At 47.0% G+C, this 46,729-nt stretch carries 30 protein-coding genes and 3 CRISPR repeat arrays; of the genes, 18 read left to right on the top strand and 12 right to left on the bottom strand.

The features are described from left to right. The 4 genes from ACYVH9_RS30525 to ACYVH9_RS30510 all read right to left on the bottom strand — a co-directional run. Positions 1-5,698: choice-of-anchor Q domain-containing protein (locus ACYVH9_RS30525; protein WP_460640247.1), on the bottom strand; the 5,698-nt coding region annotated here is incomplete at its 3' end. A 153-nt stretch (positions 5,699-5,851) separates the two neighbouring features. Next, entirely contained in the window at positions 5,852-6,403 is a 552-nt protein-coding gene (locus ACYVH9_RS30520; RefSeq protein ID WP_460640246.1) for a cupin domain-containing protein, read from the bottom strand. Between the two features lie 153 nt (positions 6,404-6,556). After that, the gene (locus ACYVH9_RS30515) at positions 6,557-10,615 is read right to left on the bottom strand and encodes a two-component regulator propeller domain-containing protein (RefSeq protein WP_460640245.1); all 4,059 of its coding nucleotides are present in this window, start codon (positions 10,613-10,615) and stop codon (positions 6,557-6,559) included. Positions 10,616-11,212: 597 nt separating this feature from the next. Further along, positions 11,213-11,677, bottom strand: coding sequence for a response regulator (locus ACYVH9_RS30510; RefSeq protein WP_460640244.1), 465 nt, complete (start codon positions 11,675-11,677; stop codon positions 11,213-11,215). Positions 11,678-12,245: 568 nt separating this feature from the next. Here ACYVH9_RS30510 and ACYVH9_RS30505 point away from each other — a divergent pair. From ACYVH9_RS30505 to ACYVH9_RS30490, 4 genes are all read left to right on the top strand, one after another. Then, a complete protein-coding gene (locus ACYVH9_RS30505; protein ID WP_460640243.1) occupies positions 12,246-13,118 on the top strand; it encodes an SDR family NAD(P)-dependent oxidoreductase in 873 nt (290 codons plus the stop codon). 97 nt (positions 13,119-13,215) lie between these two features. Beyond that, on the top strand, positions 13,216-14,136 hold the full coding sequence (locus ACYVH9_RS30500; RefSeq protein WP_460640242.1) for a helix-turn-helix domain-containing protein: 921 nt from the start codon (positions 13,216-13,218) through the stop codon (positions 14,134-14,136). An 859-nt stretch (positions 14,137-14,995) separates the two neighbouring features. Then, a complete protein-coding gene (locus ACYVH9_RS30495; RefSeq protein ID WP_460640241.1) occupies positions 14,996-15,172 on the top strand; it encodes a hypothetical protein in 177 nt (58 codons plus the stop codon). A 91-nt stretch (positions 15,173-15,263) separates the two neighbouring features. Next, positions 15,264-15,848, top strand: coding sequence for a hypothetical protein (locus ACYVH9_RS30490; RefSeq protein ID WP_460640240.1), 585 nt, complete (start codon positions 15,264-15,266; stop codon positions 15,846-15,848). Between the two features lie 726 nt (positions 15,849-16,574). Here the strand turns inward: ACYVH9_RS30490 and ACYVH9_RS30485 are convergent. Continuing rightward, a complete protein-coding gene (locus ACYVH9_RS30485) occupies positions 16,575-17,489 on the bottom strand; it encodes an SDR family oxidoreductase (RefSeq protein ID WP_460640239.1) in 915 nt (304 codons plus the stop codon). A gap of 122 nt (positions 17,490-17,611) precedes the next feature. Continuing rightward, positions 17,612-18,379 (bottom strand): DUF6597 domain-containing transcriptional factor, encoded by a 768-nt coding sequence (locus ACYVH9_RS30480; protein WP_460640238.1) that lies wholly within the window; start codon positions 18,377-18,379, stop codon positions 17,612-17,614. Between the two features lie 508 nt (positions 18,380-18,887). Here ACYVH9_RS30480 and ACYVH9_RS30475 point away from each other — a divergent pair. The 3 genes from ACYVH9_RS30475 to ACYVH9_RS30465 all read left to right on the top strand — a co-directional run bounded on the left by ACYVH9_RS30475 (position 18,888) and on the right by ACYVH9_RS30465 (position 22,454). After that, positions 18,888-19,127, top strand: coding sequence for a hypothetical protein (locus ACYVH9_RS30475; RefSeq protein WP_460640237.1), 240 nt, complete (start codon positions 18,888-18,890; stop codon positions 19,125-19,127). Between the two features lie 573 nt (positions 19,128-19,700). After that, positions 19,701-19,958: a hypothetical protein gene (locus ACYVH9_RS30470; RefSeq protein ID WP_460640236.1), complete on the top strand. Its 258-nt coding sequence runs from the start codon at positions 19,701-19,703 to the stop codon at positions 19,956-19,958. Between the two features lie 738 nt (positions 19,959-20,696). After that, positions 20,697-21,387: direct repeats of the CRISPR family, unit length 30 nt; unit sequence CTTCTAATCGTACCTGTGTGGAATTGAAAT. 185 nt (positions 21,388-21,572) lie between these two features. Continuing rightward, positions 21,573-22,454: a DUF808 domain-containing protein gene (locus ACYVH9_RS30465; protein ID WP_460640235.1), complete on the top strand. Its 882-nt coding sequence runs from the start codon at positions 21,573-21,575 to the stop codon at positions 22,452-22,454. A 643-nt stretch (positions 22,455-23,097) separates the two neighbouring features. On the opposite strand, the gene ACYVH9_RS30460 is transcribed toward ACYVH9_RS30465, so the two are convergent. Both ACYVH9_RS30460 and ACYVH9_RS30455 read right to left on the bottom strand, forming a co-directional pair. Further along, positions 23,098-23,784 carry a DUF421 domain-containing protein gene (locus tag ACYVH9_RS30460; protein ID WP_460640234.1) on the bottom strand — a complete coding sequence of 229 codons (687 nt, stop codon included), beginning with the start codon at positions 23,782-23,784 and terminating at the stop codon, positions 23,098-23,100. A gap of 21 nt (positions 23,785-23,805) precedes the next feature. Continuing rightward, the gene (locus ACYVH9_RS30455) at positions 23,806-24,240 is read right to left on the bottom strand and encodes a response regulator (protein ID WP_460640233.1); all 435 of its coding nucleotides are present in this window, start codon (positions 24,238-24,240) and stop codon (positions 23,806-23,808) included. Positions 24,241-24,603: 363 nt separating this feature from the next. Here ACYVH9_RS30455 and cas6 point away from each other — a divergent pair, with 363 nt between their 5' ends. Continuing rightward, positions 24,604-25,422, top strand: a complete 819-nt coding sequence (gene cas6, locus ACYVH9_RS30450; protein WP_460640232.1) for a CRISPR-associated endoribonuclease Cas6 — start codon at positions 24,604-24,606, stop codon at positions 25,420-25,422. Between the two features lie 280 nt (positions 25,423-25,702). Here the strand turns inward: cas6 and ACYVH9_RS30445 are convergent, their stop codons facing one another. Then, positions 25,703-26,005 carry a hypothetical protein gene (locus tag ACYVH9_RS30445; protein WP_460640231.1) on the bottom strand — a complete coding sequence of 101 codons (303 nt, stop codon included), beginning with the start codon at positions 26,003-26,005 and terminating at the stop codon, positions 25,703-25,705. Between the two features lie 291 nt (positions 26,006-26,296). On the opposite strand from ACYVH9_RS30445, the gene ACYVH9_RS30440 reads away from it, so the two are divergent. The 7 genes from ACYVH9_RS30440 to cas2 all read left to right on the top strand — a co-directional run bounded on the left by ACYVH9_RS30440 (position 26,297) and on the right by cas2 (position 33,666). Next, on the top strand, positions 26,297-27,718 hold the full coding sequence (locus ACYVH9_RS30440; protein ID WP_460640230.1) for a type I-B CRISPR-associated protein Cas8b1/Cst1: 1,422 nt from the start codon (positions 26,297-26,299) through the stop codon (positions 27,716-27,718). Beyond that, a complete protein-coding gene (gene cas7i / locus ACYVH9_RS30435) occupies positions 27,715-28,788 on the top strand; it encodes a type I-B CRISPR-associated protein Cas7/Cst2/DevR (protein ID WP_460640229.1) in 1,074 nt (357 codons plus the stop codon). The genes ACYVH9_RS30440 and cas7i overlap by 4 nt, the downstream gene beginning before the upstream one ends. Continuing rightward, positions 28,788-29,462 carry a type I-B CRISPR-associated protein Cas5b gene (cas5b, locus tag ACYVH9_RS30430; protein WP_460640228.1) on the top strand — a complete coding sequence of 225 codons (675 nt, stop codon included), beginning with the start codon at positions 28,788-28,790 and terminating at the stop codon, positions 29,460-29,462. The genes cas7i and cas5b overlap by 1 nt, the downstream gene beginning before the upstream one ends. Further along, complete coding sequence (gene cas3 / locus ACYVH9_RS30425) at positions 29,455-31,791, top strand: CRISPR-associated helicase Cas3' (RefSeq protein WP_460640227.1); 2,337 nt, start codon at positions 29,455-29,457, stop codon at positions 31,789-31,791. The genes cas5b and cas3 overlap by 8 nt, the downstream gene beginning before the upstream one ends. Then, positions 31,788-32,297 carry a CRISPR-associated protein Cas4 gene (gene cas4 / locus ACYVH9_RS30420; protein WP_460640226.1) on the top strand — a complete coding sequence of 170 codons (510 nt, stop codon included), beginning with the start codon at positions 31,788-31,790 and terminating at the stop codon, positions 32,295-32,297. Before cas3 ends, cas4 begins: the two co-directional genes overlap by 4 nt. Then, positions 32,294-33,325 (top strand): type I-B CRISPR-associated endonuclease Cas1b, encoded by a 1,032-nt coding sequence (cas1b, locus tag ACYVH9_RS30415; protein ID WP_460640225.1) that lies wholly within the window; start codon positions 32,294-32,296, stop codon positions 33,323-33,325. The genes cas4 and cas1b overlap by 4 nt, the downstream gene beginning before the upstream one ends. 77 nt (positions 33,326-33,402) lie before the next feature. Next, positions 33,403-33,666, top strand: coding sequence for a CRISPR-associated endonuclease Cas2 (gene cas2 / locus ACYVH9_RS30410; RefSeq protein ID WP_460640224.1), 264 nt, complete (start codon positions 33,403-33,405; stop codon positions 33,664-33,666). A 216-nt stretch (positions 33,667-33,882) separates the two neighbouring features. After that, positions 33,883-36,542: a CRISPR direct-repeat array (repeat unit 30 nt; unit sequence CTTCTAATCGTACCTGTTTGGAATTGAAAG). A 44-nt stretch (positions 36,543-36,586) separates the two neighbouring features. Here cas2 and ACYVH9_RS30405 read toward each other — a convergent pair. The 3 genes from ACYVH9_RS30405 to ACYVH9_RS30395 form a co-directional block, all read right to left on the bottom strand. Beyond that, positions 36,587-37,810 (bottom strand): IS256 family transposase, encoded by a 1,224-nt coding sequence (locus ACYVH9_RS30405; protein ID WP_460640223.1) that lies wholly within the window; start codon positions 37,808-37,810, stop codon positions 36,587-36,589. 108 nt (positions 37,811-37,918) lie between these two features. Then, positions 37,919-38,416: a CRISPR direct-repeat array (repeat unit 30 nt; unit sequence CTTCTAATCGTACCTGTTTGGAATTGAAAG). Positions 38,417-38,544: 128 nt separating this feature from the next. Continuing rightward, positions 38,545-39,411 (bottom strand): alpha/beta fold hydrolase, encoded by an 867-nt coding sequence (locus tag ACYVH9_RS30400; RefSeq protein WP_460640249.1) that lies wholly within the window; start codon positions 39,409-39,411, stop codon positions 38,545-38,547. 457 nt (positions 39,412-39,868) lie between these two features. Next, entirely contained in the window at positions 39,869-40,690 is an 822-nt protein-coding gene (locus ACYVH9_RS30395) for a response regulator (protein ID WP_460640222.1), read from the bottom strand. An 829-nt stretch (positions 40,691-41,519) separates the two neighbouring features. On the opposite strand from ACYVH9_RS30395, the gene istA reads away from it, so the two are divergent. The 3 genes from istA to ACYVH9_RS30380 all read left to right on the top strand — a co-directional run. Beyond that, the gene (gene istA, locus ACYVH9_RS30390; protein WP_460640248.1) at positions 41,520-43,034 is read left to right on the top strand and encodes an IS21 family transposase; all 1,515 of its coding nucleotides are present in this window, start codon (positions 41,520-41,522) and stop codon (positions 43,032-43,034) included. A gap of 24 nt (positions 43,035-43,058) precedes the next feature. Then, the gene (gene istB, locus ACYVH9_RS30385; RefSeq protein ID WP_460640221.1) at positions 43,059-43,808 is read left to right on the top strand and encodes an IS21-like element helper ATPase IstB; all 750 of its coding nucleotides are present in this window, start codon (positions 43,059-43,061) and stop codon (positions 43,806-43,808) included. Positions 43,809-45,123: 1,315 nt separating this feature from the next. Then, a partial coding sequence (locus ACYVH9_RS30380) for a right-handed parallel beta-helix repeat-containing protein (protein WP_460640220.1) occupies positions 45,124-46,729 on the top strand: 1,606 nt, incomplete at its 3' end.

Genomic DNA, 46,729 nt, shown 5'->3' with positions numbered 1-46,729 from the left:
TGGTGCGCTTGGGGGAAGTGGCTCCGTTGTCCCAGCGGTAGGTACTGCCCCCCGTGGCGGTGAGTTCAACACTGGGCTGGGCACAGGTGAGCTGGGCATTGGCGGGGGTGATGGTGGCGACAGGCACTTGGTTATCGCCCGTTATGGTTACACTCGCTACAGCTTGACAACCGCTTCCGGTTGTTACTGTCACAGAATAGGTGCCAGCTGTTGCAACGGTTGCGGTGTTGCCTCCATCGATTTGTCTCGCTCCATTGCTGAAGGCATACGTTGCATCACTGGTCGGACTTGCCGTCAGAGTCACCGTGGGCCTAGCACAGCTCAGGGTAGTGCTTGAGGGAGTAATGAATGCCGTGGGCGAAGCAACCACATCGATAGCATTGGTAGTGACCGTAAAACCATCAACATCGGTAACCTTCGCCCTGTAGCTACCTGCTTCCGTTGGCGAATATTGTGAACTTAACTCTCCCGAAGCCCATTTTTGGACCCGATTGTTGTTATGATCAGCCACATATACAGCACCCGCACCATCTACTGACACACTATAGGGGAAATTCAGTTGATCGGATGCCGAGCCTGCCTGACTATTTCCGGCCACAGTTTTTCCTGAACTGGCTCCGTTAGTCCACTTCTGGATGCGGTTATTGTTTTGGTCAACCGCATATACAGCGCCTGACCCATCTACATACACACCTTGAGGGGAATTCAGTTGATGGGTGCCGGAGCCGGGTCCATTTCCCCCTGCTACTACTTGGCCTAGGCTTTGTCCGACAGGCCATTTCATGATTCGATGGTTATTCCGGTCTGCTATGTAGGTGGCTCCTGATCCATCTACAAACACCCCGGTTGGAAAATTTAATTGATAGGTACTACTACCTTGCCCATATCCTCCCGCCACTAAAGTGCCCGTAGTGGCGCCAGCAGACCACTTCATGATTCGATGGTTACTGGCATCGGCGACATAAATTGCGCCAGAACCGTCTCCCCAGACGCTGGCAGGGCCATTTAGTTGATGATTGGCAGCGCCGGCATTATTCCCTCCTGCAACCAGCTGACCAAGACTGGCTCCTACGGCCCACTTCATGACCCGATTATTCGAGAAGTCAGCTACATAGACTGCTCCCGACTCATCCACCCAAATACCGTGTGGTTGATTGAGTTGGCTGAATGTTGATCCTGCTCCGTTACCTCCTGCTACGACTACGCCGGTCGTAGCACCTGGGGCCCACTTCATGACCCGTGCATTGTTCTTATCTGTTACATAGATTGCTCCTGCACCATCGACAAAAACGGCAGAAGGATTGTTCACCTGGGCTGCCCCTAAACCTGGTTCACCATTCCCTGCCACTGTCGTTCCAGTCGTAATGTTCTGAGCTTGACTGGTAAAAACAAGTCTTGAGCCGTTATACCATTCTACTTTTTGGATTAGGGATGAATTATTGACCGATAAGCTGGCTATGCCCACACAGGTGCCCGAAGCGTTATTGACCAAACTTGCCGTTGGAAGCACAGTTACAGTCATGGTCGCAACGGTCGAACAGCCGTTGGATGTACCCGTGACAGAGTAAACGGTAGTGGTGGTAGGTGAGACACTAATTCGATCTCCGGTCTGTCCCGTCGACCATGTATATGTATCGGAACCCGACGCCGAAATGGTGACACCCTGACCCGCTGTAATGGTTTGCGAAACGGGACTGATGGTCACTACGTTTGTAGTACCCTGATATTCATAAGCGCCTATGTCGACGGTTCCCCCCACGATGCGGGGGTTACCGGCCAGATCGGTGGTGATACTACTAAGCTCGGCTGCGGAGTTGGTTCCCCCATTGATGGCCGGTGAGCAACTGTTGAGCTGGATCGAGGAGGTGGACACAAAAGGATTGATAGTCGTTTTTCTATTGTTACCTCCATCAGTAAAACCTATCTCGGAGTCTTTTACCAGACAATTGCGCAGGGTCACGCTGCTTTCTAAAGTGCGCCGTATATTGTTAAAACCGATACCGTATAAGACACAGTTAATTAATGTTGTATTACCGCTGCCAATAAATATCTCCTCGTCAGAAGTCGTATTGGCGTTATCTTGAAAGCTACAATTGGTTAGCGTCATGTTACTGTAACTAACTATAGCTCCGCCAAGGGAAGTAGAAGAATTACTTTGGAAGCCACAGTTGATCAGACTTGTGCTACTATTATTGTTGTTGTATAGGGCCCCGCCACTAAATGCCGTATTACCCTGGAAGCTACAATTGATTAGACGGGGACTGCTGTCTTTATTATAGATGCCACCACCAAGTTGACTTTCACCTGAGTTATTGAGGAAGCTACAGTTGATCAGGGTAGGATTGCTGTTGCTTTCATTGTAGAGACCTCCTCCGCCACCGGTCGCCGTATTCCCCTGGAAGCTACAGTTGACCACCGTGGGGCTACTGCCACTATTGTACATCCCCCCGCCGTACTGATTAGAATTAAAAAAGCTGTCAGCCCTTCCATCGCTGATGATAAAGCCATCCAGAACAGCCGTGTTGTCGATCCCTAAATTGAAGATAACATGGTCACATTTCGAGCCGGAAATTGCGCCTGATAAAATGCTACTTGAAGCTTGCCCGCTGCCTGGGTTGACCACCGGCCGTTGAGCCAAATTGCTTTCGATACCTGTAAAGCCCCCATAAATCGCTACCCCATTCTTTAGCCCAAAGCTGATGTTTGCATTTTCGGGAGTATAGGTTCCGGCGGCTACCCATACCTGCTCGACCCCTGGGGCATTGATCATGGCCTGCAGATCCGGGGAGGCATGGGCCCAACTGCTGCCGTTACCCAAACCACTGCCACCCGGCTTGACATACAGAATCGAACCAGCCGTCACCAGCAGGTTGTAGACGCTACTCTGGCTCACACAGCCATCAGCCAGCCGAGCCTGCACCGTCAGCGAGAAACTGCCAAACTGGGTTGGTGTGCCCGACAGGACCCCGTTAGTGGCTAGGCTTAAACCGGCAGGCAAGGTGCCGCTGACTACGCTAAAGCTAAAGGACCCGCTGCCTCCAGCCGCTGTGAAGCGCTGGTTGAAGGCTTGTCCCACCCGGGTGGTGCTCAGGGTGGGGTTGGTGATAGTCACTACCGTGGGGTTCGCCTGATACTCATAGGCACCCATGTCGACGGTTCCGCCCACGATGCGAGGCTTGCCGGCCAGATCGGTGGTGACGCCACTGAGTCCGGTGGCTGAGTTGGTTCCTGCGTTGATGGCCGGTGAGCAGCTGTTGAGCTGGGTTGAGGAGGTGGACGCAAAAGGGGTATTGGTAGTGGTTTGGTTGTTGCCCCCATCGGTAAAGCCTCTGGTGGAGGCCTCTACCAGGCAGTTATTCAGGGTTATATTGCCTATCAGCGTATTATCGCCCCCATTGCCAAACAGCACACAATTAGTCAGGGTGGACATACTGTTACCAAATATGGCCCCACCCGCGGAAGAGGCTATGTTACCCTGAAAGCTACAGTTGGTCAACGCTGGGCTACTGTTACGGTTGTATAGGGCCCCACCGTTAAAAGAAGTATTACCCTGGAAGCTACAGCTGATTAGGGTAGGGGGGCTGTCTGTATTGTAGATGCCACCTCCAGATGATGCCGCTTCGTTACTCAGGAAGTTACAGTTGATCAGGATAGGGTTGCTATTGTTTTCGTTATAGAGCCCCCCACCACTCTCAATCGCCGTATTCTGCTGAAAGCTGCAGTTGACCACCGTGGGGCTACTGCCACTATTGTACATGCCCCCACCATACCGGTAATGACTATAAAAAGACTCAGCTTTTCCATTAGTGATCACAAAGCCATCCAGTACAGCGGTGCGGTTGATTCCTGAACCGTTATAAACTACATGGTAGCTGTTCGTGCTTCCAATCGCACCCGATAAAACGCTACTGGAACCGTTGCCCGGGTTGACCGCCGGACGTTGTGTTAGGCGGCTCTCGGTCCCCACGAAACCTCCATAGACTGCAACTCCGTTTTTCAACCCAAAGCTGATGGTGCGATCCGAATTATTGGTGGGTTTATAGGTTCCGGCCGCTACCCATACCTGCTCGACCCCCGGGGCATTGATCATGGCCTGCAGATCCGGGGAGGCATGGGCCCAACTGCTGCCGTTACCCAAACCACTGCCACCCGGCTTGACATACAGAATCGAACCAGCCGTCACCAGCAGGTTGTAGACGCTACTCTGGCTCACACAGCCATCAGCCAGCCGAGCCTGCACCGTCAGCGAGAAACTGCCAAACTGGGTTGGTGTGCCCGACAGGACCCCGTTAGTGGCTAGGCTTAAACCGGCAGGCAAGGTGCCGCTGACTACGCTAAAGCTAAAGGACCCGCTGCCTCCAGCCGCTGTGAAGCGCTGGTTGAAGGCTTGTCCCACCCGGGTGGTGCTCAGGGTGGGGTTGGTGATAGTCACTACCGTGGGGTTCGCCTGATACTCATAGGCACCCATGTCGACGGTTCCGCCCACGATGCGAGGCTTGCCGGCCAGATCGGTGGTGACGCCACTGAGTCCGGTGGCTGAGTTGGTTCCTGCGTTGATGGCCGGTGAGCAGCTGTTGAGCTGGGTTGAGGAGGTGGACGCAAAAGGGGTATTGGTAGTGGTTTGGTTGTTGCCCCCATCGGTAAAGCCTCTGGTGGAGGCCTCTACCAGGCAGTTATTCAGGGTTATATTGCCTATCAGCGTATTATCGCCCCCATTGCCAAACAGCACACAATTAGTCAGGGTTGTGTTACCACCAGCCTTAGCTAGCCCCCCGCCGTACCTAGCCGAATTTCCCTGGAAGCTACAGTTAGCCAGGCTGAGATTGCTGTTTTCAATGTATATACCTCCGCCATACGAAAGAGCTGTATTATTGAGGAATGAACAGTTGATTAGCGTAGAGTTGCTGGTAGAATTATAGATACCCCCGCCTGTATTTGCCGAATTGCTCTCGAAGTTACAATTAGTCAGACTGGGGTTACTGTCTCTATTGAACACCCCTCCGCCATTGAAAGAAGTCGAATTATTCAGGAAGTTACAGTTGGTCAGGATAGGGTTGCTATTGGTCTCATTATAAATGCCTCCTCCACTGCTATTTCCTTCGTTATTCAAGAAATTACAGTTAGTAAGAGTCGGGTTGCTGTTATTCGTATTGTACATTCCCCCGCCACTTGTAATGGCTGCATTACTTTGAAAAGTACAGTTGACTACGGTTGGGCTGCTACCATTATTGTACATGCCTCCACCGTTTGAATGTTGATTCGCGAGCTGATAGGCATTGCCTCCCGTGATGACAAATCCATCCAGCACAGCCGTGCCGTTGATTCCCGAGTCATTAAAGATCACATGGTAACTGTTGTCCTGAGCATAACCCAGATTACCAATGTCACCCGAAAGGATACTACCGGAAGGCTGTCCGTTGATTGGGTTGACGGGTGGCCGTTGTGTCAGTCTGATCTCAGTGCCCACAAAGCCCCCATAAACTGCCACCCCGTTTTTCAGCGCAAAGCTGATGGTTACATTTGCATTTTGTGTAGGCTTATAGGTACCTGCAGCCACCCAGACCTGTCCCCCCGTTGCGCTCAATGAGTTGATAGCGCCTTGTAAATTAGACGTAGCATTCGCCCAACTGGTGGCAGTTGCCGGGTTGGTATTTGTGCCGTTAGCCCGCACATACCGGATTTGCGCGGAGGCTAGCATTGAAAAACAAAGCAGACATCCCAGCAGAAAAAGGCGGTCAATACACTTCGGGATTAAATCAATTGATAAGAAGGAAGTAAAATGTTTATTCATAGATTTTAACGAATAGGAAGAGAAACCCGCAGTACTTGAGTGATGATATAAACGAAGGTTTTAAGGATGGTCCGGTAGGATATACCCCAGCAAACTGCCTACGAAAGCCAATAATCGCATGAAACTATGAGGGGGATTGACTGACTTTATTTCTTTTTCGTAGTCTACGAATAGCATCGAAACCCGAATCAGAGCGCCAAAATCCTTTGGGGGTAGTGTCAGCTGACCTGTGGCAATCAGGATGTGCATTCGCCGTAAAAACTGTTCAATACCCAGGGCGGGCTTGTGTACATAGCTCAGGTGAACCGGTTCCGTATGAGCATTTTTTAGCGTATGCGGTACACCTGCCGGAATGGTTACGGTTTCTCCGGATTTGACCAAGCGCCAAAATCCATCCATCCATACATACAGGGTGCCTTCCAGCACCTGAAAACTTTCCTCGGCCTGAGGGTGTACATGCCGTGGAGGCCCTTGAAATCCGGGTTTCAGTACAAGGATGGCTTCAAAGAAAGAACCATTGGTTTCTTTCGTGTCTTTGGTAATTTGCCACCACATTCCGGCGGCTGCAAAGTCCAGAATTCGAAGCGAATCTGGCTTGCGTACGTCTTTCATTCTTGCAGGTCGATTGAAATGTTGACTGCTTGTGGAGGGAAGCAACACTAGAAAATGCGGTTTTCTATCCCCCATGAGGTAAGTCCTCGGCAGCGCTACAAGAATACGGGAAGGCTCAGAAAACGAGGTGGATTCCTGTTCGGAAAGGGTGGACTATTGTTCGGAAAGAGCCGAACGACGGAAATTAAGGGGTGAAATCTTGAATTCTTCCGAAAAAACACGGCTAAAATACTTGGGATCGTCGAAGCCGACGGCGTAGGCAACTTCTGAAATGTTCAGACTCGTAGTGGTCAACAATTCTTTGGCTTTGTCCAACCGCAGCACCCGAATATAGCGGGTGATGGGCATACCCGTCAGGGCAACCAACTTCTGATGAAGTGTAGTACGACTCATGCCCATCTGATGGCAAATCTCTTCAATCGATAAGTTTGCGTTGCTTAGTTGTCCCTCTATCGTGGACCCTAATTTTTGCAGAAAAAGCTCTTCAAGTGAATCGGCTTCGGTAATGGTCGGTGGCCTTGATGCAACGGATTTCAGGGCCAGTTGGCTGTAGTACTGTTGCAGGATACGCCGGGATTGGAGAAGGTTGTGAAGCACGATCAGCAACTCATCCCGTTGAAAGGGTTTGGTAAGGTAGGCATCGGCACCCCAGCGAAGTCCACTGATCCGATCATGGTCAGCCGCCCGGGCGGTTAGCAATACAATGGGAATGTGGCTAGTACGCAGGTCATTTTTCAGTTCATCGCACAGCTGAAAGCCATCTTTCTGTGGCATCATTACGTCACTCAGAACAAGGTCTGGAATGGTTTCAAAGGCTTGGTCAATGCCAGTCTGGCCGGTATCGGCCCGGACAATGTGATACTTTTCCTCAAGACACAAACGAAGGTAGGTCGCTACATCTTCATTGTCCTCCACCAGCAACAGAATCGGTTTTTTTCGGGCCGTTTCGAGCATCGAATCAACCCGTTTTTCCAAAGGCTCTGTGTTCAGAGAAGGGGGTCTATGCAGCGGTACAGCCGCAGGCGGTGCTTGAGTCGTCTGGCGTAACTGAACGATAAATTCAGTTCCCTGGCCCGGTAGGCTGCGGATGGCTAATCCTCCGTCCATCAGGCCTACTAGTTCCCGTACCAGCGCCAACCCAATACCGGTTCCGCCCACTTCAGGAGCCGATGGATTGGAAACCTGAAAAAATCGGTTGAAAATGCGGGGCAGTTGATCCACGTCGATACCCGGCCCCGTATCGCGTATGGTAAAAAATAGACGGGAATCTGCCGAGTGGAATGGGGGTGCAACCGCTTCGTAATATCCCTGCGCATCAGCAGGTGATCGCTCGAGCTGGGCAGACAGCCGGAAATGAATAACTCCACCTACCGGTGTGAATTTGATGGCGTTCGATAACAGATTTGAAAGAACATCCTGCAGTTTATCCGAATCGAAATCCGCTTCCAGTGTTTCTTCGTCGGACTGAAAGTGCAGTTGAATGTTTTTTTGAATGGCCAGTGGGTGAAACGAATCCGCGATGTAATGACAGAAAAGGACTAGATCAGAGCGGGTTAATCGTAATCGCATTTCACCCGCTTCAATTTTTGATAAGTCCAGAATCTGATTGATCAGGCGAAGCAAATTATTGCCGTTGCGCTCGATCAGGTCAACGGCACGTTGGCCGGGACGAGCCGGGTCGTCCGGACGGTGTCGTTTCAGTTCCGAAGTAAGGCCCAGAATAACCGTCAACGGTGTTCTAAACTCGTGGGAAATATTGGCAAAAAACCGGGATTTGCTTTCGTTGAGCCGTTGGAGCATGTGGGCTTGTTGCTCAATGAGTTCTTTGTCTTCCTCGATTTGGGCGATGGCCTGCCGAATTTCCTGTTGTAGTCGTTTTTGTTCTTGATGGTGGTTCCAGGTCCGCCATCTCATCCAAACCCAAATACTGGCTATCAGCAACAGAATCATTGAAACCAGAAACCAGGCTTGTTGGTAAAAAGGTCGCACAACGACAACCTGGATGGTCAAGGTATTGGCCGACCATTGCCCGTTTGCGGCCTGCCCCCTGATGAGTAGCTCATGGGTACCGTAGGGAAGGTTGCTCAGCCGGAGCGACGATTCGACCTGGTGAATCCAGGTATTGTCGAGGTCCTTGAATTGATAGGCATACGCATTTTTTTCCGCATCGGTGTAATTCAACAGGGCAAATTCTAGGACAGCGCTTTGGTCGTCGGGTTGAATCACAATCTGGTGAGTAGTAGTAACTTCTTGCGTTTTGTCAATCAACTGGCGAATCGATTGATCAAACTGGCGAAACGAAACTACCTGTATGGGAAGGGGGGGCGACGGTTTTTCACCCACAAAATCAAGGGGGTCAAAAGCGGTTATGCCGTTGAGTCCTCCGAAATAAATCGTTCCGGTTTTATCCTGAAAATGCGCAATGCGATTGAATTCATTGTGGGTAATACCGTCCTGGACGAAATACGTTCGCGTAGTTACCTTCACCGGGTCAAATTGCATAATTCCGTAGTCACTGCTCATCCAGAGCTTTCCCTGCTGATCAGGGTAAACCGCATAAATGTTATCATTTGATAAACCCTCGGCACGTCGGAATTGACGGAAGCGGCCTTGTTGGCGATCCCAACGGATCAATCCGGAATTGGCCGTTGCAAGCCAGTAAATTCCGTTCGGATCTTGATAAAAATGTTGATAATTGTCAGCAGGCAGGTGAAAACGACTTTTCCCTCCACTCCAGTAGCGTGCCGTGACTCCCTTGACCGGATCAATGGTATACAGCCCGGTTGTCGCGCAAATCCAGAGGGTGCCCTGCTGATCCGGACCGATGTGGAGAACGTGCCCCTGCGCCAGTTCTGGGAAAGAATTGTAGTTTGTAAAGGGAGTTAACTGGCCGGAATGCCTATTGATCATAATAAGACCTGCCTGCGTACCACCCAGCCAGTGCTGAGGACCCAACGGATGCATTGCCCATAGGGTGGAAGTGCCGGGTAATTTTAAAGTCGTATAGGAGCCGGATGAGGGCTTGTAGTGAAGCAACTGATTGCCATTTCCAGCGTAGAGACTTCCCTGGCTATCGGCCGCTAAACCGTATGCGAAGACACTGTTGGCGTAAATTTTTTGGGCCTGCCCGCCCTGCTGAGAAACGGTGTAAAGCCCCAATTTTTCCAGGTTGGCATAGACTCGATCTCCTAAAACCGTAATGCCCCGTATGGCGGTCTGCACGCCCTGGTTGTTTTCCTGATAAACCAAGCGTTGAAAGTTATTCTGCGTTAATTTGACCTGGTAGACACCAAAGCTAGTACCTAGCCAGAATAGGCCACTGCGGTCTCTGAAAAAGCTGCGGTTTTCAATCGATTCCCCGGCGGTTTGGCCCGCGATTGTCACTATCGTTTTGTTTGTTGAATCCCGCAGGGTAATTCCATCCCACAAGAGCCCCGTTCGAGTAACCGGGTAGCAAATTGGACCCGTATACCGCTTCATCGACTCCAGCAGGGCGGTCGGCCAGATCCGACGGTGACCAGCTTCATCGACACTATAAAAGGTGTGATGATTACTTTGGGCAGGATTATAAACTGTGTAAAAAAACTCAATACCGGCATTACGCTGGCCGAAACACCAGCTTATGATGTTTCTGCCATGCTCGTACTGATGCAGAATCCGGCCATCCATGGTCAGCTCAACCAGGCGATTTTCATCCGCAATCCCCCAAACCGTCTGACGGGCTGTAGCTCGGAAAATACCCAGGGTTTTAAACTGTGGAAGGGGTACCCGCCGTAAGCCTGATTTCGGATGATAGGTGATCAGCGCTGCGGGATTGTAATTGGTTAAAAAAATGGTGCCATCATCACTGTTCAGCAGCCCCTGCAGGTCATTGAGCTTTGTGGAGTTTCGCTGGTTTCCTACGACCTGCTCAAAAGGTACCGTTTTACGCGTCAGTGGATTAAAAATGCAAATACGGGACTGTCCGGTGGAGCCACTCAACCATAAGTTACCTTGCGCATCCTCCGCCATGGAGTGGATGTCATCAAAGGGCAATCCGTTACGTTCTTTCGTGAAACTAGTGAAGTTTTTGCCATCGAATCGATTGAGGCCAAATTTAGTTCCAAACCACATGAACCCCTGTCGGTCCTGTAAAATGGCATTGACTTCACGGTGCGACAAGCCGTTTTCCGGTCCATAGTGTTTCACCGAGACGGCGTACTGCTGGGCCATTGAAGAAAAACTCAATACTAGAAAAGGGGCAATGTAAAAGCAAACGTTTATAAGAGGAAATGCTAAGCACAGATTAGCAGCCTTAGCCAGATGATAGAACGGCTGCAATTTCTTGTCTGCTCGTATAGATTGATGCAAAATGGTAATAGTGTCGACAAACATCCGAAACTGGAATTCAACGATGCCCACGGTAACAAAGCAAAAATAAACCCTATGCTAACCGGTAGCCCAATCGGGGTTTCTCTACTTTTTCCTGTCGATTAAAACACCGTCCATTGCAAATTTATGGCAATCTTATCCGATTAACAGCGTCTGGCCATATGAAACTAAATGATTTACCGAATAATGGGAAAAAGGGGCAAATGGTTATGAATGTATTCCGGAAGTTAGCGATTGGACCTAATTCCCTTCAAGTTAGCGATTTCAAGTGGATTTGAATGTCCCACAAAGTTTGCATTGAGTGGCTCCATGGGTTGATAACAATCTTTTCAGAGGTGTACTTATTTTTGTTTGGTCAGTAGTTATCTTATATAAACCCGGCCAGAAAGCTTTTGGCAAATTGCCAGTAAGCCAATTTTAGTCCGTTATTTCGCCAACTTATAGACCCTTCCAACTGGGATGGGAATGTGCCTGTAAATAATCACTCAGTATTTTACAGCAGGTTAGCCATTCCGAAAACGTTTTGGGTTTGATGAGGTAGGAGCGAACCCCTTCCTGATACGCATCAATTACATCTTCCAGGTCGGTGGAGGAGGTCAGAATAATAACCGGGACCTGTTTTGCCTGAGCCATCAATCGTTGAATGGTTTCCAAAATTGCCCAGCCATCCCGACGACGGGGCAAGTATAAATCCATTAAAACTAATTGTGGATAGGAGGAATGATTTTGTTGCTCCGTCTGAAAGAACGAAATCACCTCATTCTGATTTCGGGCAAGAACGGGATTCAATTGGGGGTTAACCTGCTTAAGGGCTTTTTGCAAGATCATCCATTGGTCCCAAGAATCTTCAATAACCAATAGACTGCCTGTATCGACTGGGTGTTGTTGGGCAGATTTTTCCATTGTTTTATACGGGGCTTGCTGCCGACTAGTCAAGTGCTCAAATAGTTAAGGTAAACAAAAAGCGTACCTTTTAAAGACCAGGCCTGAGCTTAAAAAGCTCAGGCTGTCAACAGATGCTGTTTAACTTTCATGCTATAGTACTACCAGGCGGCAAGCACCTTGTCTCTCAACAGGTCTATTTAATGAGGATACGGTCTATCTTGAGTTTTGCCTTCAACTGGTATCTTCTTTTTTCTACTCTTCCCTGGCCGGTTTGAATCCTGACCGAGTGACGGTTGAATAGAAATCGGTTACAGGAAGCCCTAATTTTTCCGTTGATCTGCGCTGGGAAACTCATGCCCCAATCTGTAGGATACTAGGCCAGCTCCTGCAGCCTCGGCCAACAAAGCAACTTCTTCGAGTGCAGCTTGATAAGGTTGTTCATGGAATCGTGCGAGTGTGGGAAAGGGTGTGTCGTTACTAATCCGATCTTTTTCTCATTTTGACTACAAATCCCCTCAATTCGACTACAGGTGCCGAAAGGCATAGCCTGACCTTTGCCGTATCATTAAAATTGAAGAGCTACAGTATGATACATCAGAATGAAAAGGCAGGCATTTCAAGTTTGTCAACGCCGGTTAAATCGGAAAAAGTTTGGTTTGTAACGGGTGCTTCCCGTGGTTTTGGACGCATTTGGGTTGAAGCTGCCCTTAAGCGTGGCGATAAGGTGGCAGCCACCGCACGGAAATTGGAGAGCATTGCCGACCTAAATGAGAAATATGGCGAGAAGGTGCTGACACTCGAGCTTGATGTAACCAAGCCAGCGCAGGCGAAAACCGCCGTTGAACAAGCTTATGCTCACTTTGGCCGGCTTGATATTGTGCTCAATAATGCCGGTTATTCCCTGGTTGGCACGATTGAGGAAGCCAGTGCGGATGATATTCGTGCCCTGTACGAAACCAATGTCATCGGACCCGTTTCCATTATTCAGGCTGCCTTGCCGCTTCTGCGAAAGCAGGGTAGTGGTCATATCCTGGGCACATCAAGCAACCTGGGTCATGTAACGTTACCGGTGATTGGCTACTACGCTTCATCAAAATGGGCATTTGAAGCCATTCACGAAAGCCTGGCTTCGGAGGTGAAACCGTTTGGAATCAACGTAACCATCATTGAACCGGGCGCGTATGCCACCGACTTCGGAAGCCAGGAATCCTTGAAATTCGCGCCAGGTCTTGATACCTACGCCGTTTTTAAGCAGGCATTCTTTCAAGATTTGCAGAAAATGGAACGAGGAAATCCTCATGCAACCCCAGCGGCTCTTTTTCAACTTGTCGATGCCCCTCAACCGCCCCTACGGTTCTTCCTGGGCAGTCAATGTTTGCCTTGGGTGCGGCAGGCCTACCACGAGCGATTAGCCACCTGGGAAGCCTGGCAAGACGTTTCTAATTCGGCGCAAGGTTAATCCAGGAGAGAACCTGCGGACAGCGAAAGTGGTTGATAAAGCGTGCCTGATAACCGATCTAGTAATGGTATCGGTTATCTTTTTTTAAGTCTGATCGATGAGCAAAACAGAAAATAGCCCCAAAAAAATGGAAACGTTAGCCGATGCGCACCGCGCCTTTGGCTTGCTAAAACCGCAGCACCCGTTGGTGAGCTTGATCAACGGTACCTACACCCAGGTAGAAGCGGCTAGCATTCCTCATTTTCACGTGTTGGGTTTTTATAAAATAGCCTATAAACCAAAGCTGGGCGGCAATTTAAAGTATGGACAGAGCTATTATGACTTCGATGAAGGTGGTTTGCTTTTCGCTTCACCGGGCCAGGTTATTGGTAGTCATGACAATGAGATTAGCGTGTGTTCCGAATATACATTGCTGATTCATCCGGATTTCTTTTTAGGGTATTCAATTGCCAAAACCATCAAACAGTATGGTTTCTTTTCGTATTCCACCAAGGAAACGCTACACCTTTCAGAGGATGAACGAATAACGATCTTTGAGATCTTTAAAATGATTGATAAGGAATTAGCCAGCCGGATCGACGATTTCAGCCAGGACGTGGTTATTTCCCAAATTGAATTGTTGCTAAACTACGCGAACCGTTTTTATAAACGTCAGTTTATCACGCGCAAAGCAGTGAATCATAATCTCCTTCAGAAGTTGGAGGAGATTATGGATCAGTATTTTACCGCCCAAACACCGATCAACCAAGGATTGCCGACTGTAGGGTTTTTGGCAGAACAGGTAAACGTGTCACCCAGTTATTTGAGCGATATGCTCCGGTCGTTGATTGGGCAAAATGCTCAGCAATATATACACGATAAATTGATTGAAGCCGCCAAAGAGAAGTTATCAACTACCGATTTAACCGTCAGTGAAGTAGCTTTCGAGCTGGGATTTGAACATTCGCAATCGTTCAGTAAGCTCTTCAAAACGAAAACGAACCTATCGCCATTAGCATTCCGGCGCTCGTTCAACTAAATAGCATAAACCGGTTGGATGCGGTAACTTGTAGCTCCTCCTAAACAAATACGTTTTATCCGAAAGAAAGCTGCGGCCATCCTCGCGTTGAAGTTAGGGTGGCTGCGAATGTTTTAACAAACCCTTATACTACCTGGTACTATCCACGCAGTTCACCTTAAAACGGACGGTTTTCAATCGATGTTTTATCAACCTAACTGGCAAAACGGCGAATCGGGATCATCACGTCGTTAAGAAGGGCAGGAGGGAATCGTTTGAAGGTATGATGCCTCTTTTGAAACCCTTTGGAAACCACCCATTCTAACTCTTTCAGGTGGGATTGTATACGAGTAATAAGAAGAACAGTTTAAATCATCACCTGATCTAAAACGCTGCCTACTAAGCATCCATTTAACGTGAAGCATACAAATTCCGTATCGTTCAGCGCTGCCTTCCTGGATTGTTTTCACTTCGTTAGTCGTACCCTATGCCAGGGGCTATCTGGGTACTGCAGCGGCCTATTTTAGCGGGAAATACACCAGAATGTTGTGTAAAATTTTCAATATCAAATTTTGTGGTTTTTGCCCCTCACTGATGGCGCCTGATGGATAGCAACGGCATTGTGAAGCAGTTTTACAAAAGTTGAGGGCTATCGCAATGGCTAAACTTGACGAAGATTTAAGCCGTTCATAGCATGGGAAAGTCCCGAAGCTATGTTTCGGCAATCCGTGTAGCCAAGGCATCTACTGCTTTGGTTATTCCATGTGAACACTTCTGAGGAGGACGTTACTTTATTCCTGGTTTTTCGTCAAAGGGTTATTTACCTGCAAAATTTACCATGACGAAACATAGCTTCCGAGCTTTACCCCTTATCAAGCAAATGGAAGTAATCTGGCTAAAAGGCCAGTTTGTTGGCTTCCGCTATCACCATCAACGGCTGTTCCGGCTAGTGTGGATTGAGAACTTCTTTATTGAACTTACCTACGCTCAGGATGGGGCAACCATCATCCAGGCGAATCCGGTTTCCAGAACGGCCGACTTTACCCCTTATTCCTGAAACGAATACCAATTGAAGATTAGGACGTCGGGGAAACCCGTGACGTGACCGATAGCAGCACACCACTTATAAAAATAGAGAGAGAGGACAAATGGCTAAGCAAGTAGAAATGGATCACCACAAGGCGACTGATTGGAAGGTTGGGGACCTTATTGTTGGGGGCGGGGATACCTTTTTAATCTTATCCCTAACTGGCGACTATATAGATCAAACCGGAGACGCAGACAATTTTATGTTTGAAAAGTTGAACGACGACAATTTCTATCGACGAGTGCTCTTCAGCGGTTTAGACTATGCCTTTAGTAGTAACGAGCAAGCTAAACAGGATTTTAAAGCAGGCGTATTTAGTCCCTTTTTTGCCATGCTTGACCAAAAACAGAAGGAGTTGTCTGAGCAGTCCGTACAAGAGTTGCTTTTACAACCCACCTATCGATATCTGATGCAGGTTAACAATCAGAGCCATGCCGTAATTGATCGGTGGCATTCAACCGGATGGAAAGTGATTCCTTACGAGAGTTTGGCACAGGCAATAGAGGATGATGCAACAAATTCCCGCTCTATAGCCTCGGTCACCCATGTAGATGAAGTGAGCCTTCACCTCACTCTTGAATTTTTAGAACAAAAAATAGCGATTGCTCTTCCGCTCAATGACTTACGGTTTGTTGCCTTGGTGTAACTTTAGAAAATGCTGAGCCTAGGTTTGTATGGGGTAATGATTGAGTTGCCCACTCCATTTCAGGAACCTGAGACCGCAAAACCAGGTTTCGAACCGAAATCACGGCAAGTTAGAATCACGATGAGGGATGGGATCGTACATCTTTATTGGCTTCATTAGGCGTGTCTTTCCTGTGACAATAGGTAATCTACTTAAGTAAACGGGTATTGTTTTACGTTTGTGTTCGGCCTTCAAAACGTATTTGAATCGGGCCGTAAGACGATGGCCGTGTCGCTCGGCTGAGTGATAATTGACTTTATTTTTTACCGGATTATGGGGGTTTAACCCCCATAAGTACCGGTTCAAGCATGGAAATCACGGATTCAACACCTTTGTGTTTTTATTGATTATTTTTTAAGTAAATTTACTCCTTTAATACAGATAAGAAGGATGTCAGGCCCGGCAATTTTTGCTGGGTTTTGCATTTACAGTTGGAGTGGTTTTCAAGGGATGCTGCGTTGACCCGATCCAGTGATGGGGAAGGGAGTTCGCCGACTGCCTAGGGGATTCTTTGGAGTAATTATTCTGCGGTTAATGGACCAAAGCAGGCCAACCTGCTTTCAAAATAGGCCGGGCAAATTGGACGCAACAGGCCCAGGGAGACGATTCCATCATCAATGTGGACCGGAGGCCAAAAGAAGCAACAGAGCGTTGGCTGATCCTGAAGTTTCCTTTTCGGCAACGGAATCAGCGATATCCCGTTGCATCTGCGGGTAGCCCCGCATCCTGTACTTCGACCACGTAACGCCAGGCATCGGGTTGGGAACCGTCGACATCTGTAAATCCATATTCTTTTGCCAAGGCACCGCTGGACGTGGATTGTCCGTTCCAACGCTGCAAAGCCGTATCGCTCGCCAGAGCGACGACCGCCCGGCCTACATAATAAGGCGTCTCGGAAATCACGAAGTGCGGCTCTTTCGGTAAGGCATCTCGCCAATTCGCTTCGCTTACCCCGAATAGGTCAAGCATGATTTCGGAACGTAACCAGCCTGGTGTCAGGGCAACGGCCGTACCACCAAAGGGGGCCAATTCTTGGGCTTGCGCCCAGGCCAAGCGAATCACCGATGACTTTGCTAAATCATAGAACAGCGAAATGCGGTAGTTGGACCGATTGTATTCGGCGGTGCCATCCGTAAGCTCGAGCACCAGGCCACCTGGTTTACGGATCAGTAGCGGCAACGCATAGTGACTGGTGATAATATGGGTGTCAATCGCAAGACGCAGAAGGCGTAATCCCTTTTCAAGTGAGTGTTCCCATACGGGCTTATGCCACTCTGTGAGAAATTCGCCCCCCCAAATGTCATTGACCAGGATGTCGAGCTGGCCCTGTTCCCGATCAATTTGTTCCACCAGGCGATGGACATCTTCGTGCACTAGATGATCCACCTGTACGGCAATTCCCTGGCCTCCGGCCTGGGTGACCAATTCGGCCGTTTCTTCGATTGTTTGCGGTAACCCGTATTCGGAAAGTTGCGAACGGGTCGTACGGCCAGTCACGTAAACCGTTGCACCGGCTCTTCCTAATTCCACGGCAATACCTCGACCGGCTCCCCGGGTGGCTCCCGCTACTAAAGCTACTTTTCCCGTTAGTGTTTTTTTCATCCGTTATTAGCTAATAAATACGCAGGTAAAAAAAATAGCGTCGGCTTTGCCGAGCTTTGGGACAAAAGTAAAAGTTAACCGGGCCGTATTCTTGGTATAAAACCGACAAAAATGCTGAGCCGTCAACTAAGGTGAGAGGGTGGGTGACCAGCGTACCGCTTAAAGTGCCTGGTCAGATGAGCGTGATCATAATAACCAGCTTGAAAAGCAATATCCAGCAGGCTTTGGCGCTCCCGCTGGCCGACCAGTGCATAGGCATGTTGAAAACGGATCAGATTACAAATTTCTTTTAGCGAGATGCCTAAGTTCCCTCCAAATTTCCGCTCCAGTTGCTTTTCCGTTGTGCAATACTGGTGGGCAACGTCTCTCACCGTAATTCGTCCCTGCACGCTGAGCAAGGTTCCAACCAGCGCGTTGATGGCTGTATTATCTGCCCCATTGCTGTAACGCAACAACCAATTGTTTATTTTTTCAAACCCTGATGAACGCTCCTGTGTAGTGCTTGAGGGTTGGAAGGATCTGCTATCCAGGGAAAAGGGAAGCCCGTCCAGTTCCTCAATCCTATTCACCATTCCTTGTTGCCGAATGCCCAAAAGAGCACTCAATCCAAAGGGTTTAAAGCGGATGCCAACCAGGTTGGTGCCCGGTTCCAATATCAGAGATTGAAATGTGGTCATGGTACCCATCAGGTAAAGCTTTTCTGGCTTAAGCAGATGAGCTTCCCCGTTCCAGACCGGTACCGCTTCTCCTAAATTATAAATTACATCCGTGCATATATCCGGTACGATTCGTCGGATGGAAACAGCTGATGTAGGGGGCGTCTGAAGGGTCCAGAAACAATCTACGAAAGGGATCAGGTTGGTAGCGGGCTGGTGTTCGCGGTAGTCCATGCGCTGGGGTAATAGGTGATTACAAAGGTCAAACAGGGAGGTAACGTGGGACTATACACAGGCGTAAAACACGGTCCTCTAACCTGGATAACCCATATTCTAGTGCGTTTTCGTAGCAACCTTCAAATGGCTGCCTGGGTTTGCCCCAGAATAGGTTGGTTGGACACTGCCATAATCTGAAAGCCCCGGCAAGATAGTTCCAATCAAGCGGATGCCCAACAAAATAATAGGAACGGTGCCGGAGTGATGGAATTGGGTCAACAGGGTTAGTTCTCAAGCCTGGGGCAGGTCAACGGTTTCCAGAATGGCCATTTATACGACAGTAAAGTTGTAGTGTAGGGTTTAGTTATTTTTTAATAACGGCAGGCTATGAAGGTATAATGGACGGTTATCAGACACTACGCCAAAATCCTTCAACTTTGTATCAAGCAAACGGCAGCAATGCCAGGAGCCCCCAGCAGAAGCCGAAAAGCTGTAATAGAGTAGGCAATCCACAAACAATAACGTTATGAAAACGATGAATCTGGCTGACCTCCACGTTGAGGAGCTGACCCATGCAGAAATGACCCAACATGTAGGTGGTGGTTACGGCAATAATTTTAGCTACGAAAGTAATCATAGCAAAACGTCGTTTGGAACGGGCTTGAGCCTGGACTTTGGCCTGTCGTACGAAAAGGAGTCTCATTCCCAGAGTTTCGAGTCCCACCGCGGCAGCCGCGGAGGCTTGTTAGGCCTGGGTATCCTTTAAGGTGTAACGCGGCTCGGCCGTAGTCATAAATAATGTATGAGGGAGGTGAAGAAAGGTGATCGGACAGATGTCCCACCGAATACTTCACCTCCTTGTTGTTTTTGGGAAATTCGGATAATCTGTTCACCTTTATTCACCCGTTGCACGTGCAATGCTGAATGACAAAATGGGTGTCAATTATTCCTGAATCGTCTATTTTATGCACATAGATTACGCTAAACGCGTTCTTCAAGTATCTGTCCTGATGGCAAAATTACCTTTGCGGGTAAGGTGCAATGGTGGGTCATGGATTAAATCCTGCAGTCGTCGGGGAAGGAGGGGCTTCTAAGAACGATTCTTTATTGATTCATCTGGGCGGGCTGGTTTCAAGGTGGAAGGTTGGAGTTTGGAACGAGTCTCAACAGGATAGCAACTAAGTTCGGTCATTGCCCATACATGGTGAAAATTTCCCGTAACAAATGACCCATGTGCTCCATTTTCCAGCTGGCGGATGAGCGTTTCCCGACGTAGGGTCGGCTGGTTTGAAGCACGTGGCCAAGTGTGACTTGCGTTTTGCTTTTCCGTCTAACGGGAATGAAGAAGTTGCTATTTTTAGTATTCCTGAAAGTCACCTCGACCAGCGCGCCGAAAAAAGATCGGTTTTTAATTACTACCGCATACGACCTACAGAAAAGTCGGAGAAAGGCAGAAAAACCGCATTACCACAAAACGAAAGCTGGAAAATGGGTAGGGTATGGCATAGGGGCTTATCTGGTCATCCGGGGCATTCTTAGCGTAACACGCGCACCTTTTTCCGGTTCAAATAGCTTCCCATTACCTTATAAAGCGTAAGGATGAGGGGTGGTTAAATTGAGGGCAATTTATTCTATAACTTGATTCTGCAGCCAGCTTTATGACTGAAACGGGCTTCTCAAATTCGGTGGCATTGAACAAAAGAAGTCAGCTTGCACGGGTCAACTGACAATTGCACTACAGTATGATACCCATTGATAGAAGGGTTTAAATTTTGATTATGTTATGGATAAAATAAGGGGATAAATGGGGCAGTGATATTCTTTTGCCTAATTCAATTTTTCTAGATCACTCATTGAATTAGGTACGTAATTTTAGTGAATAAAATAGGGCAGGAGTGGGTGAGGAAGATGATTGAACTTTACTGACGATTTTTAAACTGTGTTCAAAATTCTTTGCTGAGAGGAAAATGACGGATGCAAAATTGAAAAATACTGCATGAGGCTGAGTTGATCATAGATGAGTAGGAAGCGAGTTTAGTTCTGTTTCAAGAACCGTAATCAGATGCTTCTGGAAAAGGGCATGTTGGGCGTAGAGTGTCAATCGAAGGAGAATTTTTGTAAGTTTTGTCGTCGATCGATAAATATTGTTCTTTGACAGGCTGTGTAAAAAAAGTGGTAATCGGACTTATAAGGCTCAATTCCTTGACTTTCAGGTTGTCGTCGATCGGCAGGGGTTTTCGTACCATTTCCGGTCGACGATAAATGCCATCAGATTCTAATAATAAAAATAGCATTCGGGCTTTAACAAGCCTATTTTTTTGTGCTAAATTCACGGCTTCTAATCGTACCTGTGTGGAATTGAAATACTTTCTTTATTTGGCCTCCGATGAGTTGCCACGGGCTTCTAATCGTACCTGTGTGGAATTGAAATGTTTTATCGTAAGGCTTTGTAAATTAAGGCCTTACGACTTCTAATCGTACCTGTGTGGAATTGAAATGCCTACGTTGGCAGTGATAAAGGCCCAAATGGTTCTCTTCTAATCGTACCTGTGTGGAATTGAAATACTACCATCCTCATCTAACGCTGGCCTACGTCAAACCTTCTAATCGTACCTGTGTGGAATTGAAATAAGAAAAAAATGCACTCTGGAAACTGCAGGGAACATTCTTCTAATCGTACCTGTGTGGAATTGAAATTGCAGCCGCCGTTCCTGCCGCTGGTGCTGGAGTAGACTTCTAATCGTACCTGTGTGGAATTGAAATGCATCACGTTTGTTTGATGGCCACCTACACCACGTTCTTCTAATCGTACCTGTGTGGAATTGAAATTAGCGCTACTGTCTTCAGGTGAACCCTCTAATCCCCTTCTAATCGTACCTGTGTGGAATTGAAATGCATGAGCAAGGCAAATGCAGTCACTCATTGCACTACTTCTAATCGTACCTGTGTGGAATTGAAATTGGCTTCATTGAATTCCAACCGGTTTTGCTGGTCGACTTCTAATCGTACCTGTGTGGAATTGAAAACCAACCGACTGAGCAATGAAACGGGCGCCATCATTGACTTCTAATCGTCTTAATTATTGATCAAAATATGATGCCAGGGGGGCAAATAATCAGATATACCAGGAACGTAGTACTTTGCATGCAATCTATCTCTATCTTTCAGCTGCAGATCATACGTGGATAATCAAATCACAAAGTAAAAAGAAATGGCATCGGGTTTATTTGCAGTTTTAGATGATATAACTGCTTTGATGGATGATGTTGCTTTAGCGACAAAAGTAGCCACCCGCAAGACGGCGGGTATATTGGGGGACGATCTGGCTGTAAATGCGGAAAAGGCTACGGGATTCCTGGCAGAAAGAGAATTACCTGTATTATGGTCAATTACCAAAGGCTCTTTGGTGAATAAACTTATTATAGTTCCTGTTGCCTTGTTACTAAACGCTTTCTTTCCAGTTGCCATTACATTCGTTCTTGTAATAGGCGGTTGTTACCTGGCTTACGAAGGAGCTGAAAAAATTATAGAATTCTTCATCAAAAAAGCCAAAAGAGAGCAGGAACCAACCGCGGATCAAAAGCCAGATTATCCATCTGCTGACCACGAAAAATCAAAGGTAAAATCCGCGGTTACAACTGACTTTATCCTTTCCGTGGAAATTGTCATCATTGCCCTGGGGACGGTGGCAAACGAGAGCTTAACAATCCAGATCGTAACGGTAGCTGCGGTTGCGCTGCTGGCGACGATTGGCGTCTATGGTCTAGTGGCGCTCTTGGTCAGAATGGATGATGCAGGCTATCAATTGATCCGGCGGTCGAACGGAAAAGGTTTCCTCGCCAAACTCGGTCGTATGTTGATCGGGGCTCTGCCCATTGTAATCAGGATTTTAGCCGTGGTAGGAACGCTGGCCCTTTTATTGGTTGCTGGCGGCATCTTCGTGCATAATATTCACTACCTGCATACCCTGTTTCCTGGGTTGCCTGCACCGGTAAAAGAATTTGGAATCGGTTTGGTTGTCGGATTAGTCATTGCCGGACTTCTTGCCATTTTCAAGTCTTTTCGCCGTGCTCCTAAGAAACCTGCCTTGTAAAAGTGCCATTTGTGAGTATAGGCTTGTCAAATGTTTTTCATGTGACGGCTGGCAGTATTACTCGTGGCTCATCTGCCAATTACATCAGATTTACTGAATGGTGGATACCGAAGAATTAGGATCGATATCCACCATTTATATCCGTTAAATGTATTTTTATCCTACAATTTGGGGGGCTATCTGATCATTGTAGAGATCCGTGAAGAATACCTTAATTTTTTTTCTGCTCTGACCCACGCAGTTAATACTAAAAAAGGCAAATCAGCAGTAGGTGTTTCAGGTTCGAAGATATAACACATGCCAGGTTGCCCAAAAATCTCCTAACTGCTCAACCGGAGGTTTGACGCTGTTCATCACAAAGGGTCTTGATGAACAGTGCGCTCTTCTGGAGAGTTGTTTCATCCCGTTGGCTAATCGTTTATAACATTCAAAAATACAAGCTAGTTAGGTAGTCGGTAAGAGAAGCGAACGAGGATGTTGTATTGAGTAAGTTTTTTTGAATAGCCGGACGAGAGTGTACCGTCCGGCTATTTCAATCGATTGTTTAATAGAGGATTCGCTCCATAATTGCGTACTATTTACCAACCCATCCAGGTAAGGTATCTCTTACGGTTTGCTGATTCGATTACTACTCTTTAGGGGATTACGTCCGTCGCAGGGTTTTAATGGCCAGAACCCATTCTTCCTGCTGACAACGTGGACATTTCCAATGTCCCGGATTTAATTGCTCTACCTTCCCGCAGGTTGTGCAGGCATAGTTGCCTTCTTGTGTTATCTGCGTGCTTTTTTGCTGATAGATTTTGGGAAGAATCGGTAGACCTGGCCGTACCTCATTGTCTTCGAAATAGTAAAAACTAACCTGGCCGTTCGTTTCCAGAATTGCCGTCTTCACTTGGCCAACATGCTCTATATTCTGCTGGCGCATTTCGGCAAAAAATTCATCCTTGGCATAGGTCAACTCACTCATTTTCACCAGCGCAAATTGACCATCTTCGATGATATAAACCGGATCGCCTTCCAGCAAGCTTTCAAACCACTCATACCGGGCCGCCAGCCAGGTAATTAGGCGGTAAAAGCCCAGGATGGTTATGACTACAATCAAGGCAGGTAGAATGGCATGATCCTCATTAAACATGGGGTCACCCGCTGCCGAACCCAGTCCGATGATGATCGCGACCTCAAAGAGGGACAACTGCCGGATGCCTTTTTTGCCCGACAAGCGTAAAAAGATGATTACGACTGCGAACATGATCAACGTTCTGAGTACAATTTCGATGGCCAAACTTCCATCCAGTTTGTTTAGGAAGATGGCTTCTAAGTCAAGGTTCATATCGTGTGGATTGTCAAGGCTCTAGGGCCCATCATCAAATCGGTTGGGGTGTAAGCAATTCGACCAATAATCAACAATGGCCTGCAACTGGCGTTTGATATCGGCAGTGCGGGTCTTCTTTTCAAAGAAACCGTGAATTGGCAATTCATAGGCCTCTTCGACTAGCTGCCGGTGAACTGGATGCGTGAAAAATACAAAGGGAATCGATTTAGTGCGCAATTCGGGGTCCTGCTGAATTTGCCGCCGGAGTTCCAACCCAGTCAGCGGGTGCAAAGACACCTCAGAAAGGATCAAAAAAGGGCGTTGATCTGTCGTGCGCAGGTATTCCAGAGCCTTCTCTCCTTGGGTAAACACAATAATCGGGCTATTGGGGGCAATCTGCTTGAGGGCCGGCGCTAAAAGCTTATAGTCGTCTTCATCATCGTCAATTAAAACGATCGGGCCATCTACTTTCATAGGTTCAATTGGGTGTATTCGCTAGCAATCAAACTGAGTTGTTCTTTAAATGTTTACAGAATTCACACCGTCCGATTGTAAGATTTTTGCGAATAAACCTCTTAATTCAAGGGCAACCAGCCAAGCAACAGCAATGGTCTGAAGGATCACATTGGAAGCATCCTGCCTGTGGCGAGGTAGTAGGTCCCTTTTAGATGTTAAGTACGGTTTACTAATGACTTCATCAACAAGGCGAAAGAATACCGTGCCAGAAGGGACCTTTGAAGTGAGGTTCATTTACCGTTTACGAAAAAATAAACAGATGTTTGTATTTGTAAAAATACTTGAGTAATTATACATCCGTTACAAAATTTTACTGGCTGAATGCAATTTCGACTAACCCTACGCCCGGTTGCCCGACAGACGCTCGTACCCTTCAATTACGCATATCGGCTTAGTGCGTTCATCTACGCTGTGCTGGCCGACGCTGATGCGCAGTATGCTACTTTTCTGCACAGTCAGGGATACGAATATTCGAGTACGCGCCGGTTCAAACTGTTCACGTTTTCGGATTTAATTATGCCCAAAGCTAAAGCCGACCCGAAGGCGGGTGGTATGTGGGTGAACTCGCCCTACATCGAGTGGGTGGTCAGTTTCTACATGGACAAGGCAGCCCAGCATTTTATCATCGGCTTGTTTCAGGATCAGCGCTGCGTCATCGCGACACCCAAACACAAAGCGGAGTTTATTATCGAGCGCGTGGAAGCGGTGCCGGTGGAGATAGAGAGCAGTACGGTTCAGTTGCGCACGCTCTCGCCCGTGGTAATTGCTGAGAAGTCGGAACGCCGAACCGGACAACGCGGCATGGACCAGTACCTGCATCCCGCTGACGTACAATTTGGACCGTTATTAATCGACAATCTGCTGGCGAAGTGGAATAGCATCCCCCGAACAGTCTCGGCGGGCGATTCATCCGATTATGACTTTGCGACGTCGGCGGTAACCTACCGACTATTACCCGACCGGGAACCGAAATCAAGGTTGGTCACGATCAAAGAAGATTCGCGAGCGGAGACGAAGGTGCGGGGTTACTATGGATTCACGTTCGAACTGAGCGGCCCTAGGAAGATTCTGGAGCTGGCCGTGCTGGCGGGGGTGGGGCGGTATAACGCGGAAGGATTCGGGGCGGTGGGGGCTACTTAGAAACTACCTTAATATCCAGATTTTTCAGCAAAGCAATGAGCGGCTCATTTTTGGCCTTTGCTGCCTCTTCGGCGGTTGCGTATTTGCCGAGTTGTTCTGATTTCTTTTGACACACCATAATAAATCTTATATGGCAGTTTATAAGTACTACTCGTCTTTTTTTGTTAGCTGGACTTCCTTGATACGCTTCATGGCTTCTTCACGTGATAGACGCTCGGCGGGAAGGTTTAGGATTTCCTCCCATGACATCTCACGAATCGTCTTACCCGTAATGGAGTTTTTAACCGCACCAAAGTCTTTTGATTTCTTGTTCATTGGCCACTTTTACTTGGTGATAGAAGTAGCGACCTCTTTCGGAGTCGTAGTTCAAAACTACAATCAAAAAACGGGAATTGCTACTACATCCGATGACATAGTAGAAGCAATCGGCAGGAGGATAGCCGGGTATCGGTATCCAAACAGCCATTGCACTGTTGCGGATACTTTTGAGTTCAATATGGTTGGTCTTTATCGCCCGAAGCTCATCAATGGTCAAGAGACTAAAGTCATCAACGGGTTCAGGAAGATCATATTTTTCCTCCATACTTGTTTCTTTTAAGGGCTTATTGAAAGAAGTGTTACGCCTAATCTATGACACAATCAAGCGCAACACTCCAGATTCCAGCAACGGTACGATTAAGGTAGCTAAGCTACATCTCTTAGGTATTTTCAATGCCAACACTGGATTTAGCGGTAAAGCTCATAACTCGAAATTAAAATAGCAAGCTTCCTGTGATTTTTATTTTTTAGAATGCATACGCACAATCTCTTAGGTACGGAAACTTTTTTTGAAAATTTCATTATTTTTGTCTAATGACATCAATAAGGTCTGAAAATGAACAATATGCTGTTGACTTTACCAACTGGTGATCCTTTCGCTGATGTGGGTGGCTACGTCATCGAAACACTTTGGGAAGACCCCAAACTGAAAGAGAAGGATATTCTAGGATTGATTGAGTATGTAGCTAATATGTATATCAATCAATGGAATGCGAATCTACATGCATTCTTTCTTAACTCGAAGATTACGCAACCTGCTTTCGATAGCAAGCGCAAATTAGCCGAAACGTTAGCATACTATAGAAGTATACTTAACGAAACGGCTCCGTCTCAGGTTGGGTATTGCCGTATCTCTGGCCGAAAAGCGAATCTGTTTGCTGCCGGGCGCGACAACCACATTCTGTCTGGATCAAGTACGTTTATCAACTTCCATCATGGATTTGAGAGTGGGCTGTACTTGTCCAAAGAGATTATTATTCGGTTCTTTTTTGTACCACTGGGCGTCACGCAGTTGGGTGATAAAATTGGGCTTATTAGCAGTAATAACAGTGTTGTTGCAAAATACTACGTACAACAGTTGCTCAATGGTCCTGACGGACACCTGATGGCTCTCGGGCGTGGCCTAGCCAGCGGAGTAGCTCGCTCTAATTACGGAATCGTAGCTAATGCTCTTTTCGCCTTTGCTGATTCCTGTATCAAAAATATCAAACCCGCTGTATTTGCGCGACTCGATGAAAACGTCGTAGAGATTCGCGATACCACGTTGAGCTTGTTCCACTTTACCAATTTTGGCGCAAAACCGGAGGTGGTCATGTATCAGCTTCCTGCAACGGTGTTTGGCTTCTATGCGCTTTGCCAAATGGTAGATTACGCTGAATACTGGCGTCCATTTGTGGCAGCTCATTATCGCAACTCAAAATACAAGGATGCGAAGTATAATCAAGACTCAGATATGTGGGTATCTGCTAGAGAAGAACTGACCTACGATTCGTACAGCACGTGGCGTAATGTCATTTTAGAGCGATTGCTCAACGGTGAAACCTTACTTCCTTATTTCAAGGAATGGATTCGCAAGTATCCGTTTCCCTTTCAAATTGTTGAAAACTACCTTTTCTACATAAGCAATATGGAAAAACGAACCTTACAAAAGATTAAAGACATTGCAACATTTATAGTTAGTCGCGATGAGGATAGTATCAAGAAATCCATCGTTCGACTTAATCGAGCTAAGTACATTCAAGAAGTTCGATATCACATGTTAAAACTCATTGATGAAAACTATAAAATAAATCCAACAAAACCCTTAATTCTGCTAGACGATGTAGAATATCTATTTCCTGAAACAGTTAGTTGGAGGCAGATTAGAGATTTACTTCTAATCGCAGTATATGAAAAACTTCATGACAATAACAAGATAGTGTCCACAGAATTAGACGATCAAGAAGATTTAGAACCTTTAGAAGAAGAACGACTATGAACCTGAAAACCCAAGGTTTTGTCCTGTTGGACGTTGACGTTGTTGCTTTAAACAACGCAGGAAAAAGTAATAGTAGCAATTTTGAAAATGCCGTAGCTACGAAAAAAATTTACAAGAATGGTCGTGGTTATACTTATGTATCGGGACAAGCCTGGCGGTATTGGTGGCGTGAAGCGCTGCAACGTAACGTAGGCTGGTCGTTGTCGCCGATTACTCGTGATAACAAAATCGCTTTTACCGAAGCCAATCCGTTCTTGTATCCTGACGATGATGTATTTGGGTATATGAAAGCCGTCAAGGAAGAAGTGCTTGACGAAAAAGGAAAAACGAAGAAGGTTGATGCTACAGTAACGCGCGTTTCTCCGCTGAAAAACTCGGCGATCGTTTCGGTTGGGTCGGCGCGGACGGTCGAAAACTGGTCAAGTATGGCTCGTCAGGACGGTGATTCCGTACCGTACAGTAAAGAGGAGTACAGTGCTATCATGAAGGGAATGTTCTCACTGGATTTAGCCCAGCTTGGTACGTTTGCCAGTTACAATAAAACGGGTTTTAAGAATATCACGCAAAAGCTGCGGACCGAAGCACTTAGCCAGGGGGCAGTAGAGATTGACGATCCATACGTCAAAGACGGCAAAGGTAATCCGCAAAAGCTAGTTCAATTAGCTAAAGACGTTCGGTTGGAGCGGGCGAAAGGAACCATCCAGGCGCTAAAAACTATTTCGGGCGGAGCCATGCAAACGAACAACATGGGCGACGTCACGCCAAAGTTCATTGTACTGGCTACAACCAGCAGCGGTAATCATCCCTTCTCGCATATCGTTACGAGTGAAGGCATGAATAACGACCGAGTTGCGCTGAATCTGGAAGGGCTGAAAGAGGTACTGAAAGATTACAAAGAGCAATTTATTGGTACGGTCTTTATCGGTAAACGCAGTGGATTTTTAAACGAATACAATGACGACCTAAAAGAGTTGCTGACACTTGGCGAAGGATACCCGACCATTCAGCTTGGAACAATCAACGAAGCGATTGATGCGTATTGCAATCAACTCGAAAACCAGCTATCCTGATGCAAGTTCATGTTGTGGACATAAGCAGTTGGACGGCCAGCTTTCGATATCCTAACCTGATTAGTGGCGTTCAACCAACGCTGGACGTGCCGCCAGTGAGTACGGTATTGGGGTTGATCAATGCGGCCGCAGGGCAGTATTTGAACCATCAGAAAATTGAATTAGGCTACTATTTTCAGTTTGAAGCGAAAGCTTTCGATCTGGAAACCATCTACCAGATTGACAGTAACAACGGTCGAGCGACGAACAACGCCAAGTCGAATATCATTCGGCGTGAGTTCCTGTATAATGCACATCTCAAAATCTATCTGACCGATGAAAGCCTGGCTGATTTCTTTCGGCAACCTTACTATCCTTTGGTGCTTGGGAGAATGAATGACTTGGCAACTGTCGATCGAATAACGACAATTGACTTGCCCGACGTCGCGTATTCGTCATGCATAGCTGGTCAGGTAATCCCGTTCCGAGAGAACCACTTAGCTGGTCAGATTCAGGCATTACCTAAATATTTTACGGATACTTTTCCTCGTCAGAACGTAGGTACGGAGCCGTATTCGGTTATTAGCTACCTCACGCCAGTGAAGGGTAATCTACCGGCTATTCATGACGAGAAGATAGGCAAAGAAGGAGTTGATATCTATCTGCACCAATTAGATTTCGCTGAATATGACTAAGCCGTATAATGAAATCCTGGCTAAGTCAGAACCAAGGCTCACCCTACAGGAACACGTTGATGACTGCTTGTTGATTTGGGAAAGACTGCAAACTATTTTTCCGCAAGTCAGCAAGCTACAACTCTCCTATGATTTCTGGCGAGTGCTGCGTCTGGCTATCGTTTGTCATGATCTGGGAAAAGGACACGTTGACTTTCAGAAGGTGTTACGTGGCGAACCGAATCAATGGCGTAAGCAACGGCACGAATTGTTTTCTCTACCGTTCATCAATGGGTTAGAAGAAGACAAGCCTGTACGGGATTTGATCCGATTAGTAGTTGCTGGTCACCACAAAGACTATGAACAGCTTTGGCTACGGTATATCTGTGATTTCTATCAATCCGATGACGATGCATTCGGGCTGCCTGGGGCTACTGGTCGCCTTGATTACGAAGGCGAATTTCGCCGAAACGTTCGTGAGAAATTACTGATTCAGTTAGCCGCTGACGAGTATGGTGTCAAGCTTGGGAAGTTTTCCGTTCAGCATCCAGAGCAAGTAATCCTGTCTTATCAGGGGCAGATCAGCAAAATGAATACGTCTAATCCAGCGTATTTTGATTTGCTGCTTTTATTCGGTGGCCTAAAGCATTGCGACCATCTGGGTTCTGCCCGAGTTCAGGAGTTGTTACACATCTCGGATGAGCAGTTTCAGTTTTTAGACCAGAAGCGTACAAGTCTTCAAGACAAAGGGGCTGATTTCTACGATCATCAATTGGCTTGTCGTGATGTGGTTGGCAATCTGATTCTTACATCGCCGACTGGTTCAGGAAAGACGGAAAGTGCCGTTATCTGGCTACGTCAGCAAATGAAGCACTTTGGCCAAGGACGGGTTTTCTACATTCTGCCATTCACAGCTTCCATCAATGCGATGTACGAGCGGCTAGGCAAGGAGATGGGAGAGCCCTACGTTGGAATGCTACATGGCAAACTCAGCGATTATCTGTATGATTATTTCGATGATTTTCAATATTCGCTCAGTCAGAAAAAAGAGAAAATTGATGAGTTAAAGGACAAGTTCAAAACCCTTGTTACGCCCGTTAAAGTAGTAACACCGTTTCAGCTACTGAAACACTTATTTGGCTTAAAAGGCTTCGAGCAGGGGCTGTTTGAGATGGTGGGTAGCTACTTCATCTTCGACGAAATTCATGCCTACAGTCCTGACGTATTTGCCCAGATCAAAGTGTTGCTTCAATACGCCGTGAAGCATCTGCACGTCAAGGTAATGGTCATGACGGCAACCATGCCAACGTTTCTGAAAAAAGAATTGGAGGAAGCCATTGGTGAGTTTACGGAGATCAAAGCATCGGATAGTCTATACAGCCAATTCGTTCGGCATCGGATTCAGTTACAGGATGGACTATTGACCGAAAATCTTAGCCTGATTCGGCAAGCGTTGAATGCCGGTAAAAAAGTGTTAGTCGTCTGTAATACCGTCAAAAATGCGCAGTTAGTTTTTAATGAACTGAGTGAGGATGCCGACAACGCCGTTCTTTTACACAGTGCGTTCAACGGTGTAGATCGAACTCAACATGAATTGGCGTTAAAGCGTGGAGAAGAGGACGGATCGATAAAACTTTTAGTTGGAACGCAAGCTATTGAAGTAAGCTTAGATATTGACTACGATCTAATTTTCACCGAGCCCGCTCCCATTGATGCACTCATTCAACGATTTGGTCGCGTAAATCGAAAGCGAGAAAAGGGGCAAAGCCCAGTGGTTGTTTTTCGGGAATCTAATCCGACAGACCGATACATTTATCCTTCCGAAATTGTAGCACTTACGGTTAATGCCTTTGAGAAAATCATCGCTGAAAATGAAGGCATCATAGAAGAGGGAAAACTACAGCAATACATTGATTTCGTTTATCCAGACTGGCAGGCCAAGCAAAAAGAACAGTTCGATCTAATTTACAATAGGCTGTCTATATCAGCAGAGCGACTCGTTCCGATGTATCGGTCCAAGTTGGGAGAGGATGATTTCTACAAACAATTCGATGGAATTAAAGTACTGCCGGTAATTCTACAAGAAGCTTATATTCAACGCCTAAGCCAGTTCGATTTCATTGGTGCAGAGAGTCTCAAAGTTCAAATACGCAAAAATAAGTTTGCTCAGTTGCTCCGCGAAAATGACCAAAATCTTCAAGCAAAGGTATTCTCTATAGAAAAGAAAGACGGTTCGCTTCTTGAAATAAAGTACTTTATTCTGACAAAAAAATACGACAGCCAGCTTGGATTGATATACGATCAGCAGGAAGAGTGGATTGATACATCAGGCTTTGATTTTGACTCATGACAATCACCGGCACGTACATCAAGTATTACAAAGTCTGTCATCGGAAAACGTGGCTGTTTCATCACAAGATCGAGATGGAACATACCTCTGAGCTGGTGGCAGAAGGCTCGTTTATCGGCGAGAAGTCATACCCGCAACGCGCCGAACGATACCGCGAAATCCTGTTGGACGGCTCTCGAATCGATTTCTACGATCCGTATGATAAAGTCGTGCATGAGATCAAAAAGTCGGATAAGCTGGAGCATTCGCATGTGGCGCAGGTGCAGTTCTACTTGTATCTACTTCGTAGAAACGGCATCGAGGGCGCTACGGGCCTGATCGAGTACCCGAAGCTGCGGCAGACGCAGACTGTCCGACTGGACGAGGAGGACGTGCCGATGGTCGAGGGTTGGGTGCAGGACATCGAACGTATAGTGGAATCCGAACGGTGCCCGGATCGGATCGCCAAGAGCAAATGCCGGTCATGTAGTTATTTTGATTTTTGTTACGCTGCGGAAGAGCCATGAAACAACCCAAATACCTCTTCAATGCCGGTCGCATGAGCCGGAAAGACAATACGCTTAAGTTTACGCCGGTCGATGAAGACGGTAACGAGGGGCAACCGCGCTACCTACCCATCGAGCAGGTGGGCGATCTGTACGTATTCGGTAGTCTGGATGCCAATTCGGCTCTGTATAATTTTCTGGGGCAGGAGGGAATCGCCGTTCATTTCTTCAATTATTACGAACATTACACCGGATCGTTTATGCCTCGTGAATACTTACTGGCGGGTAAGATGCAAGTCGACCAGACGAAGCATTATATGGCCCCCAAAAAGCGGATCGAGATTGCCAGGCGGTTTGTGGAAGGGGCAGCCAACAATATCCTACGGGTTCTGAAATACTACGACAACCGTACCCGTTCGACCCCCGGTTGTGCCGATTCCACACTTTCGGATGCCATCCTGACGGTGGAGCGGTTGCTGGCGGGCGTTCCGGCGGCTACCGACGTACCGATGCTGATGGGGATTGAAGGCAATATCCGGCAAACCTATTACGACACCTTCGATGCCATTGTGGGCGCTACGTTTTGTCTCGACGGACGCAGCAAACGTCCACCGCGTAATGAGCTGAACGCGCTGATTTCGTTTGGTAATATGTTGTGTTACACGGCTTGTCTAAGTACCATTTACCACACACAGCTGAATCCGACGATCAGTTTTCTGCACGAGCCGGGAGCCCGTCGGTATTCGCTGGCGCTGGACATTGCCGAAGTGTTCAAACCGATTCTGGTTGACCGGCTAATTTTCCGGATGATCAACAAACGACAATTGCAACCGTCGGATTTTCAGGTGGAGATTGGAGGCTGTGTGATGAAAGAAGCTGCTCGCAAACGGTTTGTGCAGGGCTTCGACGAGCAACTGAAAGAAACGATTAAACACCGGGTATTGGGTCGCAGCGTTAGCTACCGGCACCTGATCAAACTCGAATGTTACAAACTGCAAAAGCATCTGCTGGGCGTCGAAGAATACCGGCCTTTCAAGGCGTGGTGGTAAGAATTTAATTTTGAATGATAGAATGAGCGAATAACTACGCGAATCCATTCTATCATTCACTCATTCGAAATTGAATTATGTACGTAATTTTGGTGTATGACATGGGGCAGAAGCGAGTTGGGAAGATGCTCAAGCTCTGTCGGCGGTATTTGAACTGGATTCAGAATTCAGTTTTTGAAGGCGAGATGACGGAGGTGCAATTGAAGGAATTGCTGTATGAAGCCCGGCGTATTATGAACGAGGACGAAGACAGTCTGATTCTGTTCAAGAACCGGGATCAGCGGTGGCTGGAGAAGCAGGTTGTCGGGGTGGAGCGGCAGTCGACGGATGATTTTTTATAGGTGTTTTATCGTCGATCGACCAAATTTGTTCTTTGACCAGCTGTGTAAAAAATAGATTGCACAGGATTTTGGTGCTATAAAGAGTTGATTGTCAGGGTGTCGTCGATCGGCGGGGTTTTTCGTGTCATTGCCGGTCGACGATAAATGTCTCCAAATTATAAAAACAAAAACCGCGTTGGGGCTTTAAAAAGCCTATTTTTTGCGCTAAATTCACGGCTTCTAATCGTACCTGTGTGGAATTGAAAGAACTACCGGCCATTCTCCAGGTTCCGAAAATGGCACTTCTAATCGTACCTGTGTGGAATTGAAAGGTTTCCTGCTCCTGGAGCTTTTGCTTTTTGTAGGTAACTTCTAATCGTACCTGTGTGGAATTGAAAGGTGCTGACCATCACCAACACCCGTCCGGAAGCCTTCCTTCTAATCGTACCTGTGTGGAATTGAAAGTTGGTTCTTCATCCAGCAAAGGGGACTTTTGAGCGAACTTCTAATCGTACCTGTGTGGAATTGAAAGGTCTACCCGAGCGTTCACACCCTGTTCGGTTCGACTTCTAATCGTACCTGTGTGGAATTGAAAGCCGAACCACGAACGTCATTGACGCACGGGGGTTTGACTTCTAATCGTACCTGTGTGGAATTGAAAGATGGTTACCACACGTTCGGTGAACTGTATGAGCATCTTCTAATCGTACCTGTGTGGAATTGAAAGGGTGATTGAATCACGCTCCACCAACAGATTACGGGCTTCTAATCGTACCTGTGTGGAATTGAAAGGAATAATGGCCCTGGTCAGCCGAGACGTACGGCGGACTTCTAATCGTACCTGTGTGGAATTGAAAGGATGCTGGGCAATGGCGATGAAAGTGTACACATCAGCTTCTAATCGTACCTGTGTGGAATTGAAAGGTCGACAGATCACGAAGCAATGCTGTACGGCCAGCTCTTCTAATCGTACCTGTGTGGAATTGAAAGGGCATTATCACCAAGTACGAAAAGGCATTGATGGACTTCTAATCGTACCTGTGTGGAATTGAAAGCCGAACTCGCCCGGTATCTGGGCGTGGAATGCGAATCTTCTAATCGTACCTGTGTGGAATTGAAAGTCGTACTTGTGGCTGGGCATCGGCGCGGATCGGCCCTTCTAATCGTACCTGTGTGGAATTGAAAGCAGCACCGGTCCAAAGCGTGAACGGGCAAGCTGGGCTTCTAATCGTACCTGTGTGGAATTGAAAGTGGATCAATTCTAATTTCAATCGGTAACTTGTTGTCCTTCTAATCGTACCTGTTTGGAATTGAAAGGGAATAAGGTCTGTAGCATTAATTGCCTGCTTAGCTTCTAATCGTACCTGTTTGGAATTGAAAGGCGTTTGAGGTCGGCGCGTTCTTCGGCGGTGGTGCCTTCTAATCGTACCTGTTTGGAATTGAAAGGCCCAATAGTCACCTCTCGCTCAAAATCCGCTCTAGCTTCTAATCGTACCTGTTTGGAATTGAAAGAGTCCAAAGGAGCGTGACATGGCCGCTCACGGAACTTCTAATCGTACCTGTTTGGAATTGAAAGTCTGGCATTCGGCAAACGGCGATGGTTACGTTTTCCCTTCTAATCGTACCTGTTTGGAATTGAAAGTGTTGGCGTCGAATTCGGGGATTTCGACAGCCTCGACTTCTAATCGTACCTGTTTGGAATTGAAAGGGTATTCTTGTCGGAATTGCTCGTATTCATCGCCATCTTCTAATCGTACCTGTTTGGAATTGAAAGAGGAAAGGTTGGCGGAGTTGGAAGTAGAGCGTAGCGCTTCTAATCGTACCTGTTTGGAATTGAAAGAACATAAGGGTTAACCCCGCAGGTTGACCGGTTCCGCTTCTAATCGTACCTGTTTGGAATTGAAAGGATCGCCAACGGGTTCTACCACGCCCTGGATACCGACTTCTAATCGTACCTGTTTGGAATTGAAAGCTATTAAGGATGGTCGGGTAGCAGTACCGATCGGTCCTTCTAATCGTACCTGTTTGGAATTGAAAGATACGAAGCCGTCCAAAGCTGAATAAACTCTTTCGACTTCTAATCGTACCTGTTTGGAATTGAAAGACGAATAATTTGCTGGGTACGGCGGCATTTATCGCAGCTTCTAATCGTACCTGTTTGGAATTGAAAGGGTGAATTGATAATCAGCTTAATATCATCGTATTCACCTTCTAATCGTACCTGTTTGGAATTGAAAGCCTGGCGGAAAAACCAATCATTGCCTTGATTGATGGCTTCTAATCGTACCTGTTTGGAATTGAAAGTCTGGAACTGGATATGCTCAATGAATAACCTACCGCTTCTAATCGTACCTGTTTGGAATTGAAAGGTAAAAAGATCGTGTTTAAGGGGATCAACGATCCGGACTTCTAATCGTACCTGTTTGGAATTGAAAGCTAAGGGACGGATGGCGCGGTTTGACGTTAATTTTCTTCTAATCGTACCTGTTTGGAATTGAAAGAAGTACGTTACGGAAAAGCTACAGATTGCAGGGGTTCTTCTAATCGTACCTGTTTGGAATTGAAAGGTAATCATCAGCATGTTGTTTTTGTAACTCAGGGCAACTTCTAATCGTACCTGTTTGGAATTGAAAGGTTGGGAAAGTACAGCCCGCAACTACTGTTACTGGCTTCTAATCGTACCTGTTTGGAATTGAAAGCTACGACTCCAACGGCGAAGATGTGCTTCGGCAAATCTTCTAATCGTACCTGTTTGGAATTGAAAGAGTTGAAAACCAAGGGCGAAGAAGCCGTCAACAGTGTCTTCTAATCGTACCTGTTTGGAATTGAAAGCTAACAATTAAACTTTTATACCCATGTATTTCAAACTTCTAATCGTACCTGTTTGGAATTGAAGGGAGTGTTCAATGAACTGTGTCAGGGTTTCTGCTATGGTTCATTATTAATCAAAACCATCCGGTGGGATTCGGTCTCCGAAATTAATCACCAACTGAGATAAAATAGCCTTCCAGTTGAAAACAGTTTTCTGCCAGACGTTTTCCATGTTCCGGATGGCCAGAAATGCCAGCTTTAACAACGCATTATCGGAAGCGAAGGCGCCTTTTGTTTTGGTGATTTTGCGAATCTGGCGGTGATAGGCCTCAATCGTATTGGTGGTGTAAACGATCTTGCGAATTTCGGCCGGGTAGTCAAAATAAACCGCTAATCGTTCCCATTGCTGCAACCAGGGCTGAACGGCTTTGGGATAAACACCACCCCATTTTTCTTGGAGTAGTAGCAGATTTTCTTCCGCCATCGCCCGATCATCGGCCTGATAAACCAGTTTCAAATCCTGAACGAACGGCTTTAAGTGCTTGTCCGGAATAAAGCGCAGACTGGTCCGGATTTGATGGACGATACAAAGCTGAACCTGGGTGGCCGGGAAGGTGGCCTCGATGGCTTCGGGGAAGCCTTTTAGCCCATCCACACAGGCAATAAAAACATCGGAAACGCCCCGTTGACGAAAATCCGTCAGCACCGATAGCCAGAACTTCGCTCCCTCACTTTCAGTCAGATAGATACCTAATACCTCTTTCTTCCCTTTCAAACTTAGCCCAATAACGCTATAGAGAACTCGGGAAACGACTTTGCCCTCCTGGCGAATCTTGTAATACATCGCATCTAGCCAAAGGACTGCATAGACACTCTCCAAGGGACGTGTTTGCCATTCGCGCAGCAGAGGAATGACCTTGTCGGTGATGCTGGAAATTTCTCCAGCCGACAGACTATAGCCATAGATTTCCTGTAAATGCTCATTAATGGCCGAGTAACTCATTCCCCGCCCGTACATCGAAATAATCTGCTGCTCAAGCTGTTCGGTCAGGACGACTTGGCGTTTAGGAACGGCTAAGGGCTCAAATTCACCGTTGCGGTCGCGCGGAGTATCCAGAGCAAACTCCCCAGCGCTACTTTTTACCCGTTTACTGCTTTTTCCATTGCGCCGATTAGCCAAACCAGTAGCCTGTCCTTCTTGCAAGTGCAAATCCATTTCGCCTTGCAGAGCCGTTTCCAGAAAATGCTTTAACAGGGGAGCGAATACGCCGTTTTCGCCCATTAGAGACTTGCCAGCATACAGACCGTCGATGGCTTGGGCTTTGAAACGTTCAAAATCAAATTGTTCTGCCATGATAACTGGGTTGGAGTTAAGTTACTGCTTTTAGTTAACTTTTACTCCTGACACAGTTTAATGAACAGTCTCGTATTTTTGCCGGGTATTCCAACACGTTCACCAATGTCTTCTAATCGTACCTGTTTGGAATTGAAAGGTAATAGATTTCAAACCGCGTCGGCTCATTAACGCGGCTTCTAATCGTACCTGTTTGGAATTGAAAGTTGGTGCTGCTTTCGTTGCTATGGGACGGTATTAAGTCTTCTAATCGTACCTGTTTGGAATTGAAAGCCCCTGGCCTCGGTGGCTGCGTTCGCTACGGCAGAAGCTTCTAATCGTACCTGTTTGGAATTGAAAGGGAGCTGGACCGCAAGGATCCATTGCAGCAACTCTTCTTCTAATCGTACCTGTTTGGAATTGAAAGTGGAGGAAGGCGGGGGGTTGTTCTTTCGGGGAACGGGCTTCTAATCGTACCTGTTTGGAATTGAAATCTCCTGGTTGGTAAGGGTGTGCTCCGGATCGCTCTACTTCTAATCGTACCTGTGTGGAATTGAAATTTGGTAATTTCGCTGGCGGGTCTTCCGGCTGGCCTGTCTTCTAATCGTACCTGTGTGGAATTGAAATAATCCTGCGCAACACCATTAACAGTAATCGGTTGACAAGGAAATTCGACGAAAATATAGTGGTTCACGTAACAAATATATGATACTGATAGCGAGCTACTGCTTTTCATGACCAAGGCACTACTCTCCTTATCCTTTCGCACGCAGGAATTGAATGATCTCAGCATTCACCCGGGCGGGCTCTTCCAGATGGAGCCAATGGGTCGCTCCACGGACAATAGATAATTGACCCTGGTTGCACAATTCCAGCGCAGCCCGGGCCACATGATGTTCGAGGAAGCTGTCATGCTCACCCCAGATCACGAGGGTTGGTACTAAAATCCGTCTCGGTTGCGTGGGCTTTTTCCGGTAGCGCAATGCCCGATAATAGTTGAGCATCGCTGTCAGTGAACCTGGATGTTTCCAGGCTTCGATGTAATGTTCCACCTCCCCCGGTTTGAAAGCGCCCTCCCGCGCCGATTTCACGACCATCTTGCTGAGTCCCGCGAAGTCGAAGGCACTGAGCGCCACTTCCGGCAGCCAGGGTACCTGAAACAAGGCTACATAGAAACTACGCAATGCCTGCGTGGGTTGCTTTAAGACTTGTTTTGGCCACAGGTCCAGGTTTGGCGCATCCATGATGACCAATCGCTCTAATCGTTCGGCGTGGCAGGCGCCTACACCCCAGGCGATAATGCCGCCCCAGTCATGGCCTACCAGATTGAATCGAAGCGCTCCGTACTGGTCCGCAAGCACCAGCACGTCGGCAACCAGGGTATCCATGGTATAGGCGGAAATCGCTTGGGGGGCATCACTGAGGTTGTAGCCGCGCATGTCGGGAGCCACAACATGATAGCCTTGTTCCGCAAAGGCGGCAATCTGGTGGCGCCATGCCCACCAAAACTCGGGGAAGCCGTGGAGGAGTATCAATAAGGGACCCTCGGTGGGGCCAGCCTCTACCACATGAAGTAACAGGCCATTTACTGACTGCCGACGGCTTATCCAACCTGATTCCATTGTTACTGCTCTCATTCTTATCTTTTTTATACCCTGACGAATAGAATCATTTGATGTTCTGCAATAAATAAACAAACAAGACAATGGACCGATGCTGGAAGTAGCATTGATGCCTTTCCGCAGTAAGCGCTTTGGGACAAAACAACTCCAAGGCATCAGGCAAACCTTTACTGGAAAGCGATTTGTCCAGTGGTTGCAGCAATCAATTCGACTTTGTCAGGTAGCCGTGGCACACTGTTCGATTTCGCTGTCGTATACATGATGCATAACTAGGCGGGCGGGCCTGTTGGGGCCGAATCGAAGGCCTAGGTTGTTGGCAAATTCGACCACCAACTGCCCCCGTGTAAGAAGGGTAGAGCTTTGCACAGGCCTGCTAACGCCATTCAAGCGTCCCTTTCCGGATACTAAAGTACTATGAAGGCGTTTTTTTAATTTCTCATTAGCAAACTTGCTGCGTTTATACAGTAGCGTGTGTCAGATCAAAACCAAAGCCTTTTCCTAATTCCTGAAAGAGGTTACTCCATTCCTGGCCATACCGGGGTTTTGTTAAAAAACCGTTTGCTCCCCAATAGTGCGCTTCCTCGGCATCGCGCTGGTCATGCGAATAGCTCATGACAATTACCGGAATTTTACTGCAACCTGAGTGATTTCGAAAAAAACGTAACAGTTGCCATCCATCTTCCCGTTTAGGTAAATACAAATCCAGTAAAATTACTTTGGGCAACTGAAGGTGTTCCGCCTGGCAATATTTTAGGTAACTTTTTGCTTGTTCGGTCGTGTAAACGCTGACAATGACCATTCGTTGGAACTTTCTTCGCAGGATATATTGCATAATTACCTGCTGATCCTGACTATCGTCAATAATCAATATCGTATCCTTATGATGACTATTTTTAGCCTTATCACTCCAATAGTCCGCCAACTTGTCTCTTACGGTGATCCATCGACGACGTGAAACGAGAAAGGATATATTGGTCTGCAGGTATACCTTGTACCCTTCTTCCACACGCTCTATCCTTTCAATATACTCTGTGTTTACCAGGATATTCCGATTCAATCTGACAAATTTATGCTCTGGTAATCGTGTTTGATGGTATTTCAACGTCCGGGATGTGAGCGTAGGTGCACCTTTTTGCCAATGTAACCAAGTATAGTTTGCATCTGCGGCTAAGTAAATAATATGTTGAAGCGATTTTAAATCCAGGCTATAATTAGGTTGGAGGACAGACCAGTTCATAAGCTTCAGCAAAGAATGCCTGGTAGGTTGCGTAAATTTCATCATACACGTTTCCAAATAGATGCTTTTTAATTATGGATTACAATTATAATCAACTGCTTACTTTAATAGTTACTTACATTTGATAGTTCAAATTCACTGTAATATTCTTTCCCGATAAGTCAATCATTAATGCCAAAATAGAGTAAAAACAGAAAATAAATAATGCTTTTCTATCCAATGTTTGGTAATTTACTGAGTGGCAAACTGCCCAACTTATAATAATTATTCACTATTATTGACTGAGATTTGTACTAGAAATAGAGGAATTTTGGCTTATTTAAGCTTATGTTATTCGAAATTAACAGACATTGAAAAAGTATAAATACATTTAAAGTAATATTTTTACCTCTTCTTACATACTTTCTTGTACTGATTTTATCCGGGCTATACTAAAAAACATTGAACCCGTATCTAATTAGGTAGATTTAAGGAAAATTACTTAGTTTCTTTGAAAGACTGGATTAATACCAAGGCGATATGAATCAAGTTGATATAGAATTTTTTAGCCATAAAAGAACGGTTTTACCAAATGCTGTAAACTCATTTATTACCGACTCATTGAATCTACCATGCTTTCTATATGGCTAGGCACCGCACTTGCCTCTTCTCATTTTAGTAATGCTATTAACTGAATATGCCGCCCCAAATTGAGCCATAGCCGCCATTCGTTACTGAGCCACCCGCGCCGGGGCAAACTGAGCCACTGTGGATAAGTGAACACTGAAGAGACAACTTCCGGAGTTTCTATCTGGGCAGACCCATCAATCCTGCTCACCGGAAACGATGGCCAACTGTCGAATCAAAATGTTCCAACCGCTTCGGCGGGCCGATCCGCCGACTGATCGAACTCAGAGTCCAGGGTACTTCCAAACGGAACCTGGCCCGCATCCTGGCTGTCTCCCGCAATACGGTTCAGCATTATCTCGCCCAATTGGAAGCGCTGTTTCCTGATTTGAGGCCGCTGCTCACTTGGGACGATGCCCAACTGAACCGCCTGTTGAGTGCTCCGGCGGTTCCGCAGGCCAAACATCCCCTACTGGACACCTTGTTCCCAACCTATGAACACCAACTGGCTAAGCCGGGCGTGACCCGCTACCAGCTCTGGATGGAATACCGGCAACAGCACCCCGATGGCCTACGCTACTCCCAGTTTAACCATTTGTTTCGGCGGTGGCAGGGTCAGCAAAAGGTCGTTATGCATTTAGAGCATAAAGCAGGCGAGCAGCTATTTATCGATTTCGCCGGGGATAAACTCTACCTGACTCAGGAACAGACGGGACAAATTCAGGCCGTTGAGTTTTTTGTGGCCATTCTGCCGTGTTCGCAACTCACCTACGCCCAGGCGGTAGCGAGCCAGCAACAGGAAGATGTTATGGAGGCTCTGCAAGCTTGTTTAAGGTATTTAGGGGGTGTCCCTCAAGCCATTGTGCCGGATAACTTTAAAGCCGCCGTGACCCGGGCTGATCGGTATGAGCCCACCATTAACCAGACCCTACAAGATTTTGCCTCTCACTATCAGACCGTTATTTATCCGGCCCGGAGTGGCAAACCCCGCGATAAAGCCCTGGTTGAGAGTGCCGTGCGCATTCTCTATCAGCGGATCTATGCCCCTTTACGCAATCGGGTCTTCACCAGCCTGGCTCAACTTAACCAGGCTGTCTGGCAACTCCTGGAAGAGCATAACCGTACCGTTCTGCAAGGGAAAGACTACAGTCGGCGGGATCGCTTCGAGCAACTCGAACGGGCGCTATTACACCCGTTGCCCACTCAGCCGTATGTACTCAAACGTTATTGTATAGCCAAAGTGTATCCCAACGGCCATGCCCAACTCCAGCAAGACAAGCACCATTATTCGGTGCCGTACCACCTGGTCGGCCAGACCGTCAAGTTCATCTACACCCAGGACAGCGTCGAGATCTACCATCAATTTGAGCGGGTGGCGGTCCATTCCCGTCAACGGACCAGCGGCCAGTACACCACTTTGCGCGACCACCTGCATCCGAATCACCAGTGGCTCTCGAAATGGTCTCCGCTGTTTTTTGAAGAGCAAGCCGCTAAGATCGGGCCGTATACGATGCAGATCATTCAGGAACTGGTGCGGCAACAGGCTTATGCCCAGCAAGCCTACCGCTCCTGTGCCGGGGTGTTATCCTTAGCCAAAGGGTACGGAACCGAACGATTGGAACGGGCCTGTCAGCGAGCCTTGCACTATCAGGCCACGTCCTATCGATTAGTCAGAAGCATTCTGGAACGGGAGTTAGACCGCCTGGAGTTGGACCCGCTGCCGACGACCGACGTCTTCCACCATCATGAGAACATTCGGGGGGCTTCGGCTTACCAATAACAGGGAAACAAAAACCAAATCCATATGAATAATCAAGCGACCATCGAAGCGATGCGCAAACTATCGCTGTGGGGCATGGCCCAATGCTTTGAGCACCTCATCCGTCTGCCACTGGATCAGCATCCGATGGCCGACCAACTGGTGGCTCAGCTCATCCAGGCTGAACAAGCTCACCGACAACACCGAAAAACCATTACGGCGGTGCGGCAGGCCCGCTTCCGCTACCAGGCGGCTTTCGAAGAGATCGACTATCTGCCGGGTCGCAACCTGGACAAAAACCAACTGCTCCGGTTGGCCGATACCTCCTTCATTAACCGGGCTGAAAACATCCTCATTACCGGTGCTACGGGCTGCGGAAAGAGTTTTATTGCCACGGCCTTGGGCTATCAAGCCTGTCATATGGGGCTGCGCGTGGCCTACTTCTCCTTACCGAAGCTTTTCCAGAAACTACATCTGGCTCAAGCGGATGGCTCGTATGTCAAAGAGTTGGCTCGCCTGGAGCGCCAGCACCTATTGATTCTGGACGATTGGGGGATGCAAACCTTATCCCTGCATGAACGGCTGGCTTTGATGCAACTCATTGAAGACCGGCATGGGCGGGCCAGTACGATCATTACGTCCCAACTACCCGTCAATGGCTGGTATGAGTACATTGCCGATCCTACCTTGGCCGATGCTATGTTGGATCGGTTAGTGCACCACGCTCATCGCATTGAGTTAAAAGGCGAGTCGATGCGAAAACGTAGTAAAGGGGAAGAAAAAACAAGGCAATAGTTATCTTTGCTCACTCTTCACAGCTACTTATCCACAGTGGCTCAGTTTGCCCCGGCGCACCCGGCTCAATATCATCGGTATAGTCAATTAACAAGGATGGCCATCTGATAAGCTCCCTTGATCTGCACTATTGAGCACATCATTCACTCCGCTTCTGGCGATAGTTTGAACTGCCTGTAAAAGCCCAACTCATTCATATGGCGCGTAGTTTAATGAGTTATAAAGTATCTAATGAGTGACTTTATCTATGTAATCATCCTTTTCTAGTTCTTTAGTTATAAAAATCTGATTCGGTTTTCGCCGGAAAAATACTTATTACTCGTTAAGTACGCTGGTTCACTATGCAGGGATTTTTCATCTAATCTAAAAATTGAGAAGAATACTCTATAATTTATACTTAAATGACTCTTAATTTTGAAACAAATAAGCTACTAAAGCTGTGAATTATGGATATAAATATACCTATATCAAAAAAAGATATTCTTACATGTTTTGTGTAATTTTTTATGAGTTTGGTAATTTTATTTACTAAATGATTGTAAATAAGGTGCGTCCTATACCAGTTAAAATGTAAAGATTCTATTTTGTTCTACACGACATTTAAAAAATTGAAATAAGTGTTGATTTGGTAAAAAAATCAGATGGAACAATACGGGGATCTGTAAAGTTCTTTAAGTTTTAAGGTTTATAAAATATTGGTAATCAGGTTATTGTGGGTATATTGTGTAGATGGTGGTTACAGCAAATCAATCTATCACTTCAAAAGATACAGGCCTAAATTCCTACACAGGGCCCTTGAATATTGTAACTATTTTGAAGTATATAAATATAGAATTGAATTTTTGTTATAATAAATTGCTTAAATTTATTGTTCGAGTTTAGTAAAACGGATTTAAAATGCTTGAGTATCTTCTGCTTTTGATGCTAAGTATTTGCACGTTCGTGATTTATATACTAATTATTTTTTTGTTGATATATTAAAATATAACGGCTTTAAGTTAAGATATTTGTTATTGCGATTACGTTATAATGTAAAAATAAATGTTGGGTTTGATTGGATTAACTGATTGGGTTAACAATTTAAAAATTGTTTTATAATTAAGTTTATGTTCATATGAATAAATTGTTTTTAAGGAAAAACCAAGGATCAATCAAAATAATAGTACTTTGCCTATTTGCATGGCTTCTTTTTATTGGGGATGTATTCGGTCAGGGCAAAAGCCTGCAAATTACAAAAGATGGCGTTTATGACTTCAACCAATATCCGGTAGAACCAGGTGGAACGATCTATATCAATGCCGGTACCTACAAATACTTGACTTTTCGCAATTATACGGGTCAGTCGAATGCACCCATTACCATTATCAACGCCGGTGGTTTAGTAGAACTTTCGACTTATTCGAGTTCAGAAACAGGTATTAAATTCCAGAATTGCAGCTATTTTAAACTTAGCGGAGCGGGAGTGAATAACCTGCCTTATGGTATTAAAATCACCAAAACCGGCAAAATGGGGTATGGCCTCCAGGTGACCGATAAAAGTTCGGAGTGCGAAATTGAACGGCTGGAAATAAGCGGGGTTGGCTCCGCTGGTATGCTGATCAAAACCGATCCCAGCTGTGATGGCTCCACTTGGCAGGGTAATTTTACGATGCAAAATGTGAAGGTTCATCACAATTACATCCACGATGTGGGCGGAGAAGGGTTATATGTTGGGCATGCTTTCGGGACATCTGGCGTAGAAATCACTTGCAACGGAAAAAAGCAAACCGTTTATGCACCCACTATTAGAAGACTTGAAATCAATAATAACCTCATTGAAAATACAGGAGGAGAAGGAATTCGTTATAGTAGTGCGCCTGACGCGCAAGTGCACCACAACACCGTCCGGCATGCGGGTGAGTCACCTTCAGCAGGTTTGGCGAAGGATGGAGTCTTGATAGGGGGCGGCTCTGGGGGCAGTTTTTACAACAACACCATCCGGTATGCGGCGGGCAATGGGTTGATCATGGTGGGTCATCTGGGTGAGAACAAGGTCTACAACAATGTGATTGCCGATGCGCAGTCGCACGGGGTGTTCGTTGACGAGCGGGCCAACACGCCGGTCAATGCACCGGTTTGGCTGGTCAACAACACGATCGTCAGCAGTGGGCAGGATGGCATCCGGTTGTACAACGAGACCCAGGTCAACACCTTGATCAACAATGCCATTGTCAAAGCCAGTAACAACCGGTATATCACCACCCTCAATGCGTCGGTAAGGCTCACCCAGCAGAATAATTACACGGCCGAGTCGCTGGACGCTGCCCGTTTCGTCAACGCCAGCGGGGGCGACTTCCGGCCCGTCACGGGTTCTCCGCTCATTGATGCTGGTCAGAATGCCAGCTCGTACGGTGTGACGGTAGACCTGGCCGACCAGCCGCGCTTCAAAGGCAGAGCCTTCGATATCGGTGCCTTCGAAGGAGAGGCTTCCAGTCAACCCACCGAGCCTCCTAAGCCCACCGAACCGACCAAACCCACCGAACCATCGGGGCCAGCCGGGTGCAACTGTTCGTTAACGATCAGCAAGTCGGGTCGCTACGATGGGCAGCAAATGCCCCTGCCCCCCGGCGCAACCATCTGCGTGCAGGCTGGTACCTACCAGTTTCTGAGCTTCCGAAACTTCAAAGGAACCGCCCAACACCCCATCACCATCATCAACTGTGGGGGCCCGGTCACGCTGCGTTCCTCCTCCAACTCCGAAACCAGCCTGAAAGTGTTCAACTCCCAGTTTTTCAAAATCACCGGCTCGGGCGTGGCGGGCCTGGCCTATGGGTTTCGCATCGAGCAGACGGGTGCGGATGCGTCGGGGCTTCAGATTGGGGAGAAAAGCTCGGACTGTGAGGTCGAACGCGTCGAGGTGGCCGGGGCTGGCTTTGCGGGGA

The organism is Larkinella harenae (assembly GCF_054780515.1).
The sequence above is the reverse complement of the archived record's forward strand: the minus strand, read 5'-3'. Positions and strand labels throughout refer to the sequence as shown.

Coding starts and splice junctions, on each gene's coding strand:
- ACYVH9_RS30520 (WP_460640246.1), bottom strand. CDS start 6,403: ATGAAAGACGTACGCAAGCCAGATTCGCTTCGAATTCTGGACTTTGCA.
- ACYVH9_RS30515 (WP_460640245.1), bottom strand. CDS start 10,615: ATGGCCCAGCAGTACGCCGTCTCGGTGAAACACTATGGACCGGAAAAC.
- ACYVH9_RS30510 (WP_460640244.1), bottom strand. CDS start 11,677: ATGGAAAAATCTGCCCAACAACACCCAGTCGATACAGGCAGTCTATTG.
- ACYVH9_RS30505 (WP_460640243.1), top strand. CDS start 12,246: ATGATACATCAGAATGAAAAGGCAGGCATTTCAAGTTTGTCAACGCCG.
- ACYVH9_RS30500 (WP_460640242.1), top strand. CDS start 13,216: ATGAGCAAAACAGAAAATAGCCCCAAAAAAATGGAAACGTTAGCCGAT.
- ACYVH9_RS30495 (WP_460640241.1), top strand. CDS start 14,996: ATGGAAGTAATCTGGCTAAAAGGCCAGTTTGTTGGCTTCCGCTATCAC.
- ACYVH9_RS30490 (WP_460640240.1), top strand. CDS start 15,264: ATGGCTAAGCAAGTAGAAATGGATCACCACAAGGCGACTGATTGGAAG.
- ACYVH9_RS30485 (WP_460640239.1), bottom strand. CDS start 17,489: ATGAAAAAAACACTAACGGGAAAAGTAGCTTTAGTAGCGGGAGCCACC.
- ACYVH9_RS30480 (WP_460640238.1), bottom strand. CDS start 18,379: ATGGACTACCGCGAACACCAGCCCGCTACCAACCTGATCCCTTTCGTA.
- ACYVH9_RS30475 (WP_460640237.1), top strand. CDS start 18,888: ATGAAAACGATGAATCTGGCTGACCTCCACGTTGAGGAGCTGACCCAT.
- ACYVH9_RS30470 (WP_460640236.1), top strand. CDS start 19,701: ATGAAGAAGTTGCTATTTTTAGTATTCCTGAAAGTCACCTCGACCAGC.
- ACYVH9_RS30465 (WP_460640235.1), top strand. CDS start 21,573: ATGGCATCGGGTTTATTTGCAGTTTTAGATGATATAACTGCTTTGATG.
- ACYVH9_RS30460 (WP_460640234.1), bottom strand. CDS start 23,784: ATGAACCTTGACTTAGAAGCCATCTTCCTAAACAAACTGGATGGAAGT.
- ACYVH9_RS30455 (WP_460640233.1), bottom strand. CDS start 24,240: ATGAAAGTAGATGGCCCGATCGTTTTAATTGACGATGATGAAGACGAC.
- cas6 (WP_460640232.1), top strand. CDS start 24,604: ATGCAATTTCGACTAACCCTACGCCCGGTTGCCCGACAGACGCTCGTA.
- ACYVH9_RS30445 (WP_460640231.1), bottom strand. CDS start 26,005: ATGGAGGAAAAATATGATCTTCCTGAACCCGTTGATGACTTTAGTCTC.
- ACYVH9_RS30440 (WP_460640230.1), top strand. CDS start 26,297: ATGAACAATATGCTGTTGACTTTACCAACTGGTGATCCTTTCGCTGAT.
- cas7i (WP_460640229.1), top strand. CDS start 27,715: ATGAACCTGAAAACCCAAGGTTTTGTCCTGTTGGACGTTGACGTTGTT.
- cas5b (WP_460640228.1), top strand. CDS start 28,788: ATGCAAGTTCATGTTGTGGACATAAGCAGTTGGACGGCCAGCTTTCGA.
- cas3 (WP_460640227.1), top strand. CDS start 29,455: ATGACTAAGCCGTATAATGAAATCCTGGCTAAGTCAGAACCAAGGCTC.
- cas4 (WP_460640226.1), top strand. CDS start 31,788: ATGACAATCACCGGCACGTACATCAAGTATTACAAAGTCTGTCATCGG.
- cas1b (WP_460640225.1), top strand. CDS start 32,294: ATGAAACAACCCAAATACCTCTTCAATGCCGGTCGCATGAGCCGGAAA.
- cas2 (WP_460640224.1), top strand. CDS start 33,403: ATGTACGTAATTTTGGTGTATGACATGGGGCAGAAGCGAGTTGGGAAG.
- ACYVH9_RS30405 (WP_460640223.1), bottom strand. CDS start 37,810: ATGGCAGAACAATTTGATTTTGAACGTTTCAAAGCCCAAGCCATCGAC.
- ACYVH9_RS30400 (WP_460640249.1), bottom strand. CDS start 39,411: ATGGAATCAGGTTGGATAAGCCGTCGGCAGTCAGTAAATGGCCTGTTA.
- ACYVH9_RS30395 (WP_460640222.1), bottom strand. CDS start 40,690: ATGAAATTTACGCAACCTACCAGGCATTCTTTGCTGAAGCTTATGAAC.
- istB (WP_460640221.1), top strand. CDS start 43,059: ATGAATAATCAAGCGACCATCGAAGCGATGCGCAAACTATCGCTGTGG.